The 52440-nt window shown below is 51.3% G+C and carries 41 protein-coding genes and 1 pseudogene; 16 read left to right on the top strand and 26 right to left on the bottom strand.

Translation table 11 applies throughout. From position 1 onward, the window contains the following. Positions 1-306 (top strand): transposase (locus BM114_RS11595; protein ID WP_218151489.1); only part of this gene is annotated, 306 nt, incomplete at its 5' end. Positions 307-360: 54 nt separating this feature from the next. Here BM114_RS11595 and BM114_RS11590 read toward each other — a convergent pair. From BM114_RS11590 to BM114_RS11550, 9 genes are all read right to left on the bottom strand, one after another. Further along, positions 361-1980 carry a hypothetical protein gene (locus tag BM114_RS11590; RefSeq protein ID WP_092113591.1) on the bottom strand — a complete coding sequence of 540 codons (1620 nt, stop codon included), beginning with the start codon at positions 1978-1980 and terminating at the stop codon, positions 361-363. 467 nt (positions 1981-2447) lie between these two features. Continuing rightward, the gene (locus BM114_RS11585; protein WP_092113599.1) at positions 2448-4841 is read right to left on the bottom strand and encodes a TonB-dependent receptor; all 2394 of its coding nucleotides are present in this window, start codon (positions 4839-4841) and stop codon (positions 2448-2450) included. Between the two features lie 444 nt (positions 4842-5285). After that, positions 5286-7220, bottom strand: coding sequence for a glycoside hydrolase family 13 protein (locus BM114_RS11580; RefSeq protein ID WP_092113588.1), 1935 nt, complete (start codon positions 7218-7220; stop codon positions 5286-5288). Between the two features lies 1 nt (position 7221). Next, positions 7222-9168, bottom strand: a complete 1947-nt coding sequence (gene pulA / locus BM114_RS11575; RefSeq protein WP_369808425.1) for a type I pullulanase — start codon at positions 9166-9168, stop codon at positions 7222-7224. A 24-nt stretch (positions 9169-9192) separates the two neighbouring features. Beyond that, the gene (locus BM114_RS11570; RefSeq protein ID WP_092113586.1) at positions 9193-11322 is read right to left on the bottom strand and encodes a glycoside hydrolase family 97 protein; all 2130 of its coding nucleotides are present in this window, start codon (positions 11320-11322) and stop codon (positions 9193-9195) included. Between the two features lie 55 nt (positions 11323-11377). Beyond that, a complete protein-coding gene (locus BM114_RS11565; RefSeq protein WP_092113585.1) occupies positions 11378-14080 on the bottom strand; it encodes a 4-alpha-glucanotransferase in 2703 nt (900 codons plus the stop codon). Positions 14081-14209: 129 nt separating this feature from the next. Beyond that, a complete protein-coding gene (locus tag BM114_RS11560) occupies positions 14210-14773 on the bottom strand; it encodes a phosphatase PAP2 family protein (RefSeq protein ID WP_092113583.1) in 564 nt (187 codons plus the stop codon). Between the two features lie 308 nt (positions 14774-15081). Then, on the bottom strand, positions 15082-16524 hold the full coding sequence (locus tag BM114_RS11555; RefSeq protein ID WP_092113581.1) for an MFS transporter: 1443 nt from the start codon (positions 16522-16524) through the stop codon (positions 15082-15084). 69 nt (positions 16525-16593) lie between these two features. Beyond that, positions 16594-17622 (bottom strand): LacI family DNA-binding transcriptional regulator, encoded by a 1029-nt coding sequence (locus tag BM114_RS11550; RefSeq protein ID WP_092113579.1) that lies wholly within the window; start codon positions 17620-17622, stop codon positions 16594-16596. A gap of 309 nt (positions 17623-17931) precedes the next feature. Between BM114_RS11550 and BM114_RS11545 the strand changes: the two genes are divergently transcribed. From BM114_RS11545 to pdxT, 9 genes are all read left to right on the top strand, one after another. Beyond that, positions 17932-20940 (top strand): SusC/RagA family TonB-linked outer membrane protein, encoded by a 3009-nt coding sequence (locus tag BM114_RS11545; RefSeq protein ID WP_092113594.1) that lies wholly within the window; start codon positions 17932-17934, stop codon positions 20938-20940. 19 nt (positions 20941-20959) lie between these two features. Beyond that, the gene (susD, locus tag BM114_RS11540) at positions 20960-22630 is read left to right on the top strand and encodes a starch-binding outer membrane lipoprotein SusD (protein WP_092113577.1); all 1671 of its coding nucleotides are present in this window, start codon (positions 20960-20962) and stop codon (positions 22628-22630) included. A 46-nt stretch (positions 22631-22676) separates the two neighbouring features. Then, complete coding sequence (locus tag BM114_RS11535; RefSeq protein ID WP_092113575.1) at positions 22677-23903, top strand: SusF/SusE family carbohydrate-binding protein; 1227 nt, start codon at positions 22677-22679, stop codon at positions 23901-23903. Positions 23904-23919: 16 nt separating this feature from the next. After that, positions 23920-25398, top strand: coding sequence for an Outer membrane protein SusF domain-containing protein (locus BM114_RS11530; RefSeq protein ID WP_092113573.1), 1479 nt, complete (start codon positions 23920-23922; stop codon positions 25396-25398). Between the two features lie 357 nt (positions 25399-25755). Next, the gene (locus tag BM114_RS11525) at positions 25756-27516 is read left to right on the top strand and encodes an alpha-amylase family glycosyl hydrolase (protein ID WP_092113571.1); all 1761 of its coding nucleotides are present in this window, start codon (positions 25756-25758) and stop codon (positions 27514-27516) included. A gap of 127 nt (positions 27517-27643) precedes the next feature. Next, on the top strand, positions 27644-28903 hold the full coding sequence (locus BM114_RS11520; RefSeq protein ID WP_092113570.1) for a glycosyl hydrolase 53 family protein: 1260 nt from the start codon (positions 27644-27646) through the stop codon (positions 28901-28903). A 69-nt stretch (positions 28904-28972) separates the two neighbouring features. After that, positions 28973-29857 carry a hydroxymethylpyrimidine/phosphomethylpyrimidine kinase gene (locus BM114_RS11515; protein WP_092113568.1) on the top strand — a complete coding sequence of 295 codons (885 nt, stop codon included), beginning with the start codon at positions 28973-28975 and terminating at the stop codon, positions 29855-29857. 3 nt (positions 29858-29860) lie between these two features. Beyond that, a complete protein-coding gene (gene pdxS, locus BM114_RS11510) occupies positions 29861-30736 on the top strand; it encodes a pyridoxal 5'-phosphate synthase lyase subunit PdxS (protein WP_092113567.1) in 876 nt (291 codons plus the stop codon). Next, positions 30737-31354: a pyridoxal 5'-phosphate synthase glutaminase subunit PdxT gene (gene pdxT, locus BM114_RS11505; RefSeq protein ID WP_092113565.1), complete on the top strand. Its 618-nt coding sequence runs from the start codon at positions 30737-30739 to the stop codon at positions 31352-31354. It begins immediately after the preceding gene. 325 nt (positions 31355-31679) lie between these two features. Here pdxT and BM114_RS11495 read toward each other — a convergent pair whose 3' ends face one another. The 5 genes from BM114_RS11495 to BM114_RS11475 all read right to left on the bottom strand — a co-directional run bounded on the left by BM114_RS11495 (position 31680) and on the right by BM114_RS11475 (position 36568). Beyond that, positions 31680-32750 (bottom strand): relaxase/mobilization nuclease domain-containing protein, encoded by a 1071-nt coding sequence (locus BM114_RS11495; protein ID WP_092113563.1) that lies wholly within the window; start codon positions 32748-32750, stop codon positions 31680-31682. After that, positions 32734-33165, bottom strand: coding sequence for a plasmid mobilization protein (locus BM114_RS11490; RefSeq protein ID WP_092113561.1), 432 nt, complete (start codon positions 33163-33165; stop codon positions 32734-32736). Before BM114_RS11490 ends, BM114_RS11495 begins: the two co-directional genes overlap by 17 nt. Positions 33166-33516: 351 nt before the next feature. Further along, the gene (locus BM114_RS11485) at positions 33517-33978 is read right to left on the bottom strand and encodes a DUF3408 domain-containing protein (RefSeq protein ID WP_092113559.1); all 462 of its coding nucleotides are present in this window, start codon (positions 33976-33978) and stop codon (positions 33517-33519) included. Positions 33979-33982: 4 nt separating this feature from the next. Beyond that, positions 33983-34951, bottom strand: coding sequence for a toprim domain-containing protein (locus BM114_RS11480; RefSeq protein WP_092113557.1), 969 nt, complete (start codon positions 34949-34951; stop codon positions 33983-33985). 180 nt (positions 34952-35131) lie between these two features. After that, a complete protein-coding gene (locus BM114_RS11475) occupies positions 35132-36568 on the bottom strand; it encodes a virulence-associated E family protein (RefSeq protein WP_092113554.1) in 1437 nt (478 codons plus the stop codon). A gap of 478 nt (positions 36569-37046) precedes the next feature. Here BM114_RS11475 and BM114_RS11470 point away from each other — a divergent pair, with 478 nt between their 5' ends. After that, entirely contained in the window at positions 37047-37337 is a 291-nt protein-coding gene (locus BM114_RS11470) for a helix-turn-helix domain-containing protein (protein WP_060544301.1), read from the top strand. Next, a complete protein-coding gene (locus BM114_RS11465; protein WP_092113552.1) occupies positions 37334-37639 on the top strand; it encodes a helix-turn-helix domain-containing protein in 306 nt (101 codons plus the stop codon). The genes BM114_RS11470 and BM114_RS11465 overlap by 4 nt, the downstream gene beginning before the upstream one ends. A 104-nt stretch (positions 37640-37743) precedes the next feature. Here the strand turns inward: BM114_RS11465 and BM114_RS11460 are convergent, their stop codons facing one another. Then, positions 37744-38649: a helix-turn-helix domain-containing protein gene (locus BM114_RS11460; protein WP_092113550.1), complete on the bottom strand. Its 906-nt coding sequence runs from the start codon at positions 38647-38649 to the stop codon at positions 37744-37746. A 119-nt stretch (positions 38650-38768) separates the two neighbouring features. Here BM114_RS11460 and BM114_RS11455 point away from each other — a divergent pair, with 119 nt between their 5' ends. Genes BM114_RS11455 through BM114_RS11445 form a run of 3 tightly spaced genes read left to right on the top strand, consistent with a single transcriptional unit; the run spans position 38769 to position 40918 of the window. Next, on the top strand, positions 38769-39221 hold the full coding sequence (locus BM114_RS11455; RefSeq protein ID WP_004384417.1) for a cupin domain-containing protein: 453 nt from the start codon (positions 38769-38771) through the stop codon (positions 39219-39221). Positions 39222-39233: 12 nt separating this feature from the next. Then, on the top strand, positions 39234-39998 hold the full coding sequence (locus BM114_RS11450) for an MBL fold metallo-hydrolase (RefSeq protein WP_092113548.1): 765 nt from the start codon (positions 39234-39236) through the stop codon (positions 39996-39998). Between the two features lie 17 nt (positions 39999-40015). Beyond that, entirely contained in the window at positions 40016-40918 is a 903-nt protein-coding gene (locus BM114_RS11445) for a radical SAM mobile pair protein B (RefSeq protein ID WP_092113547.1), read from the top strand. 218 nt (positions 40919-41136) lie between these two features. On the opposite strand, the gene BM114_RS11440 is transcribed toward BM114_RS11445, so the two are convergent. From BM114_RS11440 to BM114_RS11390, 11 genes are all read right to left on the bottom strand, one after another. After that, on the bottom strand, positions 41137-41541 hold the full coding sequence (locus tag BM114_RS11440; RefSeq protein WP_092113545.1) for a hypothetical protein: 405 nt from the start codon (positions 41539-41541) through the stop codon (positions 41137-41139). Then, positions 41538-42782: a site-specific integrase gene (locus BM114_RS11435; RefSeq protein ID WP_092113544.1), complete on the bottom strand. Its 1245-nt coding sequence runs from the start codon at positions 42780-42782 to the stop codon at positions 41538-41540. Before BM114_RS11435 ends, BM114_RS11440 begins: the two co-directional genes overlap by 4 nt. A 12-nt stretch (positions 42783-42794) precedes the next feature. After that, positions 42795-44024: a site-specific integrase gene (locus tag BM114_RS11430; RefSeq protein WP_092113542.1), complete on the bottom strand. Its 1230-nt coding sequence runs from the start codon at positions 44022-44024 to the stop codon at positions 42795-42797. A gap of 615 nt (positions 44025-44639) precedes the next feature. Continuing rightward, positions 44640-45251 (bottom strand): porin family protein, encoded by a 612-nt coding sequence (locus BM114_RS11425; RefSeq protein WP_092113593.1) that lies wholly within the window; start codon positions 45249-45251, stop codon positions 44640-44642. A gap of 31 nt (positions 45252-45282) precedes the next feature. Further along, positions 45283-46317 (bottom strand): type IX secretion system ring subunit PorN/GldN, encoded by a 1035-nt coding sequence (gene gldN / locus BM114_RS11420; protein ID WP_092113541.1) that lies wholly within the window; start codon positions 46315-46317, stop codon positions 45283-45285. Between the two features lie 23 nt (positions 46318-46340). Then, positions 46341-47900, bottom strand: a complete 1560-nt coding sequence (gene gldM / locus BM114_RS11415; RefSeq protein ID WP_092113539.1) for a type IX secretion system motor protein PorM/GldM — start codon at positions 47898-47900, stop codon at positions 46341-46343. A gap of 18 nt (positions 47901-47918) precedes the next feature. Beyond that, positions 47919-48683 (bottom strand): type IX secretion system motor protein PorL/GldL, encoded by a 765-nt coding sequence (gene gldL, locus BM114_RS11410; RefSeq protein ID WP_092113537.1) that lies wholly within the window; start codon positions 48681-48683, stop codon positions 47919-47921. Next, a complete protein-coding gene (locus tag BM114_RS11405; protein ID WP_092113535.1) occupies positions 48683-50140 on the bottom strand; it encodes a T9SS ring complex lipoprotein PorK/GldK in 1458 nt (485 codons plus the stop codon). The genes gldL and BM114_RS11405 overlap by 1 nt, the downstream gene beginning before the upstream one ends. Positions 50141-50145: 5 nt before the next feature. Then, the gene (locus BM114_RS11400) at positions 50146-51084 is read right to left on the bottom strand and encodes a PorP/SprF family type IX secretion system membrane protein (protein WP_255406499.1); all 939 of its coding nucleotides are present in this window, start codon (positions 51082-51084) and stop codon (positions 50146-50148) included. A gap of 77 nt (positions 51085-51161) precedes the next feature. Beyond that, on the bottom strand, positions 51162-51383 hold the full coding sequence (locus BM114_RS11395) for a DUF2795 domain-containing protein (protein WP_092113532.1): 222 nt from the start codon (positions 51381-51383) through the stop codon (positions 51162-51164). A 121-nt stretch (positions 51384-51504) separates the two neighbouring features. Beyond that, a complete protein-coding gene (locus BM114_RS11390) occupies positions 51505-52092 on the bottom strand; it encodes a hypothetical protein (protein WP_143089324.1) in 588 nt (195 codons plus the stop codon). A 139-nt stretch (positions 52093-52231) separates the two neighbouring features. Here BM114_RS11390 and BM114_RS11385 point away from each other — a divergent pair. Then, positions 52232-52440, top strand: a pseudogene (locus tag BM114_RS11385) (DDE transposase); the annotation flags it as partial.

Genomic DNA, 52440 nt, shown 5'->3' with positions numbered 1-52440 from the left:
AAGGCACTCTTCGAGCATCTCTTCGACCAGGGCATCCATCTCGTGCATGGCCTCAAGGCCAACATGAAGAATAAGCTCATGCCCATGTGGGACAAGATCATGCTCAGAAAAAGGTACATCATCGAGTGTATCAACGAATTGCTCAAGAACAAGGCCAACCTCGTGCATTCACGACACCGGTCCATACACAACTTTATGATGAACCTATGCTCGGCTCTCGCGGCCTACTGTTTCTTTGACAACAAGCCGGAGGCGCTGCCAGTGCATGTGGAGAAATCAAGACAATTAGAGCTATTTGCATGGTAATCTTATCCCGAACTCGCGTAATATATGCTTTCTTCATCATTTGCTTGCCTTTCCTTATTTAAAAATATACTTTTTACCATTCTGAATATATATGCCCTTCTGCGGGTTCTGCACGCAACGGCCGTCCAAAGAGTAGTAATAGCCGTCGTTCGCTTTTGTCGTAGCAGCCGGAATATCGCTGATGCCCGTGGTCTCGGAATCATCGTCTACGAAAATATAGGGAGCGCCCTTGGCTCCGGCCGAGGTCTCGTCTACGAGCAGGTGCACAATATTAGTGCCCGGCATCTCAAAGTTCCGGTCGTCCTTCTTTGTGTACGGATAGTGCAGATAGGCACGGTTAGCCTTGCTATACTGAGTATTCAGCACGCTGAAGAAGCCCCAGTAGTTCGTCGCACCGAAGTCTTTCTCATTATAATCCTTGGCACTTTTTAGCTTGGCAAGGAAGAAATTGACGAACTCCGCCTCTGATACAGAACCAGGTTTGTAGCTGTAAGTGCTGACAGAAGTCTGCTTGAGCGTGGGGACCAGATAGTTTTTCCCATAGCGTGCCTCAACTTCTCCGGCCGTGGCGGCCTTTCCCTCATAGACCGCATCATTATCGGGACGCAGGATATCGACGGTCTCGTCGTCGGTGTAAAGAACCACTCCGACACCGGCCGGTATGTAGCCGTAGTTCAATTTCTTGAGGATGAAGGATTTGCGCTCCGTGTCATATCCTGTTGCGATATAGGTTTTTACATTGTAACGCTCCTTCATTGGCCTGTCGGTGCTATAGGTTCGGATTGCTCCGACCAACGGTTCGCTGGTGCTCTCACTAAGTGCCTCCTCCATATAGCCGTGATTGTTCTTGCCATAGAAGAATGTCGTGGATATCTCACAGGAGCCAGAAAACGGGGCTTCGAAGTTTCCTCCATTCTGGAAGAGATTCTTGTCATCGCCGCTTATGCCCCGAGTACCCAAGCTATTAGACACCTTGCTGATGTCGTCTTGCGCCTTCTTCATGAGCCACGGCTGGTCGGCATCGTATCTGTCAGCATATGCCTCATTTATATTAGTATAGAGGAACAATCCGTTGTGAGCCTGATAGACACCGCCGGGATCCGTCGTCGGCTTCTGCGTTTCTATCGCCAGTTTTCCAGAATAAGTGTTCGAATAGCGGCCGTTGCTCTCCCTCGGAGCATATAAGAAGGTGGTGTGCTGCGCCGTCGTGTAGGCAGACGGCTCGTCGATATTGGTCGCCGCATAAGCCACACGCGCCTCCGGATGATGCTCGAAGGTATAGCTGTATGTGGAATTCTCCGCATCCTGCTGGTTGTTCTGAACCACCTTGATTGTGAAATACCCATCCATCACAATCGGATTCTCCGTCGCCGTATAGTTATACGGGTTCAGCTGAGTCTTCGAAGTGGTGCATACTTCCCAGCTTTTTGCCGGATTCCAGCCCGCCCATGGTTCTCTTTTCGACGCTGATTTCACGAAAGTACCGCCACTAAGCGTATTCGTATTCAACGAGTAAGCTGCCCCCGGCTCATAGGTATAGCCCTCATCATCGCCCACAATAAACTTAAAACCCTCGTTGCAATTGGTGCCTGCCCCTACGCAAGGGTAGGTTGCCGGGATATCCATCTCCCATGTAAAGTCGGAAGTCTGTCTAAATTTCAGCTGATTGGACATCACGGAAGATGTCAATAGATAAAACTTTTTTGCACTAACAGGGCTTGTGCATGCCAACAATGCGCATACCAAGCCAAAAACTCTAATTAACTTGCTCATTATATATATAAACTTGTATCCTTTTAAAACAATCCTTTTCATACAAACAGAGTCGACTCACCAGAGCCGCCTCGAAAACCTTTTGTTATCCTCTGCATTACCTTAAACTGCCTAGCCAGTCTGTTTCGCGCCCAAGGCTTTTATCATATTTGCGAATGCAAAGGTAAATATTTTTTAGCAACTAAACAAATAAAAGACCAGAAAACATCAATTGTGTGCGCACAAATTCTCTTAAATCCCGAAAAATCCTGCCTATTCGCATGAGACTATTTATTGAAAAAAAACGACATATTATCAATCTTCAGAGATTCCTAAAGTAATAAAAATCCGCCTTCAAGACAGAAAATCCTGAAGGCGGAAATCGTGTCTTATATATCAATACTTACGCCTGCATACCAGGTGGCGCCGTAAACCGGAGCATACATGAAGGCTGCGTTGTCGAGATGTTTTTCGTCCTGAAGGTAGCTGAAGATATTCTTGCCTCCGCAATAAACGGTAAAGTCGCCGAATCTCTTGGCCACACGGGCATTGAAGAGCATGAAGGTATTGGTCTTCTTTATTTTCTCCGCCACCTCATCGTCCTTCATATAGTCGATATACATCTTACCCTGCAACGAGCCTGTGAGGCTGAAAGTCCAAGTACCGGGCGTATATTCGAGACTCAGGTCGCCCGTCATAGCCGGGAAGCGAGATATGTTCTTGCTGGCCTTGGCATACTCCGTGCCGGCCCAGTCTGCACGCTCATGCTTGAATTTGCCCTGATTGAAGGTCCAGCTCAATCCCGTCTTGAAGTCCTTGAACGGATTCCACTTCACGCCGAGCTCCACGCCCTGCACATAAGCATCGTCAATATTCTCCCATTGATAGGTATAACCCAGTCGTTTCACTTCCTCGTCGGCCGGCCGGAACTCAATCTTGTCCCTCAAGTCCGTACGGAAGAGGTTGACACTCAGTTGCACCTTCGAGCCGTAGTAGTCGGCCGAAAGGTTATAACTCATAGAATGCTCACCCTTCAGATCTGACGATTTCCATACACGAGGGGAACCGCTGCACAAGTGTAAGTCCTCCGAGAATCCATAAGGAGCGCGGAATCCGGTACCGAAATTGGCGCGCAATACAAACGAGGGCGTAACCTCATACTTCAACGCAAGGCGCGGATTGAAAGAGGTCTCATGGAAGCTGGTCTTCGGGAAGGTGCCGTCATACACTTTCTCGCTCGACTCATACTCCTCGCCGGAGTGGTGGCTGTCGAGGCGCAGGCCGGGTACTACCGAAAGGTTCGTCAATATGTTCCACTCGTCCTGCAGGAAGAAGCCGAACTCGCTGGCATGCTTCTTTCCGATAGAGGTATAGGCTGTTCCGTTAAGCGGGTCTTTCTTGTCGTTGATGCAGTAGAGACCGGTCTCGCGAAGACGGGTGAAATAGCCCTGCACGCCTGCCAGCAAGGTGTGGTTGCCGAGACGGGAAGTGAAAGTAACAGACGGGGTCAGGGTGTTTTCCTTTGCTATATAAGGCCGCATATCCTCCACATCCGGCTTCTCATCGTTATGAGATGCCATATAGTCGCCTAAGAAAGTGTCGTTGGTAGCGTTACGCTTGTGGTACACATAGGCCGCCACGATATCCAGCTCCGACTTTTTCCCGACGGGCAGCTTGTAGCTTATGTCGGCCGTCAGACGGTTTGTCCTGATGTTCTCCGTGCCCTGCGAGAAAGGATTACGGAAAAGATCATCGGTGAGCGTACCACCCGCACGCTGTTCTTCCATCACCTTCCCACGCAACACGAGTTTGTCGTTTTTGGCAAAGGGATTGAAGAAATACACGCCGAAACCCACATTCGTGAGGGTTGCCTCCACCTTGTCCGACACGCCGTCTTTCTTCTTCACCTCGTCGCGGGTATCGCCTTCGCCCGTATCGTCGATGGCGTTGCTCTCCGTACGCTGCGCAAAGAAATTCAGTCCGATATCGTTCTTGCGTATCGAGGCCGACGCATTCAGGTTCTTGTATCCCCAGTTGCCAAATTGCAGGTCGGCCTTTACTTCCGGCTCAAACGACGGTTCCTTGGTGATGATATTGATGGCTCCGGCCACGGCACTGCTGCCATAAAGGGCCGAGCCCGCACCCTTCACGATTTCCAGACGGTCGACATCATTGGTACCCAACTGCTGCAGACCGTAGACTCCGGCCAGCCCCGAATAGATAGGTTCACCGTCTACCAGCACCTGCGTATGCTCTGCGCCGAGTCCCTGCATGCGCACCATGGAGAAGTTGCAGAACTGGCACTGCTGCTCCACCCGGATGCCCGGCACTCCCTCGAGTGCCTCATAGAGGTTCTTGGCATTCTTGTTTACGATGGCTCTTGAGGTCAGCACCTCCGTGCGGATAGGCACATCCTTCAGATAGTGCTGGGTTCTCGTTCCCGTTACCACCACCTGATTCAACTCCCGTTCGTCCTCATCCAACAGGAAATAGACCTCCGAGCCCTTGCCACTCTGCATCATTACCTCGCGCTCCTCGCTCTCATAGCCTATGCAACTGGCCACGATGGTCTGCTTGCCCAGCGGCAGATTTGGCATCTGGAAGTGGCCCGTCTTGTCGCACATGGCCGTCAATTTGGTTCCTTTTACCTGAATCTTCGCATAAGGAATATGCTTTCCCGTTACCTTACTCTTCACATCACCAAACAGCATGGCATCCGTATCCTGAGCCATGGCTGTCATGGTAACGAGCAGAGTGAAGATTACACATCGTAATTTTCTCATCATTTCGTTTAATGTTTAAAGATTTTAATATTCTTGAATTTAATTACCGATGCAAAATTACAACATTTTCCAAGGCTTCACAATACCTATTTGTAGGTATTTCCGGCAAGTTTTCCAACCTTGGGAAACCATTTGTCCGATAATGGAAAAGAATAAGGAGCAGGATGGGGAGACGCCTCCCCCTTTCACATAGGCGGCAAGCCTCCCGACAAAATCGGCGAAATCGTGGAACAAAATCGGCGAGATTGTCGGACGAAATCGCCGATTTTGTTAAACTGCCAACGGCAAATAGCCAAAGGGAGGAATACTCCTTCGGGCACGACTCCCTGCATGGGAAACTCTCAAGCGTATGTTACGGATTACGACCCGCTCTCTTGCCAAAGAAGCGGGGATGCCAGAACAAGAAAGTCCCGGCATCCCCACTTCATATAACTAGCCGACAAACTACTGAAGTTCAACTATCAGCGTCTGTCGAGGCGACAAGCTGAGGTTAGCTCCGAGGTCGACCTCACGCCCCGTGATGACATCCACCGCCTTGCGCGCCGGCCTTATGACCTCGGCGTAACGCTTCACCTCGAGGACGGCGTCATGGGTCGTTCCGTTGAGAATGGTCAGCGAGGTCCTGTCCTCATACTGGCGGGCAATGACATAAACTCCCTTCCACGGGATGAATTGCGTCTGCCGCCCCTTGGTGACCAAGGGGTTGCCCTGCCGCCAATGGAGCAGTCGGCTCAGCCATGAGAACATGGCGTTTTCGGCCTCCGAGCGACCCTGCGGGGTGAAGCAGTCGTGCTTATCACCCGCAAATCCTCCCGGAAAATCCTTGCGCACATTGCCGTCGGTAACCTCCTTGGTGCCTTTCATCAGCACCTCCGTGCCATAGTAGAGCTGCGGAATGCGGTTGATGGTGAGCAGGAGGGCGTAGGCCTGCTTCAATGCCAGCGTGTCCTGTCCGTTGCCGAGGAATCGGTCGGTGTCGTGATTCTCGATGAACGCCAGCACATGCGACGGGTCTTCGTACAGGTAGTCATAGACCAGACTGTTGTAGATGCGGTTCAGTCCGTTCCACCAGGCATCCGTTTCTTCACGCTTGGCCTTGTCGAGTTTGTCGAAGAAGCTGAAGTCCATCACCGTCTTCAGATAACTATTGTCCGTTGACAGGCGGCTGTCTTTCTGGAAACTGGCCGTATAGGCCGGTTCCGTTACCCAAGTCTCCCCCACGACATTGAAGTTGGGGTATTCGCTGTCGAGGGTTTTCAGCCAGAGCGACATTGCCTCGCGGTCGGCATAGGGATAGGTGTCCATGCGGATGCCGTCGATGCCCACGGTCTCTATCCACCACTCCGAGTTCTGGATGAGATACTTGATGACATGAGGATTCCGCTGGTTGAGGTCGGGCATGGAGGGCACGAACCATCCGTCTACGGTCTCCCGAAGGTCGACCTTGGAGGCATACGGGTCGAGCACGGGCGTCAGCTTATAGGAGGTCTGGAGGTATTTCGAGGTCTGGGCCGACGCTCCGCTTGCCATTCCCGTGTTGCGGTCCAGGCCGCTGTCGGTGGCATCCTGCACCTCCGAGAGCCACTCGGGCGTATTGAACCAGTCTTTGGAAGGCATATCCTTCACCCACGGATGCTCAAAGCCGCAATGGTTGAAAATCATGTCCATCACCACCCTCAGACCCTTCGCGTGCGCCTCCCCGACGAGGCGGGCATAGTCCTCGTTGGTACCGAAACGCGGATCTACGCGGTAGTAATCGGTAGTGGCATAGCCATGATAGGTGGAGTAACCGTTGGCATCGGGCGAATTATTTTCCAGCACCGGAGTGAGCCACAAGGCCGTAACGCCCAGCTCATTGAAGTAGTCCAGATGCCGGCGGATGCCCTCCAGATCGCCTCCGTGCCGGAGGGAGGGCTGTGTGCGGTCGCAGACATAGGCATTCATGCCCTTGAGCTGGTCGTTCTGAGAACTTCCGTTGGCAAAGCGGTCGGGCATCAACATATAGAGCACATCGGTATTGTCGAAGCCCCTGCGCTCCTCGCCGGCCATCTCGCGCCGGCGCAGTTCATACTTCATCCTGGCCCTCTTGCCGCCGTTCTTGAAGTTGAGCGCCATTGTTCCGGGCTGTGCTCCCTGCAGGTTGAGGTAGACCAGGAGATAGTTAGGAGAGTCGAGACGCACGATCGAGTCGACCCGCACGCCCGGATAGTCTACTTCCACATCGGCCGTGCGGACGCCTTTGCCATAGACCATCAACTGCAGCGAGGCGTCTTTCATGCCCGCATACCAGAAAGCAGGCTCCACGCGGCTTATCTTTACCTGTGCACTTACCGACACCACGCTTAGAAACAAGCTGAATATCAGGAATATCTTTTTCATATCAATTGTGTATTATCAATGCTGACTGCGGGTCTACAACCACCTTTCCACCCTCTATTTTCTCGTTGCCGGTCTCGTCGATCACGCCGTCGCAGCAGACCACAGTATAGCTTCCCTCGGGAATAGCGACCTCGCGAGACTCCTTGGAGGAGTTGAGAATGACGACGATGCGGTTCCAGCTGTCGCCCACTTCCCTGCCGTCGATATAGAAGCCGACCAGACAAGGCTCTGTCGGGAGAAAGTGGAGATGGCGGCGCACCGTCTCGGCGTCGCCCATGCGGAAGGCTTTGTGGTTCTTGCGCAGCCGTATGAGGTTCTTGTAATAGGCAAAGACCTGCGGGTAACGGGCAAGGTTCTGCCAGTCCAGACGATTGATTTCGTCCGGAGAATTATAGCTGTTATGCACACCTTTCTTGTCGCGGAGCATCTCTTCGCCCGCCAAGAGGAAGGGCACGCCCTGCGAAGTGAAGACGGCGGTCTGAGCCAACAGGTCGAGGCGAATCAGTTCCTCGGTCGTAATCTGCGGCATTTCGGTGCGCAAACGGTCGACCAGGCACATGTCGTCGTGGCAGCTCACATAGCTGATCATCTGCGTAGGCTCGGCCGCCCACGGCTTCTTGGAATAGTTCACCTTATTATAATCCACCTGGGGGTGGGCTATCATGCCCGCAATACCTGCTTTCAGGCTCTCCTCCTCACCGGCAATACCCGCCAGGAAAGCACCCTTGTGGTCATCGGAGAACGGACCGCGCAAGGCGTCGCGAATATCGTCGCTGAAGGCGGCGATGCGCGGCATACGGCTGATGTTGGCCTTCGTGGCGAGCTTCTCGGCAGGATAGGCACAGCTGCCGGCACTCCATCCCTCTCCATAGATGAATATCGAGGGGTCTATGCTGTCGAGTTCGGCACGGATTTGGTTCATCGTCTCGATGTCGTGCACGCCCATGAGGTCGAAGCGGAAGCCGTCGATATGGTATTCCGTAGCCCAGTATTTCACCGATTCTATCATGAATTCGCGCATCATCGGCTGCTCAGAGGCCGTCTCGTTGCCGCAGCCCGAGCCGTTGGAGTAAGTGCCGTCGGCTTTCTTGCGGTAGAAATAGTCGGGCCAGGTGCGCTGGAAATTGCTGTGGGTAATGTCGTATGTGTGATTGTAGACCACATCGAGAATGACCCGGATGCCGGCCTTATGAAGAGCCTGCACCATCTGCTTGAACTCTCGGATGCGTGTGGAGGGGTCATAGGGATTAGTGCTGTAAGAACCCTCGGGCACATCATAGTTCACGGGGTCATACCCCCAGTTATACTGAGGCTGGTCGAGACGGCTCTCGTCTATCGACCCGAAGTCGTAAGACGGCAGGATATGCACGGCGTTGATGCCCAGATCCTGCAGATGGGCAATGGCCTTCGGCTCGGTGAGCGCAAGGAATTTGCCCTTGTGGACGATGCCCGACGAGGCGTCGATGGAGAAGTCTCGGTGATGCATCTCATAGATTACGAGGTCGGACGGCGACTTCAGCTCCGGCCGACGATCGCTTTCCCATCCTTCGGGATTGGTCTCCGCCATGTCGATAATGGCTCCGCGGTTACCGTTCACGCCCACCGCCTTGGCAAAGATTCCAGGCGTTTCCACCCAATGCTTCCTATCGCCCACCACATCAAAGGTATAGAACAAACCTTTCAGGTCGCCCTTCACATTGGCCATCCAGCCGTTGTCTTCCATTTGGTTCATCTTTACCGTCCTGATGGGTTTACCTCCCAAGCCGTACCGGTAGAGTCTCAGCAAGGGACGATGCTTGCCCTTGTTGGGTGCGCATAGAAAGAAGTCCGTGCCCTTGAAAGTGTAATCCACCTGCCAGGTATAGTCTACTGCCATGGTGTCCATAGACTGGGCATGGCCCAACAAAGAAACCATTGTCATGAGGATCGAGATAGACAGTATTCTCATTTTATAAAGCATTAAGCCAGGTGTTTACCTTGCCATTAAGCTAACGGCAAACCCTCCGCCGGGTGCTTCCTGCAATTTCAGGACATCACCCTTCTTCACCGTACGCTTGGTAATCGTGTAAGCCTTAGGGTTTTTCTCGTAGTGAGCGTCCTTGCCATCGGCATAAATGGTGCACGCATACTTGCGCCCCTTGTCGAGGAAGTCGAGTTTGACTGTAGACTTATGCCCGTTCTCGTCGCACTTTCCTCCTATAAACCAGTTGTCGGTGCCCTTAGCCTTGCGGGCCACGGTGATGTAATCCGCCGGCTCCGCCTCTAAATACTTGGAGTCGTCCCAGTCTACGGCCACATCCTTGATGAACTGGAAGGCATCGTTATACTTCGCATAGTTCTCCGGCAGGTCGGCTGCCATCTGGAGGGGACTGTACATTACCAAATAAAGAGCCAGCTGGCCGACCAGCGTGGAGTGGACGGAACTCGTATTGTCAGACCATGTCTTGAGCTGCGTTTCCAATATACCGGGCGTATAGTCCATAGGTCCGCCCTGAAGACGGGTAAACGGAAGAATCACGGTATGCCCCGGCTGGTTTCCCCCGAAGGCCTCGTATTCGCCACCGCGGGCACTCTCGTTGCCCACCATGTTTGGCCATGTGCGGCAGAGTCCGGTGGGGCGAACAGCCTCGTGAGCGTTTACCATGATGTGATGCTTGGCTGCCTGCTCCACCACATACTGATAATGATTGTTCATCGACTGGCTGAAGTGGTGGTCGCCACGGGGAATGATGTCTCCTACATAGCCTGTCTTAACGGCATCATAGCCGTATTTGTTCATCAGGTTAAGCGCGTCCTCAAGGTGCCGCTCATAGTTGATGGTACTCGAGGAAGTCTCGTTGTGCATCAACAGCTTTACCCCTTTGGAGTGGGCATAGTCGTTCAGATATTTGATGTCGAAGTCCGGATATGGGGTAACGAAGTCAAAGACATCCTGCTTCCAGCAGCCTGCCCAGTCTTCCCAGCCTACATTCCAGCCCTCTACGAGCACTTCGGATAGGCCGTTGGCAGCGGCAAAATCGATGTATTTCTTCACATTCTCGATCGTCGCGCCATGCCGCCCATTAGGCTTTGCCTTGGCCCAGTCGACCTTGTCCAGCCTTACGGAGGAGAACTGGTCGGTGTAGCTCCAGGAGCTTTTGCCCACTATCATCTCCCACCACACGCCGCAATACTTCACGGGATGAATCCAGCTGGTATCCTCAATCTTGCACGGCTCATTGAGGTTCAGTATCAGATTGGAGGACAACATGTCGCGGGCATCGTCGCTGACCATCACCGTGCGCCATGGCGTCGTGCACGGAGTCTGGAGACAACCCTTGAGGCCGGTGGCATCGGGAGTAAGCCAACTCTCGAAGACCATGTTCTTGTCGTCGAGGTTGAGGTGCATCGTGGCATAGTTGATGCAGGCAGCCTCGTGGATGTTGATGTACAAGCCGTCGTCAGAACGCATCTGGAGAGCAGTTTGGACACCTGTCGGAGAGAAGACCGACACCGACGAGTTGTTCCAGTTCACGGCGTCGTTGAAGCGGGCGCGGATACCGGAAAGCTTCGTTTCCTGTGTCTCCTGTTCCTGAGTGTCGTAGTCGCCGGGCAGCCACCATGCCGTGTGGTCGCCTGCCATGGCAAACTGCGTATGCTCCTCCTTGATAATGAAATAGTTCAGGGCTGCCTGCTGCGGGAACTCATAGCGCAGTCCCATGCCGTCGTCGTAGACGCGGAAACGGATGATGATGTTCCGCCCCGTAGCCGTCTGATTCAGCGTTACGGCCAGCTCGTTGTAGTGGTTACGGATGGTGGCGGTCTCGCCCCATACCGGTTTCCATATCTCATCGAAGGTGGATGCCTCGCTTTTCGCCACCTGGAAGCCGTCCATCAGGTCGGTTTCCTCAAGCCGCTTGCTGGCATTCCTGTTCTTGGCCAGTTCAAGGCCAAGATAGCTTTTCTTCACTACGGGCCTGTTCTTGTAATCAACAAGATAGCAAGGCCGACCGTTGTCGACCTTGAATGTTACCACGACATTCCCGTTAGGAGACTTCACCTCCTGTGCTATTGCCATGGCGGGCAATAGCATTGCGAAAAGGAATAATGCAATCTTTCTCATAAATCAGTATTCAATATGGACAGCCCTCCCTCTTCTCGGAGGAAAGGCAAGGTTATTAACTTCTTCCGGACTGTAGCACCAGTTCTGTGATATTCTGCTTGAAATCCTTGTTTTCCATCAGGTCCTCGAGGTTGAGGTGCATGCGATAGCGCCAGTAATGACGGGGATTGGCCGGGATGTTGATGCGCTCTGCATTGGCGTCTGCCAGCCGGAGGTCCTCGTCGATGGCAAGCCAATCCTGGATGCTCAGCACGCAGAGCATCGACGGCGATGAGAGATGGCGGCTCACGATGTCGCGGGCGAGCCATCCGGGAAGCGGGTGAGGCGCGGCTCCTCCACGGTGGAGCATGCTGTTATAGTAAGCCTGGGCGCGCTCATAGTCCTCATCCCACCATTGGCGCAGGGTCGGCATGTCGTGCGTGGAGATGGTGCTCACGCTGCGATAGGGGTTGCGCGAGAGATGTCCGAAGCGCACGGAGGGGTCCTTGGGCATGCTCTGAATCTCAAGGCTCAGGATGCGAAGCTCGTTCATCACCCACGACACGCAGTCGGGAACCATGCCGAGGTCTTCGGCGCAGACAAGCATACGCGTGGCCTGCACGAGCTTCGGCAGTTTCTTCATGGCCTCGCTGTACCAGAAATGATTGTTGCGGCGATAGTAATAGTCGTTATAGAGATGGTTGAACGCGGCCTTGTCGCTGTCCCAGAGAGCCTCGTAGGTGAAGTCGAACTGGGCGGATATTCTCGGGTGGAAGAGCTCCGGGTTCTTACGGTCGCGGAGGAAGAGCACATTGCTGATGAGCGCATAGAGCCCGTCGCGAATCCAGATATCCTTATCGGTGTCCTTTCCCTCGAAGGCTTTCTCCACCTTTCGCTGTGTGTCGAACGCCGGCTTCATCTCCCAGATGTCGTCGTGGACATGGTTCAGATAGGTGTCCTTCACTTCCTGTGTATGCTCCCTGAAGACGCGATCGAGCACCCAGTCGGCGATGAAAGGTTTCAGGAAAAGGTCGTCCTGGAAGTGAAGTCCATAGGCCTCTATCTCCTCACGGCTCATGGCAAGCGACGGCACGAACTGCCCGAGCAGGCCGTGGACGGCCTCCACGGGAATCTCCCATATGCGGAAGAAGCCCAGCACATGGTCGATGCGGTAGGCATCGAAGAACTTCGACATGCTCTGGAAACGGCGCACCCACCACGCACAGTCGTCCTTGAGCATCTCGTCCCAGTTGTAAGTGGGGAAGCCCCAGTTCTGACCGTTCACGCTGAAGTCGTCGGGAGGCGCGCCCGCCTGCCCGTTGAGGTTAAAGTATTTGGGCTCGTTCCATACATCACAGCCGTTGCGGTTTACCCCGATGGGGATGTCGCCCTTAAGGATGATGCCCTTAGACCTGGCATATTCGTGCACGCCCTGCATCTGAGTGTTGAGGATGAACTGGACGAAGTAGAAGAACGAGACCTCCGCATAGGCTTTCGAGCGCGGATTGGAGAGCTGCCTGCGGTCGTCCTCGTTCCACACGCGATGGTCTTTCCAAGTGTTGAAATCGGCCGTGCCATAGCGGTCGCGCAGGGTGCAATACTGTGCATAAGGCACCAGCCAGCTCTCCGCCTCGGCAAAAAACTTCCTGAACTCGGCGCTCTTCATCATCTCCCGCCCTTCTTCCTGCTCGAAGAGAATGCGGAGATAGGCGAGCTTGGCTGTGTTCACCCGCTCATAGTCTATCTGCGGCAAGGCGTTCAGTTCCTCGCGTTCCCTGTCGAACTTTGCCCTCAGCTGCTCGTCCTTGAGTCCGGGAAGTTGGTGGAGATCCACATACTGCGGGTGGAGCGCAAAGATGCTGATGCAGCTGTAAGGATAGCTGTCGGTCCAGGTATGGGTGGTCGTGGAGTCGTTGATGGGCAGGATTTGCAGCACCCGCTGATGGGTGGAAGCCACGAAGTCTATCATCATGCGCAGGTCGCCGAAGTCGCCCACGCCGAAGCTTTTCCTTGAGCGGAGTGAGAACACCGGTACCAGCGTCCCGGCCAACTTCTCGTTGTAGAGCGGGAAGAAGGCCTGCGTGAGGTCGTAGCTCACCAGCTCGCCCTCGTTCATCCACGGCAGGTCGATGGTACGGTTCAGGCCGTCCTCCCACATCGGGGCTGTATCGCCCTCCTCGCTGAAGGCCACGAACTTGAACTCCAGCCTGCCCTGGGGATAGTCGTCGGCATCGAGGTCCACCGCCCATTCATTGTAGTTGTGCTCCGTCATGGGAAGAGCCCGGGTGATACTCCAGTTTCCGAGCCTGTCGCCTAAGCCCACGATGCCCAGCTTCTCGCCCTTGCGGAGCTGAGGGGCACGCACCTGGATGCGCACGGTTTTCTTGAAGTCAGACGACCTCAGGCCGCTGATGCGACACTGGTTGATGCAGTCGGTGAAGGCCGAGCTGTAGAGATAGGAGTCCTCGGGAATGTCGGCCCAGCGGCAGAAAAGGTTATAGAAGTCGGCCCTGTGCGAGGTGAGCTCCAGGGTATGGAGCATGGTTTTCCACTCATGGCGGCCCTGCACGCCGGCCCGGTGCACGCTGAAGTAATAACGGAGCACCTTCGGAGCCTGGCTCTTGGCAAGGTTCATCTGGCACACCCAGTGCTCGCCGTCCACCGTGCTCATCCTGTATTGCGACTCCTTAGCGCCTCCCGGCTTATCGTTATCAACTACATTAAGGACCAGTTCCTCACCGAATACGGTCTTGTAGCCGATATTAAATTTCAAGTTCATATGTTTTGGTTAATAAATTTGGTTCAAAGTTAGTAATTATTATTACACGAGGCATAGCGAGGGTATGCAAAGACGGAAAAGTTTTATGCAAACGATTGCGCAACCACGGATTACAGCAATTCCCGGCAATTAGAACCGATAGACGAAGCACACTCCGCTGCCCGTCAGAGCCACATCGCACCTGCGCCGCTCGCCAGTCAGCTTGTCGCCGAGCCAGTAGCCCAGCAGAGTGCCCCCGATGCCGATGGCAGCACCGGCAGCCACATCGTCCCAGTCGTGGCGGTTACGGCGCACCCGGTCGGCGGCCGTAAGGGCGGCAACCCCATATCCCGCCACGCTGATCCACGGCGACACTCGACCGAACTCCTTATGCAGCATGGTGGCTCCGGCAAAAGCCATCGCCGTGTGTCCTGAAGGAAAAGAACGACGGTCGGTGCCGTCGGGCCGCCACTTGTGCACCGACTGCTTCAGCCCATGGACCACACCGCTGAAAAGGGCTATGGAGGTTGCGGAATTCACCAGCAGACGCTTCCACGACGAGACACTCTCCACGCCGCTCGCCTTGAGCACATAGACCGATGCCACAGGCATGAAACGCAGATAGTCGTCGATGCCGTCGCCGTGAAACTCCTTCTGTGCCTGCATCGGCAAGGCTGCCAACAGGAACGCCAAACTACAGATAAAGCTTTTCATGATGCAAAAATACAAAAAAGAATCTTATCGACCAAGAAAACAGCACCCGCAGAAAGCAGTAAAAAAACATCCCAAGGCAATGAGCCTGGGCGAGGACTGCGCTTTACCAGGTTGTTACCAGTAAGTGGTAATAATGTTACCAGCCGCTGGTAATCACATTACCAGTAAGTGGTAACGCCATTACCAACGACTGGTAATCCTGTTACAAACGGCTTGTAATTCATCTGAAGACATGCGGAGCATTGCAAGCCACCCGTATCAACAACCCATGGCAACGGCAACAGGCCGCCGCCCGGAGCACAAATATCCTATGCCTTTTCCGCCTTGATGAAGGTTACGGCTAAGGCTCCGCACAAGAACAGCACGCCGGCCACGATCATCATCGTGCTCTGATGACTGCCCACGAGGTACAGTACGATGCCGCCGAGAAGGGCTGCGATAATCTGGGGAAGGCAGATCGTGCCGTTGAAGAGCCCCAGATAGGCTCCCATGTGGCCGTAGCCCTGCAAGGCGTTGGTAACGAAGGTGAAGGGCATGGCCAGCATGGCAGCCCAGGCGCAGCCGATGAGCAGGAAGGCAATGAACTGGGTGTAGGGATTGTGGAGGAACGGAACCATGGCAAAGCCGATGCCGCCGATGGCAAGGCTCACGGAGTAAGCCACCTTGGTATTCTTGAAACTGGGGAGCAGGGCTGCCCATACCACGCTGCCCATAGCCTGCACCGCATAGAGTATACCCACCCAGTTGCCGGCCTCCTGGAAGGCTGCCGAACTGGCATCGGTGGTGTTCCATACTATCTCGGCGATCGCTCCGGGGGTGTAGTTCCACATATACAGCATGCCCGCCCAGCAGAAGAACTGCACCAGACCCACCTTCCAGAAGGTGGAGGGAGCGTGGAAAAGCAGGTAAACCCATGAATTCAAGAACTTAAAATACTTCACAATCCAGTTGTTACCCATCATATTCTCCAGCCAATAGGTGAACTTAAAGCGCAATAGCAACAACTTCAGCAGCGAAGAGTTCTGCCACTTCTGCTCATACCATGCCTTAATATCATCCTCGAAATCATCATTCGTCAGTTCATTATACTCGGCATATTCCCGCGGTTTCCACTCCCGCACCTTCGCGACAGTATAGATGACGCAGAGGATGAGAATGGCCGCCCCCATATAGAATGACCACTTCACCGAGTCGGGCACCTCGCCGACGGCCGCCACATTCTGTATGCCCAGCCAGGTGAAGAGAAACGGGAAGATGAACCCCACCACGCTGCCCGCATTGCACAGAAAGCTCTGAATGCTGTAGGCCTTGGCCTTCTGCTTCTCGTTCACCATGTCGCCCACGAGCATCTTGAAAGGCTGCATCGCCATGTTGAGCGAGGTGTCGAGGAACATCAGCGCAATGAGGCCGAAGATCATCGCTGCCCCTACGGCAAGGCCGAAAGACCCCGCATTGGGCAACAGACACATGACGAGGACTGCCAGGGCAGCCCCTATAAATAAATAAGGTATGCGCCGGCCGAAGCGCGTCCAGGTGCGGTCGCTCAGCGTGCCCACTATCGGCTGCACGATGATGCCCATCAGCGGGGGAAGCACCCAGAAGTAGCTCAGGCTATGGGGGTCAGCCCCCAGAGTGGCAAAGATTCTCGAGACATTGGCACTTTGCAGCGCATAGGCTATCTGCACGCCGAAAAAACCGAAGCTGAGGTTCCATAGACCCCAGAACTTCATATCAGGTTTCTGCTTGTTCATATATCTTACTTGTTTGTTCTTAGTTATTATCTCATATATCCGTATCCCTTCACCGGGATAAAAGCCAGCTCACTCCTTGGTCGTGCCGCGCACTATGAGCTTGGTTCGCACCACCCGGCGCTCCACCTTGCTCTTCGGAATCAGGCCTTCCACCTGCTGAATGAGAATGTTGGCCGCCTCCTCGCCCACCTGGAAGCCGCGCTGTTCGACCGTGGTCAGCATCGGGTCGCAGGCTATGGCACGGTAGCCGTTGGTGAATCCGCAGATTCCGATATCGTCAGGCACCCTGAACCCCATGCGCTTGGCCGTATACAGGATGCCGATTGCCGTATCATCGTTCACCGCGAAGAAACCATCGGGCCTGTTTCCCGCCTCAAGTATCTGTGGCGTGATGGCCTCGGCGTCAGCACGGTTGTCGCAATAGCGGATAAGGCTATCGTCGATCTTGATGCCATGCTTCAACAAGGCGTCCTTATATCCGTTGAGCCGGTTCTTGGAAATCTCCAATGTAAGCGGGGCCCCATAGAACGCTATGCGCCGGCAACCCGTAGCTATGAGGTGGCTCACGGCCGTGAAGGCACCCATGTAATCATCCACCACGACGCGTGAAGCCTCCACTCCCGTGGAGATTCTGTCATAGAAAACGATGGGGATTCCATTGTCTATGAGCCGCTGGAAATGGTCATAGCGAATCGTGTCCTTGGCCTGGGAGACGATGACGCCGCACACCCTGCTCTTATAGAAGTTGCGGCAGATCTCCACCTCGCGCTCATATTTCTCGTTGCTCTGGGCCACCATGATGTTATAGCCGCGGGCATTGGCCTCCTCTTCAATGCCGCTAAGAATCGTCGCAAAATAATAATGGGCGAACTGCGGGACGATGACACCGATGATATGCGTATTCTTAATCTTTGAATGCCGCAGCTGCTCGCCGATGACATTGGGATAGAAACTGTGCTCCACGGCATAAGCCTGAATGGCCTTGCGGATGGGTTCACTGATGCGCCTGTTGTCATTGAGCGCACGCGACACCGTTGCCACGGAGACGCCAAATTCCCTGGCAATATCCTTCATCGTAATAGGTGTAGATTCACTCATCAGGTTTTGTTTTAAGCTCGATGCAAAGATAATGAAACCACAGAAACAGTCGGCGGTTACCTTTTCTATTAATTGCATTTTAATTGCGCAATCGTTTGCACGCTATAAATAACGCTTTTCAGTAAAAAAAATTATAATGTATCGCTAAACAAGTTAAATTTGCAGCGTGAAAGTTTCTTAATAAGAGACAGAAAAAGCCATTAAGCCACTAACCTAAAACTGACTAACCCTTACTGGCTCATAGGCTCCAACTAACTGAAAATAATAAAATTAACAACTGTATAGCTAACTAATTAAATCAAAAAAATGATGAAGCAGGTAAAAATCACTATGCCTCTAAGGATGCTTGCAATAGTTTGCGGGCTCATCCTTTCAGTCAATGCCTTTGCACAGAGTATCACTGTCAACGGGCATGTCAAAGATGCTACCGGCGAGCCTGTCATCGGTGCCACCATCAGCGTAGGCGGTAAGGCGGCAGCGGTGTCAGACATCGACGGTAACTTCTCCATCAAGGCTGATCAGGGCGCAACGCTCACCGTATCTTATATAGGGTACATGACCGCTACCGCTACTGCAAGTCCGAATGTGGTCATCACCATGCAGGATGATGCCAAGACGCTGGAACAGGTCGTGGTCATCGGTTATGGTCATGCCAAGAAGGAAGATCTTACAGGTTCGGTTACGGCTATGAAGCCGGACGACCTGTCTAAAGGTATTACGAACAACGCCTCCGACATGCTCGTCGGCAAGGTTGCCGGCGTGGATGTGCAGACAGCAGGAGGAACTCCGGGTGCCGGCGCACAGATTCGCATCCGTGGCGGAGCCTCGCTGAATGCCAGCAACGACCCGCTCTATGTGATAGACGGACTGGTCATCGACAGCGAAACCCTTAAGGGTATGAGTAACATCCTCGCGATGATCAATCCTAACGACATTGAGACTTTCACCGTTTTGAAGGACGCTTCGGCCACAGCCATCTACGGTTCCCGTGCTTCCAACGGCGTAATCATCATCACGACGAAGAAAGGGCGCGCCGGATCGGCTCCCAAATTCAACTATAACGGAGATGTTACGATGTCTATGATCCAGAAAAAATATGATGTTCTGAATGCGGCCGACTACAAGAAACTCGTAGGAACCATCAACGGACTCGACGCTTCCCTGCTCGGCAATGGCGACACCGACTGGCAGGACGAGATCTTCCGCACGGCTATTTCCTCCAACCATAGCATCAGCATGAGCGGCGGTCTGAAGAATATGCCCTATCGCGTGAGCGCAGGCTACAACATCTCCAACGGTATCGTGAAGACCAGCTGGATGCGCCGTACGAATGTATCGGTAAACCTGGCTCCGACTTTGCTTGACGGCCATCTGAACTTCAACATCACGGCGAAGTACATGTATGAGAAAGACCGCTATGCCGATGCCGGCGGCGCAATAGGCGCAGCCTTGTCCATCGACCCGACGCGTCCTGTCAGGATGTCGGACGCGAACTATAGATTTACGGGCGGCTGGTATCAAAACCTTCTCAATGCGAACTTCAGTGATAAGAGCTGGAAGTATACAACCAACTCCAACGCTCCGCAAAACCCGCTGGCGTTGCTCAATGACAAGCACACCGTGGCCAACTCCAACGACTTCAGCGGCAACATAGAAATGGACTATAAAATCCACGGTTTCGAGGATTTGAGAATCCACGCTTCTCTCGGTGCACAGTATACGGCAACCAGCCAGGATGAAAACATCTCGCGCTACTCTTACAGCAACAACTACTATGGATGGCAAAGTATTGAACGCCATTGGAAATACGGCATCGTAGGAAGTGCCTATGCCCAGTATCAGCATCAGTTCGGAGACCACGGGGTGGACATCATGGCAGGTGCCGAGGACAGCCATTATCACAGGAGTGGCTATAAGGAAGGACAAGGCACAGACTTGGCTACCGGCGAGGCGCATGACCCAACTCTTCGCTCAGAAGAGCAGTACCCCGGCCGCAATGGGCTCGTGTCTTACTTCGGCCGCCTGAACTATAACCTCCTCGACCGCTATCTGATTACGGCAACCTTCCGTGCCGACGGATCCTCTCGCTTTGCCAAAGGACACAAGTGGGGCTATTTCCCATCGGCAGCCTTTGCCTGGAAGATCAGCAACGAGAAGTTTCTCAAGGATGTGAACTGGCTCGACGAGTTGAAGCTCCGCCTGGGCTGGGGTAAGACCGGCCAGCAGAACGGCATCGACGACTTCTATTATCTGCCGCTCTATGTGCGTGGTAACTCTTACGCCCAGTATCCTTTCGGCGACACCTACTATTATACGGTTCGCCCGAACAACTACAACGACAAGCTGACTTGGGAGAAAACCACGACCTATAACGCGGGTATTGACTTCAGTGCCTATAACGGCCGCTTCGTAATCAACCTCGACGGATACTATCGTAAGACCTCCGACCTGCTTGCTACCGTAAGTGTTCCCGCAGGCACAGCTTTCGGCGATACGCAGTTGCAGAACATAGGATCGCTGAAAAACTATGGCCTTGAGCTCTCGTTTGATGTCAAGCCCATCGTAACGAAAGACTTCACATGGGATGTAACCTATAATATAGGTTGGAATAAAAACGAGATTACCGAGCTGAAAGCCGGTGCCCAGGACTGGGTATGGACGGGTGATAAGATTTCCCGAGGCAATAACACCAAGGTGCAGAGGCACAAGGTAGGACAGCCCACGAGCAGCTTCTTCGTCTACCAGCAAGTCTATGACAAGGCCGGCAAACCTATCGAAGGCCTCTATGTAGACCGCAATGCCGACGGCCAGATTAACGACGGCGACCGCTATTACTACAAGAGTCCGGCCGCTCCTGTCATCATGGGTCTTACCACCAAGTTCATCTACAAGAACTGGGACTTGAGCGCAGCTTTCCATGCGGCCATCGGCAACTATGTCTACTATGACTTCCTGTCGAGCAAGGCTTCCATATCCAGTTCGGGTCTCTACCACAACTCGGCGTTCTCTAACACCTCGGCAGAAGCAATTGCCTTAGGGTTTACGGGAACAACGGTAAACAACCCTTACCTGAGCGACTACTTCATTCGCAATGCCTCTTACCTGAAGTGTACCAATATCACGCTCGGCTATACTTTCCCGGCCCTGCTGACCTATAACGATACCCCGTATTTCTCGGGGCGCATATACTTTACCGCACAAAACCCGTTCATGATTACCAAGTATGACGGTATCGACCCCGAAGTTTCGAGCGGCATAGACAGCAATCCATATCCCCGTCCAATGAGCTTCCAGCTCGGACTGAACCTTAACTTCTAAAGTTTGGAGGAAAAGAACAATGAAAAAAACAATGATAAAAACAGCAGCTTTCGGTCTTCTCTTGATAGGAATGGCCTCATGCGCCGATGACCTGAACCTCTCTTCTATCGACCCGCGGTCTTCTCAGTCATACGATGCAACCGAACTGCTTGCAAAGCAATATGCCACCCTCGGGTTGACCGGACAGGCCGGCCCTGCGGGCAAAGCCGATATAAGTGGCGACGAAGGTGAGAGCGGTTTCTATCGCACCGTCTTCAATCTCCAGGAACTCTGCACCGATGAGTGCATCTGGGCATGGCAGGATAATGAAGACATCCCCGCCCTTACCAACATCGCCTGGAACTCAAGCTCCACCCGTGTGAACTGGGCTTACCAGCGTCTTGCCTACGATGTAACCCTCTACAACCAGTTCATCTATGACCAGACTGGCAAACTGGATGAGGATATTATCGCCGAAGTGCGCTTCCTCCGTGCCCTCCACTACTGGTATTTCCTCGACCTTTTCCATAAAGCTCCCTTCAAGGACACCTTCAGCGGAGAGCTTCCAGTAGAGAAAGGCGGCAAGGAACTCTACGACTGGATTGACACGGAGCTTACCGAGATAGAGGGAATCCTAAAACCTGCGGGCACCTATAACAGCAAGACGGGCTTCGGCCGGGCCGACCAAGGCGCAGCTTATGCCCTTCATGCCCGCCTGGCCCTGAACTCCGCCGTCTATACCGACGGAGCCACCAAGGACTACCAGAAGGCCAAGGACTATTGCGACAAGATTCTTAACAGCGGAGCCTATGCCCTTTCTACCACGGCCACGAATGGCTTCTCGGGCTATGCCCAGGTGTTCATGGGCGACAACGACGAGAATACACAGGCCATGAAGGAGATTATCTTCCCCATCCGTCAGGACGGGGAGAAGACCCGGGAATATGCCGGCTCTACCTATCTCGTGAGCTCCATGCGCATCTCAGGCATGCCTTATGCCAATACCGACAACTACTGGAGCTGCAACTTCGCCCGCAAGGACCTCGTGGAGAAGTTCTTCCCGAACGATAATATCCCAATGGCAGCAGCCGGAGATGCACTCAAGGAACCCACCGAGGCAGAGGTTATCGCAAAGGATAACGCGCTTGGCGTAACAACGACGAATGTCATCGCTGCCGCAGGCGACGACCGCGCCATGTTCTATATGGGTGTAGGCGGTGGCATCCGCACGCTCAGCCCGGGCAAGCAGATTACCGGTTTCCTGAACGGAGCGTCCATTGTTAAGTGGTCCAACCAGCGCATCAACAACGGTGCTGCCCACAACCGCACCTTCTCGGATACAGATATCCCGCTCTTCCGCCTTGCTGAAATTTACCTCACGCGCGCCGAAGCCCAGTATCGGCTGGGGCAGACAGGCCCGGCTCTTGCCGATCTCAAGATGCTCACCGACCGTGCCCATACCGTGGCTCACACCTCTATCACCGACCAGGTGCTCATCGACGAGTGGTGCAAGGAGTTCTATATGGAGGGTCGCCGACGCTCCGACCTCGTGCGCTTCGACCTCTTCACGGGCAGCAAATACCGCTGGGACTTCAAGGGCGGCGTAGCCGGCGGCACGGGTATCGACTCCCACTTCAATCTCTATCCCATCCCTGCCAACGACCTTGCGGGTAACCCCAACATGACTCAGAACCCGGGATATGGCAAGTGATATATGCAGATAGCCAAGATTAGAAATTCTAAAATTTTAACGAAATATGAAAAAGAGAATATTTAATATAGGTTGGCTGTTCGCCATGATTGCCATGGTCAGCTTCGGTCTCACCTCCTGTGAGGAAGACCGCGACAGCAACCCGACTCTGGACCTGAGCCATCTTTCAGAAGGATTCGTCCTGAACACGCCGGCCAACGCAGCCAACAATACATATGATTTGGCGAATGCCGAGACGGTAACCCTTACCTGCTCGCAGCCGAACTACGGAGGCGTGCCGTATGCTACACGATACTATGTTCAGGTTTCCGACAATGCCGCTTTCCTGAACGACACCACCGTGGCCCACAAGGAGTTGCCAACTTCCTACACTACGGCCAAGATGGCCGTGGATGCCAGCGAGTTGAACAATGCCGTGGTGGAGCTCTTCCAGGAGGCAAACCCCGATACCGACTATCCTAACGAGGTCAAGCCCATCTATATCCGACTGCGTGCCGTGCTCGACGGGACAAGCGGCCTGGGACAGACTTACAGTAACACCATCACCTTGCAGAAGACCCTGGCCAACTATGTGGCTCCTGCTGCCGAGCTGCCGACCCAGCTCTATGTGGTAGGCTCATCCATCGGCACGCCCTGGACCTCATGGCAGGTGGTTCCGCAAGTATATGGCCTCAGCGGCAATTACTACACGATTGTCTATGTTCCGGCTGACGGACAGCTTAAATGGGGCACCTTCGAGAACGACTGGCGCGGCTACAACCGCCTGCAGAGCGTTCAAGACAATGCAAACGCGGAAATCAGCGAGAGCGCCGACGGCAACAGCAATATCACCTTCAAGAACGGAGGATGGTATACGCTCCACTTCAAGGGAGAGATCGTGGGCAAGTCCATACAGTATGATCTCACGGTATATCCCGGCAAGGTCTATGTCATCGGCAACGCTATGAACAACTGGGGCGACGCAGATGCATCGCTGGCCTGCACGACTCCTGCTGACCAGACCGGGCAGTGGATATCGCCTGCGTTCACGCAGTCGGGCGAGCTCCGCGCCTACATCAAGGTGGGAACCTACGAGTGGTGGCGCACGGAGTTCACGCTCTATAAGGGCACCACGGTCTACTATCGCGACTTTGACATTCCGGATAGTTGGTCGCAGGGAGCACGCGAGAAGGCCGTTCCCGCCAAGCCGGATCCTGACAACTACAGCATCCAGTGTTCTGCCGGACAGCGTCTCTATGTAAGTTTTGACACCGGTACGGGTGAAGTGAAATAATTAAAACGAAAAGAAAATGAAGAAGACATTATTATACAGCTTAGCAGCCATGGCAGCCTTCGGGCTTGCCGGCTGCAACGGCGACTACGACGACTGGGCATCGCCTCAGGCCTATGGCCCGGAAGAGGCTGCCGCTGCCTATGGCGTAACTTTCAGCAACGGTCCCGAGGCAACGGCCGTGATGCCGGATGAAGACGGGGTCATCCAGCTCGTTGAAATCAAGACCAGCAACTCCGGCGTGGCCGGGTATACCTTGAAGGGCCTCACCGTGAACGGCGAGGAGATAGAAGGCACCGTCAGTGGCAACTACATCACCGTGGATGCCGCAACGCTCGCAAAGTTCATCGAGAAGCAGAACAATAGCCGTGCGGCCGTGGCACGCCCATTGGAGGTGAAGTCGCTGGTTAGCATCAACTTGGAGAACGGCGACGCCTTTACTGCCGAGGGGGCCACCACTACCGGAAGCTTCACTCCCGCCCCCACTCCTGCCATCGACAGCAAGGGCTACTTCCTGCTCGGCGACTTCGAGAATGTGGGCTGGAACCTGCCTACTCCTCTCTGGATGGAAGACAACGGAGACGGAACCTTCACGGCGAAGGTTACCACCGTCAATGACGGAAGCAACTGGTTTAAGTTCTATGCGGGCTCCCTGTATGACAACGCTGACTGGGACAAGGTGAACAGCGGACAGATGGGATGTGCCGAAAACGGCGATGCCACCACGCCTAACTTCCTGGTCTACACGAACGACCCGCTGTATACGGGCGGCGTTCAGACTCCCACCATCGAGGGTAAGGGCACCTTCAACATCACGCTCGACATGAAGAACCTCACCTACACCATCACCCGCGCAGAGAGCAAATACTACATCGTGGGCAACCTGCAGGGCTGGAGCCAGACGGATATGTCGTGCATGTTCTATGCCCAGGGAGGCAATTCCTACTCCTATACCACGAAATGGAACGGAGCCTGGGACCTGAAGATCTGGGAAGGCGGCGACTTTGGTAACTGGGACAAAGCCTTCGGTACGGCCGTAGACGGTGCCACCGATGCTTCCGGAAGTCTCGTCAACAAGGATGCCCAGTCGTTTGCGGCTCCGTCGCAGAACGAGTTCTGGACGCTGACCGTCGACATGAACAGTCTGAGCTACAGCTGGACGAAGCTCGGCAACCAGGCTCCCGCCACCTATTCGGCGGTAAGCATCATCGGCGACTTCAACGGATGGAAGACCGACAACAACAGCGAGATCGACATGACCCAGCGGCCCAGTGCCCCGCACAACTGGTATGTGCGTGCCACAATTCCCTCTGCCGGCGGTCTGAAGTTCCGCGCGAACCACGACTGGGCCACCAGTTGGGGCTCGACCAAGGACTATGCCGTGGGTGATGTGTACTACGGACCGACAGGAACGGAAAACATTACCGTGCCGGCAGGCACCTACGAGTTTTACCTGAACGACATTACGGGGCAGTGGAACATCGTGGCAGTAAACTGATCATAACTTGCTTCAGACTAAATAAAGTTTGATTTGAATTTGGGAGGGTTCTCGCAAGAGAATCCTCCCGTTTTCTTTCATAAGACTAAAGGCCGTTATCTGAATGACAAAATCGGCGAGATTGTGGGACAAAATCGCCGATTTTGCCCCATGATTTCGCCGATTTTATTAAACTGCCGACGGCTAATCAACATGTCCTGGAAAACCTCCTGGAGTGTTTTTGGCCGCAGAGGGAAAAGCCGGGGCGTGCAAACGATTGCATCGCCAGAACGGGAAAAGAATGTAAACTGCTGATTGTCCGATAGGAAATATTCGTAACTTTGCCCATAAGACCAAACTATTTAACTTAAACAGAATATGAAGCGATTCTACACTTTATTGCTTGCACTTGCTGCCTACACGGCACTTTTCGCACAGGGATGGCCGGCAAACTATAGCGGCGTCATGCTGCAAGGATTCTATTGGGATTCCTACGACGACACCCGATGGAGCAATCTCAAGAGTCAGGCCGACACTCTGGCCAAGTATTATCAGCTCGTCTGGGTGCCGCAGAGCGGCTATTGCAATACGCTTAGCAACCAGATGGGCTATGCGGATATCTGGTGGTTCGACCAGAAGAGTGCTTTCGGCACGGCCGACGAGCTGAAGGCGATGATACAGACTTTCAGCTCCAAAGGGCTCAAGACCATTGCCGATGTGGTCATCAACCACAAAAGCGGCAACACGGGCTGGTGCGACTTCCCCGAGGAGACATGGGCAGGGCACGGAACGATGACCTGGAGCTATGCCGACATCTGCAATACCGACGAGGGGAACCGTGATTCGAGGTCGGAGGCGAAAGGTAAACTCACCGGCGCCAGCGACACCGGCACCGACTTCGACGGCAGCCGGGACCTCGACCACACCAGCCTGAATGTGCAGAAGAACATCAAACTCTACCTGCAGTTCCTGCAAGAGGAAATGAGATATGCGGGGTTCCGCTACGACATGACGGGCGGATATGCTCCCCGATTCACGAAGATATACAACGAAAGTGCCAAGCCCGCCTACAGCGTGGGCGAATACTGGATGAGCGACGGGCTGCCTGGATTGAAGTCGTGGATAGACGGAACGGGCAAGACGAGTGCCGCCTTCGACTTCCAGCTGAAGTGGCTCATCAACAATGTGTTCAACACCGGCGGGGCACAATGGCGCAACCTGGCCAACTATACCTCAAGCAGCCTCATCGGCGATGCCGCCTACAGGCGCTATGCCGTTACCTTCGTGGACAACCACGACACGGGACGAAACAGCGACAACATGCTCAAAGCCAACATCGAGGCTGCCAATGCCTACATCCTCACGATGCCCGGAACACCATGCATATTCCTCACCCACTGGAAAGGATACCGCAAGGCCATCAAGAAACAGATACTGGCACGCTCACTCGCAGGCATCACCAACCAGAGCGAAGTGCTCACTTCGGTGGGCGAAAATGCGGGCTACAGCGTGAGCGTAAAGGGCACCAAGGGTAATCTGCTGCTGTGTCTTGGCACGACTACGGCCAGCACCTCGGGCTACAAACTGGCCGTGGAGGGAGAGAACTACAAGCTCTATATCAGCAGCGACATCGACATCAGCGGCATAGAAGCGGTGGGCGAGGAGCAGAATACCTTTACCCTGCCTTCGTTCGTAACCACGCAGGAGGGCACCTACGCCTACTTCGAGAAGCCCGCAAACTGGGGAAACACCCTCAATGTGTGGGCTTGGCACAACGACGGAAGCAACATGTATTCAGGCGACTGGCCGGGCACGGCGAGCCAGGCGGATGTGTCGGAAGCCGGCACTCACAATGGCAAGAAGGTGTATCTGTGGAAATACAGCGGTACGCTGGCTGCCCCCGACAAGATAATCTTCAACGACGGCACGGGCAACCAGACGACCGACACGGACTTCCAGAACGGCGGCTACTACACCCTCGATGGCCTGCAGACCGTGGTAACGGGAATAGAAGCCCCCGTCAAGGTCGCTGACAGGCCGGCCGACGACGCCTGGTACACCCTCTCGGGCGTGCGTATCGACAAGCCCGCGGCAAAGGGCATCTATATCCACAATGGCAAGAAGGTTATCATTAAGTAATTTAACATATAAATTAGGTATCTTAAATCCAAGGGTCTCTCTGTGAAGAAAGACCCTTTTTTCTGACCATTCGTCTCCCTTCCGGAAATAAATTCGTATATTTGCAGAAAACAGAAACGACATCAACATGGACATCCAAAGATTATTTTTCATAGGTTTCCTCACCTTATCAACCATCGTGGGGCATGCTCAGAAATATGTCGGCGGCGACATCTCTATGCTGCCAAAGTATGAGCAGGCCGGCTCCCTGTATCTCAATCACGACGGAAATGCCATCCCGGATGTGCTCACCTTCCTCAGGGAGGAGGGCTGGAACGCCCTGCGCGTGCGGCTCTTCGTCAATCCCGACAACGCCACGACGGCCGAAAAGGGCGAAGGAGTGTGCCAGAATCTGGACTATGTGAAGGCACTCGGAAAACGCATCAAAGAGGCGGGATTCAGCTTCCTGCTCGACTTCCACTACTCCGACACCTGGGCCGACCCGGCCAAACAATGGACTCCCGGCGACTGGCTAACCTTAAACGAGACGGCACTCTACGATAAGATTTACGACTATACCAAAGAGGTTCTGCGAGCATTGAAAGCCTACGGAGCCGCTCCCGACCTCATTCAGATAGGCAACGAGATCAGCTACGGAATGCTGTGGGGGACAAGAGGCGCGGCGACCTACCGGTGCTATACCAACAGCACGGCCAACTGGCAACGATTCACCACTCTGCTCGGCAATGCGAGCAGGGCGTGCCGAGAGGTCTGCCCTGCCGCCAAAGTGATTGTGCACACCGAGCGGGTTGCTGACACGGCCGTCTTGAAAGGATTCTACGAAAAGATGGACGAATATCAAATGGATTACGACATCATCGGCATCAGCTACTATCCTTACTATCACGGCAAGCTGGAACAACTCGAAAACGCCCTCACGGTATTGGAGAACAACTTCCATAAAGACATCATGATCGTGGAGACTGGATACCCGGCACACTGGCCCGTAAACGGCACGACCGTCGACTATAGCACCACCTATCCTTACTCGGACGCAGGACAAAGAGCATTCACGGATGCCCTTGTCGCCAAGCTCAACAGACACGAGAAAGTCAAGGGACTCTTCTGGTGGTGGCCGGAAGCCAATGAATACGGCAATACGAGCAGCCAGGTTACGACCAACTGGTATAACGCCACCCTCTTCAACAACGAGACCGGCAAGGCTTACTCTGCCCTCTCGGCCATGAAAGACTTCCTGGTCTCCACCGGAATCAATGCCGTAACGACTCACAGGAAGCACGACGACGCCCGCTGGTATAACCTGATGGGACAGGAGGTGGGGTCTTCCGGCATGCCGGGCATCTATATCCATCGGGGCCGGAAGGTGGTGCGAAATTACACAAAATGAAGTTTCTTTTGTCAAAAGGCGAATAGCCTTGAGGTTTTCCGGATATTTTTTATTCCTTTGTAGCCGTTTATGGAAGACGGAAACACCATATTGACCATCACGGGCTCCGATTCCACGGGAGGATCGGGCGTGCAGGCCGACATCAAGACCATATCCGAACTGGGCGGATATGCCGTCTCCGTCGTTACTTCCATTACCTTGCAGAACACCTTGGGGATACAGGAGTTCTACGACCTGCCCGCCCGTATCGTGCAGGGACAGATAGAAGCTATCGTCAACGATATGCAGCCGGAAATCGTAAAGATAGGCATGGTGCGGCGGGTGGATGTCCTGCGGGTAATCGTAGACACTCTTTCCCGCCATCGACCGCGGCACATCATCTACGACCCGATACTCTATTCCAGCAAGGGCGAGCGCCTGATGGACGACGAGGTGTTGGCAGAGATTCGCCGACTGCTCGTTCCCCTTTGCACGCTCGTCATCGAGAAGCGCCGTAACAGGCATGGAGCGGGCAACGCCTATGCCAGTGCCATAGCGGTATTCCTGAGCCAGGGAGAGAGCCTGGCGACGGCGCAGGAGCGGGCGGAAGCCTACATGGAGTCGCTCCAGAGCCGGCTCTCCGGCCTGCAGGGAAGGGGCCAGGAACTGTATTCCGAGTTCCTGTCGCTGCTCAAAAAGCACATCCACACCAACAACGATGTGGCTTACTACGCCGACCGGCTCAATGTGAGCCCGAGATATCTGGCGCAAGTATGCAAGCGCGAGGGCAAGAGTTCGCCCAAGCAAATCATCGACTCCTTTCTCATCCAGGAACTCAAGCAGGCACTCCTGGCGCCCGCCCGGACCTTGAAACAGGTGGCCTACGACTACGGCTTCTCGTCGCAAGCCCACTTCACCAAGTTCTTCCGCAAGATGGAGGGCATCACCCCGAGCCAATACCGAAAACAGAAATAAGACATGGAACCCACAAGACAAGAACTGAACCGCAACCTCGCCCAGATGCTGAAGGGCGGTGTCATCATGGATGTAACCACCCCCGAACAGGCCCGCATTGCCGAAGAGGCCGGAGCGTGCGCCGTCATGGCACTCGAGCGGATACCTGCCGACATCCGCGCGGCGGGCGGCGTATCGCGCATGAGCGACCCGAAGATGATCAAGGGTATACAGCAGGCCGTGAGCATTCCCGTCATGGCCAAGTGCCGCATCGGCCATTTTGCCGAGGCACAGATACTCCAGGCCATTGAGATAGACTATATCGACGAGAGCGAAGTCCTCTCGCCGGCAGACAACATCCACCACATTGACAAGACGAAGTTCGAGGTTCCCTTTGTCTGCGGCGCCAAGAACCTCGGCGAGGCACTGCGCCGGATAGCCGAGGGAGCCACCATGATCCGCACGAAAGGCGAGCCCGGAACGGGCGATGTGGTGCAGGCCGTGAGCCATATGCGCCTCATGCAAGCTGAGATCAGGCGGCTGACAGCCATGGCGGAAGACGAGCTCTTCGAGGCCGCGAAGCAACTGCAAGTGCCCTACGAGCTTGCCAGATATGTACACGACAACAGCAAACTGCCAGTGGTGAACTTCGCCGCAGGAGGCATTGCCACCCCCGCCGATGCCGCCCTCATGATGCAGTTGGGCGCGGAGGGAGTGTTCGTGGGCTCGGGAATCTTCAAGAGCGGGAACCCCGCCAAACGGGCAGAAGCCATCGTGAAAGCCGTTACCAACTACAACGACCCTAAGATGCTGGCCGAGCTGAGCGAGGATTTAGGCGAGGCGATGGTAGGCATCAACGAGCAGGAAATCCAACTGCTCATGGCAGAAAGGGGCAAGTAGATGAGCATGGCGAAGCCTGTTATCGGTGTCCTCGCTTTGCAGGGAGCCTTCATCGAGCATGAGGAAATGCTCCGGAAGACAGGTGCCGAGACCTTCGAAATCCGCCAGCTGGCAGACTTCATGCGACCTAAGGACGGACTTGTCATTCCCGGCGGTGAGAGCACCACGCAACTGAAACTGCTGCGAGAGCTCGGCCTCCTGGAGCCTATCCGCGAAGAGATACGGCGCGGATTGCCCGTATTCGGCACCTGCGCGGGACTGATTCTCCTGGCCAAGAGCGTGGAGAGCGAGGGCTCCGGGCGCATTGCCACCATGAACATGGAGGCTTGCCGCAACGCCTACGGTCGCCAGCTGGGCAGCTTCACGACGGTAGCTGCCGTCGAGGGAATAGGCCCCGACATTCCCATGACCTTCATCCGTGCCCCGTATATAAGCAAGATAGGGAGCAAGGAATGCAAGCCCTTGGCCATCGTGGACGGCCATATCGTGGCAGCAAGGCAGGGCGCACAGCTCGCAACGGCGTTTCATCCCGAACTGGGGAGCGACACACGGGTGCACCGGTATTTCCTGAAAATGATTGCAGAATCCACTCCGTCATCCGCCGAAGAGAAAGGGTGATGGAGACCCGATAATTCTCCGGCTATACCAAAAGCCGCATCCTTATGTAAAGGATGCGGCTTCCGTTTTTTCTTCCTGCCACTTCAAGGCTGACAAAATCGGCGAAATCACATCCCAAGATAATTATTAAAATGTATCTAATTGAAAATAAAGAAGTTACGTTATTTGTGCAACTAAGCTGGTAACGATTTAGAAACGAGCGAGCTACTTGGCTTCGCTGTTTTCTGCCTAACAAAGAACGCTTGTTATTCTGTTTGCAAAGATAATACTTTGTTACCGAATAACAAGCGTTCTTGATGAGATATCCTTCTTTCTGCATTTTTTCTTAGGCGTGAGTTATAATCCTCTTCCACGTTTTTTTTCTGTTGGCTTGGTTCCTGAGCTTGCGCTGCCACGCTGTTTCAGCATAGTCATTGCCCTGTGTGGATGGGGTAATCAAATCGCCTAACCCTTCCACAACTTCATCGGCTGCACTAACAATGGTGTCTGCCACTGCACCAATGGAGTTCTGCGCTCGTGGAGTATCATTGTCTCGTAAGACAGTGAAACGGCTTTTGGGTACAAGCTGATAACCTGTATCAGGCTGTTCTTTCTTTTCAGTTGCCTCCTGCATTGCTTGGTGTGGTTTCTTTGGTTCTTTCCTGTTGGTTGGTTCAAAGTTTTTCTGCAGGGAACGGTAGCCGAACTCTCTGCCGATTTCGGAAGCTTTGAATGTCTGGCCACAGTAGGAGAACTTCAAACCATAGACTTTTCCCTGTTTGTTCTTAATGCGCTCTATGATAATGTTGTTCTTGTTCAATTCGTAAAGGAACATGGAATGCCCAGTAATACCCATACCTTTGTACTTGTCAAGCAGGGCATAGCAGATTTGTTGTACTTGCTGTTTTGTCTGCTCTCTTATTGGACTGGCTTTTGGCTCCTGATGCTGCTTTTTCGCCTTGACCTCCTTTGCGATAGTTAAGTGTTTCTCCCTGCTGATTTCTTCCGCCACCCTTGCTGCCCTATTGCTCACAAAAGTAGTATCATAGACCTCTCCGTACAAACTGATGCGGTTGGCAATGATGTGAATGTGTCTGTTGTCGGTATCCTTGTGCGTTACCGCCACCCATTGGTGGTTGTCAAGTCCCATTTGCTTGGCAAATAAATGGGTTATCCACATGAGTTCGGACACTGACAGCTTTTTCTCGTCCTGCGGTGCGATGCCTATTTCGATACGGAGAAACTTGTTCCTGCAACGACTGTTGTAATCGCTGACCACTTTCATTTCCTCATAGATAGCCTTTGGCTCCCTGCTGCAAAGATTGTGGAAGGCAAGTCGATAGCCAAGCTTGCCCTCTCTGAAGATATAGTCTAAAGCCGTGCTGCCGTGCGCTATCGCCTTACATTTTCCTATCATCTCTCGACATATTTAAGACCTTATATATTTCGTCGTCCACACGAAAATGCGGGTCGTAAAATCGCTTAAATGCTTCTTTGGCACATAGCGAAAGGTTCTGTGTGATATGTACCCATCTCTCATCCTTGACTTTAATAAGGTTGGAAATCTGCCCATAGAACCTGCCCGTATGCTGGAGAATGGCAATGGCTTCTCTCTCATTGTCCGTCATCTTAGGAATGGCAACCACTTCTCCATTAAGGAGTATTTCACGGCAGTAGTCTGAGAACTTCCGTCTTGTGCTTTCCGCCTTTGACTTGATGCGCAGCTTTTCCTCTAAGGTGCATCTTACCTTGATGAACTCCGTCTTGTTCATCCTCGCTTCTTCTTTACCTCGTTGCTGCCATTTGGCAGTTCTGCTATCATATCTGTTCATATAAAAGTCCTCTTTTCTTTGTTTTCAATCTTGCTTAATTTCCGAACGCTGACCGATGAGAACGGAGTGATTACGGTCTAATCTCCCCGATAACCGAACGAGGGGAGCAAGCGCAGTTTGTGGGTACAAACTGACGTCTTGCAATGTCAGCTAACGAAACGTTTACGCATAAAGCGTTTTGTCGTCCAAAAATGAATGCTATGCATTCAGAAGATTAACTGTGTTCGTGGCATTCCCACCGTTCAATGTGTTCAGTAAAAATCTATTGTTGGTACTACCCTAAAACGGTCGAGGATTTTGAGTGAAAGGGACATCCTTTTACTCGATAGTCCTTGACCGTTTTTCTGTTGTTTACAGCTTCCTCCATTTTTCTATATCCTCACCGTATTCCTCCAAATGGATACGCACAAGGTTTTCGATGAAGCTCGAGACATTGGCTCCTTTATCTCCCAATCTACGGACAATGAAGTCCGCACGTTCCTGTGTTTCCCTGCTCAGATAGACCGCTTTTCTCTCACTTAGCTTTGTTGGAACAAGGAACGCCTGCTTGTATGCTTCGAGAGTCTCTTTTCTCATCTTGGCACTGATGCGTCGTTGAATAGTTGCATGCCCTGCATGCAGTACAGGCTCGGATGGCGTGGCATGCTCTATGGCATGTTCTGTTTCTTGTTGTTTTTGCTCTTGAATATTTTTCATTCCCCTTGCCCGAAATTCAGCGGCGGTTTGTTCGTTTGAACTTTTAGCCGGGCTTACGCCAAAAGTTTCTCCTATGAAACGACCTATTTCTTCTATGTTTCTTCTTTCCTTTTTCATCACTCTATCTTATTTTAAGTTTGACTTGTTTTCTTTTGTTACTTGTATTTGGAGTTTTCTCCAACTTTTTCTGTTGCTCACGGACACGGCTGACGTGATACTCGTTGAGGTCTTTGAAGTCTCTATAATACACTGCCATATCTTCTACCTTAAAACCTTCGTTTACAAATTCCTGCACTGTCTTTCGCCCTGCATCGTCATTATCAAGAAAAGCACGAACAGAGGTTATATTTCTTTTATTCAGGTAGTGAATACTTCTTACAACATTACTCACGGAATTCATCACAAGGCATTGGTTGGTTACTTCCCCTTTCATTGAAAGAAAAGAGAGAAAGTCCATAAATCCCTCGAACAAACAGACAGGTTGTGCCTTGTCCTCAAATATAGGGGTGATGTCTTTAGGAGCAATCGTTCCCTTGAAAGTCTTATCATCACGAAGCTCATAGCCACCCGAAGAATTGGCAAAGCCGATAGCTTCATATCTTCTTCCCCTTATCTCGTAACTGATACATTTAAGAAAGGGTGTTGCCTTTTCCAAATCAATGCAGCGTTCCTTTTTGAGGTACTCCTGCAAATGCGGCGGCAAGGTGTCTGATAGGCATATCAGTCTCCTTGTTCCGCTTGCCGTTACATGCTCTCTTTGATTTGAACTGATGGGTGTTTCTCTCTTTGGAGAATTGGAGCTGTACGCTGTATGCTCTAAAGCGTTCTGTCCCAAACGGCAGATGGCTTCCGAGAGCGTACAGCCTTCCAAGCGCATACAGAGGTCGATGATGCTTCCGCCCCTGCCTTCGGCATAGTCTATCCAAAGGTTCTTTTCCCTGTCCACTTTGAAACTCGGACGCGTTTCCTCCCTGAGCGGTGAACGGTACATGGCATAGGTTGGTGTTTTATGGACAGGCCTGATACCCCTCCTTTCGAGATACTCCACGATGGGATATCGCTTGATAAGTGATAAATCTTCTTCTTTCATTGTTTTGATACTTTAATGGGTTGAATGATAATTATTTATGCTTGTCTGTTTTATGGTTTTACCGTTTCCAAAGTTTTCCCCTTCAAACTTTTTCATCATTCTTCTTACTACATACTATTTCGTGATAAGTGATTGATAATCAGCAGCACTTTTTAGTATAGGACGATACTACACATACTACTACATTTGGCTACTACAAGTCTGAAGGAGCGGGCAGGGCAAGATTTTCCTAATCTTGTAGGCATAGATGGGGCTACCTCCGTTTCTTCGCTTGCTCACCTTTATGTATCCTGCTTTCTTCAAGGCTTCGCCCATACGCTTGGCAACAAGTGGTTGGTGAGTATAAATACCCAAATAGGTGAGTATCTCCGTAGTAGTCATTAACGAATAGTTTTCATCCTCCGTTGGCTTTTCAAAGCAACGCAGCAAAAGTTCCATCTCAGCGGTTTGTACCTGAAAGTCCTCACTCTCTCTGTATAGTTCGGCAATCTCTTCATCATCAAACCAATAGCGGAAACCTGACTTTAATAGGGTTTTGGCTTCAGCATAGACATTGTCCATTGAAATACGCTTGGCTTTCTCTATGTCTATGGATAGAACTTCAAAGGGCAGAAACCTTCTGCTGCCTGTCGGGTCTGTAAGAAAGTCGTTACCGTTCACCGATGCCACGAAGCTTGCCAAGTGGGGATGCTCCTCCACATATTTGTCATACGGCATACGGTACTTGACCATCGGACAGGTGATAAGGTTCTTCAGTTCGTTTTCGTCCCGCTTATTGAGGGCTTTGAGCTGGTCATCTATATTTACGATAAGGTTCTGACCGATATAAGTGAGTGTGTCTTTCTCCTGCGGATATATTTTTCCTGTGTAACTGTAACCGTGCAGTTTGGACGGACAGAGCAAATCGAGAAACGTTGTCTTGAACTTACCCTGCTCACCTGTCAGTACAAGGCAGGTATGGTTACGGCACTCACGGTCGTCCATCGCATTGGCGACCACCGCCACAAGCCATTTGGTAAGATACGGCAACCATTTGTTAGAATTACGGACAACAACGCAGCTTGCCAAATCGGAAATTGCTTTCGGTGAAAAAGAAGGCACATTACTATCCCTACAACCAGCATCATCACAGCTACTGCTATCACCTATATCTATCAATGGCAACCCTTTTAAATACTCCTGCACGGGATTGATACGGGGAGAAAAGCTGCTTTCAATGATGGAATAAAGGTTCTCGGCAGAAGTCGCTATGCCTTCATCGCAATCAAGTTCCCTGCGAAGTGTGTTGATTTCATAGCGACCAACCTTTACAAAACTACTATTACCCTTACTGCGATATTCGGTTCTGCCCAATACCGTGTTGTATCTGAACTCGTAGTGTGTGGAGAGGTAGTTTTCTATCTCTGCGTTCTTGGAGGAACTCCTCTTTCGATGAGGATTTCTACTGCTGTCTATGTTGCCTGCATCTGCGTTCTTTTTCATTATTCCCTTGAATTGGTTTCCAAGAGTGAAGTTAGGGTGAGAATGCGTGACTCCCAAGCATTCAGAGCCTTCTTGCATAATGTTGCGCTCGTCCGCTTTAAAATTCTTAGGAGAACAGGCTGTCAAGAAGGGCATTTATAGCCTCATTAAGCAAAAAATGGATGACAGGAAAGAAAGGTTAGCTGAAATACGGATGTTACTGTCTGCTTTCAGATGCCGTCTTTTGCTCCAACTATCTACAAACTATTGATTGGAGGATATTTTATATCGGATTACTGTGCCAACCTATTCCACTATGACGCCACAAGCTGCCACTTGAATGGAAAGTGATGGAATAAGAAATATCCAATATTAATTTTGCATAAGACAAGCTGCGCTCGGAAAAGGATAAGTGAACTTTCCTCTGCACTCGCTTGGATTGTCTTTGCAATGAAAGAAAAAAGACGGGGCAAGAAAACGCAAATGTGAACCGATGAAACGGATTGCTCTTTTCCCGATAGTTCCCGATACTTCCCTGCTGTTCCCCACGGCTTTGAGAGGCACACGCACGTCATTACCTTTGCCGATGGAAACAGGAAAGACCTGAAACAACAAACAATAACAATATAAAATTATGAACTATTACATCATTACAGAAACCAATTGGGCAAAGCTTCGAGATGAAATTTTGAGCCTTGCCGAGAGTTGCCACAAGGCATTCGGAGAAAAGAGTAAGCACACGGACTGGCTGCACAACGGAGATGTGTGTCGGCTGCTGAACATCAGCAAACGCACCTTGCAGCATTATCGTGATACGGGCGTGCTGCCGTTTACGCAAATCGGACACAAGTGCTATTACAAGTGTGAGGATGTGGAAGTATTGCTTCTTACGAAATCGGACAAACCTAAAAACAGACAGATATGATGGAAACAGCAAGAGACTTGAACATGGAGGCGGACGAGATGCAGTTGGTCGTCTCAGCGTTGAGAGGTGTAGGTAAACGAATAGTAGAAGTGGCGGATACACACAAGCCACTCTTTGCTGGCGAACTTTTCCTCACAGGAAAGGAAGTGTGCGAGCGGCTGTATATCAGTCCCCGTACCTTGCAGGACTACCGAGACAGGAAGATTATTCCCTACACGCAGTTTGCAGGAAAGATACTCTACAAGGCTTCGGACTTGGAGAAGATGCTGGAGGAGAATTATCAGGGTAGTCAGACAGGATAAAGGCAATAAGCGTATATTGGTGAATGGATAACGGCACTTGAGCAGAGATATATCTGTTTCAAGTGCCGTTCGTTTATTGGTAAGTTCTTCGTTTAATCATTTTTCTATTCTGCGGTAAACTGTTGTCCTTTATATTCTTCTTTAAACTCCGTAACCGTCTGTCCTGTTTGTTTTTTGAAGAAACGCATTAAATGTCCCGGCTCCGAGAAATTGAATTCGTATGCCAATTCACTGGTAGTTTTGTCAGTGAATAGTATTTCATTCTTGATTTCTGCAAGCAGACGTTGTTTCAGCAGATGTACGGCCGTTTGCCCATATTGTGCCTGTACAGAAGCATTCAATGTGATGCGGCTGATGTTCAGCATGGCTGCATAGTCGGCCACTTGCTGGTATTGGCGAATATGTTTCTCTAAGAGTTGTTTGAACTCAAAGGCATGGTGGTTCTTGGGGGCATCAAAAGGCAGATGGTATTGAGCAGAATACCTACGATTAAGGGTCATGAGCAGATAATGAAGCAAGGATACGATGATGTGATAGCTGTCGGCAAGAGGATGGTTGAGTTCTTCTTTTATCCGCACAAGCAAACGCTCGTATTCTTGTTGTTCCATAGCTGTAGCCGACAGATAGGGTGGGAAATCTGTTTGGTAGCAATAAAGCAAACGATAAGTAAAGAAAGGATCGGCAAGATAGGTTGAAAGAAAATCATCACGGAAAATAAGGAAACGATAATCCGTTTGGCTTTCATCAATGTGCCACTCCTGATGGATGTGCGGCGAAAGTATCAGTACCGTATTGTCTTTCAACGCGATATGTTGAAAGCCATAACGCAGCCACCCGGATGCTTTCCTGAAGAAAAACAACTCGAAGAAGTTGGTTTTGAAAGACGGATACTCCATCAATACGCCCCGCAAACGCTCGTGCGTATCGGTATTGATGTTGAAGTCTACACCACATTCCGTTTTGCAGAAAGGAACTTGTGTAAGTTCTTGGGAATGACTCTCTAATTTCATGCAACAAATGTACGAATAATTAATGGCTTATCAAAATGGTAGAGCATATATTATTAATGGTAGAATGTGTCTTTGTTTTATGCACTACCTTTGCACTCGTAATCAAAACAAATAGCATTATGAAAGAAATTAAAATTGTAGAAAAAGGTGAGAACTTCACCACGGTGAACGTAGGTAAGTTGAATGAAATTAAGGAATATGAGTTGGCTATGGGCAATTTCTCTATCCCGGGAAAGATGTTTGCCGGACATGCACTACAAGCAACAGGCGCAGAATTGTCTTTCCAAAGTCTTGCAGCTGGGCAGGATTATGGCACACGCCATACCCATAAAACCCACGAAGAGCTTTATTTCATTCTTAAAGGTGAAGGCATTTTCGATGTAGACGGCAAACGATTTCCCGTTTCAGAAGGAAGCATCGTGAGAATTGCGCCCAATGGCAAACGTGCTTTCAAGAACACAGGCAGCAGCGAAATGCTCGTGCTTTGCGTACAATATAAGGCAAATTCGTTCTCTGATGATGATGAACCTCTGAAGGATGGTATTATGCTGGAAGCCAATGTTAAACTTTAATTTTAATAAACAATGAATATCCAACAAGTAAGAAACGCAACGATAATCATTGAATATGGGGGAAAGAAAATTCTGATCGACCCCATGTTGGGAAAGAAAGGCTGCATGCCTCCTTTCCCCTTTAGTAGAAATCAACATCTGCGCAACCCACTTCATGAACTACCTTTTCCTGTAGAAGAGATGCTAAAAGGTGTAGATGCGGTGTTGCTTACCCATCTACACGATGACCATATCGATGAGGCGGCCTATGAAATGATGCCTAAAGATATGCGATTTTTTGTGCAAGACGAAAACAATCGGCAGGTGGTGATGTCGCATGGATTTAATCATGTGGAAGTTGTCGGCGACAATACAAGGATTGGGGAAGTGAGCATACAAAAGGCCGAAAGCCAGCATGGTAATTTCATCATGAAGTATCCTGCCGGACATACAGCGGGTTATGTATTCACTCATCCACAAGAAAAGACGCTCTATCACGCCGGAGATACCATCTGGTATGCTGGTGTGAAGCGCAATTTGAAGCGTTTTCGCCCCGAGGTTATCACCCTTAATGCAGGTGGCAATGGCTTTCGCTTGGGTGGACGCGTTATTATGAACGATGAAGATGTGGTAAAAGTTGCTGCAGCTGCACCTGATGCAAAGTTATTTGTGACGCATCTTGAAGGCGTGAACCATAATAGCGTGACGCGTGAAATGGTGAGAAAGCGTGCGGAAGTGGCAGGAATTTTAGACCGCGTCTTTATTCCTGAAGACGGTGAAACGGTAGAGGATTTATAAAGAATAAAGGAAGAAATATGGTAAAAACACTCATTGGAACGAAAGAGGTGCGTGGCATCATGACCAAGTCCAACCTCCCTGTTGGTGGCTATTCGGTGAATCCATACGTGGGTTGCACCCATGCTTGCAAGTATTGTTACGCCTCATTCATGAAGCGCTTCACAGGACATAAAGAAGAATGGGGTACTTTCTTAGACGTGAAGCATTGGCCTGCAATCAAGAATCCGAAGAAATATGCCGGACAACGCGTGGTTATTGGATCAGTGACCGATGGGTATAATCCCGAAGAAGCAACGTTCCGCAGGACACGTAAACTGCTTGAAGAGCTCAAAGACAGCGATGCGGAAATACTCATTTGTACAAAGAGCGACCTCGTGTTGCGCGACCTTGACCTGCTCCGGCAAATGAAGAAAGTCACCGTATCGTGGTCAGTCAACACGCTTGATGAGATATTTCGTGCCGACATGGACAAGGCCGTGAGCATAGAGCGGCGCATCGCAGCCATGCGAAAGGTCTACGAGGCGGGCATCCGAACCATTTGTTTTGTGTCGCCCATCTTCCCTGGCATCACCAATTTCAAAGCTATTTTTCATGAAGTGAAAGATATTTGCGACCTCTTTTGGCTTGAGAACCTCAATCTGCGGGGTGGTTTTAAGGCTAACATTATGGGTTATATCAAATCATACTATCCCCATTTGTTCCCACTTTATGAAGAAATCTATTTGCATAAAGACCGAACATATTGGAAGCAATTAGAGCAAGAGGCCGCGGAAATGGCGCAGGAGGCTCAATGTAAGTATGTGGATAATGAATTGCCTTACGAACGAAGTCCCAAAGGACATCCCTCGATAGTGAATTATCTTTATCACGAAGAAATCAGAGGGTCAGGAAATACGGGTAAAAGGAATGTTATGCAATAAAACAGATGCGTATCTCTACTGTTGATAGACTACTTGGAGAATAACTACTTATAAGGCTTTCGGTATACTTGAAGGCCTCAAAAACATAGTTGTGTGTAGTTAGACGGTAGTAATAACCATTCCTACTTTCTGACTACAATACCAACCCTTTCCTTTCACCGTATTACCTTTCCTTGTAGTTATGTAGTAAGATAATATCGGTGAAAGAGAAAAGCATATCAATTGATACTGCCACTTCCATATAGGAATATCTGCTCCATCACAGATGCAGGACGTTGTAACTCTTGGCAGATGTATTTCCTGAAGAAGTATGCTTCCATGCTGTCCAATTGATAAGACAAAGCGATGATGATTGAAAGCGGATAAAGCGGAGCATAACCTTGTAGCCGTCCGTTCACGAATACTTCCAACTCTCCTGTATCCCTTTCATCGGGACGTAGGGAAGATACTTTTAGTAGTTGCTGCAGACGATAATTGAGTTTCCTCCATGTTACACAGAAGAATTCTACCAATTCGCTCTCTGTCATGGCGATTTCGCCTTTGCCTTTGCGAATGATTTGCATATTGTCGCCCCACTCGAAATAACTGCGGTCTCCTTTTGTTTGATGGTAATTGACTTTCATACGGTTTCCCCCATTGTTTCCTCCTTTTGATGTTTCCTTATCAGTCTGTCCATATCCTCCGAAATCTTATTGTCCGTCACCTGCGCATATATCTGTGTGCTTGATATAGAGGCGTGCCCCATCATCTTGGCAATGCTTTCGATAGGTATTCCTGCACTTAAACTCATCGTGCCGAACGTGTGCCTCGCCATGTGGTAGGACAACCGTTCCCTGATACCGCAAGCTTTGCCTACGATGCTCAGCTTTACGCTCATCACACTACGGCTGCAATTAGTTCGGAAGATAAAGCTGTTATCTTTTTCTTTCACCGTCTTCCGTTCTTCGTTTCTTTCCTGCTCCGCCTTGCATTGATTGATGATGGCTTCCGCTATGGGATGCAGTGGCACAACAAACTCCACCTTTGTCTTCTGCCGTTCTTTTCGGATATATTTCTGTCCGTCTGCTGCCGTTTGGACATGTCCAAATTGCAAATGTTCCATATCAGCAATAGCCAAACCTGTAAAGCAGGCAAAGATAAACATACGTCTTGCTTGTTCTGCTTCCTTATCAAGTACTCTCAGAGCCATGAGTTTGGCAACATCGCTCTTTTGCAGAAAGCGTATCTTCTGTTTCGCTTTCTCATACTTGGCATTCTCAAAAGGATTACAACGAATGATCCTCTGGCTGACCGCACGGTACATCAGCCTACTCAGCCAACAAAGGTAACGATTCATAGTTGCTGTTGCCAAGCCTCGTTTTTTCAGATAGAAACCGTATTCCTCAAATAAGTCTTCCGTTATTGCAGAGATGGTTATATCCATCATTCCCTTATCCTTTACAAACTCTGTAAGTAACTTGTCTGAATAGAGAAGATTCTGATAAGTGCTTTTTGCTCTTGATTTACCCACGCACTCTTTAACGGATTGCAGTTCTGTCTTGCTCATGGCAAGAAGTGTTGTCGGTGTGGTGGCTATTCCCTGCAAACGGTTTTTAAGCAGTTCCACACTTACCACTCCGTCCTTTATCAGAATATCCTGATAGGTCTTCTCTACAAGTTCCTTAAACTCGCCGATTCTTTGATTGGTCTTCTTGTCGGTTGTCAGTCCTTGTTTGCTGTTCCACTCGGAGGATTTGCACTGCTCGCCTGTGGTAATGGCGGTGCTTTTTCCGTCTATGGTGATACGGCAGAGAATGGCGGTCTTGCCGTCTGCCTTTATTTTCTGTCTGTTGATGTAAAACAATATCTTGAATGTACTTCTCATAAAAAATCTTGGTTAAATGGTTAAACGTAAATCTTCTGTGAAAGAAAGGAAACAGTTAAACTCCTCAAAGAGTTTCTGTGGTGTTACCTTTGCATAACGTTCGGTCATACTCACGTTGCTATGTCCCAACATCTTGCTTACCGTTTCAATAGGCACACCCTGTTCAAGTGTGATTAGCGTGGCAAATGTGTGCCTCGCAGTGTGTGTAGTAAAAGGAAAGGAGATGCCTGCACGAAGTCGTAGGGCTTTCAAGCAGGTCTGATAGTTCTTGTATTTGATGCAGGGAAGTAGTATTTCCCTTTCATCGCTGTGCATTTTCTCTATTAACCGAACAGCTTCCGGCAACAACTTGATACGACAAAGCACACCCGTCTTCTGTCGGTTGAACTTCAACCACAAACTGCCTGCATCATCATGGACAAGATGCTTTTTGCTTAGTTCCATCAAATCACAATAGGCTGCACCGGTATAACAGGCGAAGAGAAACACATCACGAGCAGTTCCCATTTCTTTTTCCAATTCATCAAAGCAGAGTGCCTTCAACTTGTCCAATGCTTCTTTGTCAAGAGCTTTAGGTGCTTTCTTGTCTCCTCGTTTTATATGTACTTTATCAAACAGAAGCGTATCAGCCAACCCCTCACGATAAGCCAACCTGCAGACGGTCTTCAAATCTGCTGCAACTCTGAAAAATGTGCTTTGCTGATGACCGAGTTCGCCAAGACAAAATGCTTGTAATTCGTAGATAAAGTTTTCTGTCAACTGCGAGAAAACCAAGTCCGAAACATGATACTTCCTCTGAATGAACTCCTGCAATCGTTTCCGAGTGGAATGATAGGCAGACATAGACTCTTCCTTGATGTCTATACCGATATGGCTTTCTTTCTCCTTAATGAGCATATCCAATCTTTCGATGAGCATACATCGTGCCTGCACACAGCCTTGAAACTGTTCCTTTACATCGGTTGCATCAAATGGCTGTCCTTTGGCAATCAACGACTGATAGGCAGATTGAATGGAAAGCAGAAGATTTTCCAACCAGCCGTTAACCTCCACCGCCTCATGGCTCTTGCCGTCCATCCTGCTTTCACGTGAATTCCACAAGTCGGGGTTGCAGGAAAGTTTACAACTAAACTGGGCAATGGAACGCCCAATGGTAATACGTCCCATAATCGGAGCTTTCCCCGATTTGTCAAGCCCGCTCTTTTTAAGGTAGAGCAGCACTTTCATCTTCTCTGTTTTCATACGCTTTAATATTTGTGGGCAAAGACAGTGCAAACGAGTTCCATGAGAGCTTGCTCTCAAATGGACGAGTGCAGCCTGTCTTATGCAAAGTTACCCGAATTAAAGCGTTCCTCACTTACGCAGAAAACTGCCGACCAAAGCAACAGCCACACGAGCTAAAATAATTCAGTTACCGAATACTGCACCATCGTTACCTACATCAAAACAAGGTAACACTCTGGTAACTGAACTTCTGCCTAAATCTGCATATTTCTGCCCTTTACAAATAGAGCAGTATTATGCCAATTCGTGTATTTCCTCCTCATTATCAGTTAGTTTACATCAATTTCGATATTTCTCCTTTTTCATTGATTAGTTACTGTGCAAAATCGGCGAAATCACTGTGCAAAATCGGCGATTTTGTCCGACAGTTGGCGGCTTCCTGCTTCTCGGCTTTCCGCCTGCCCCCATGCTGGAGGCGGCGAGTGTGTCGGGAGGGGGGATGCTGACATGTTTTTGAAAGCTTTTCCGAGATATAATGGAAAATGCCACCGCTGACGCGATGGCATATCCAATTTAAAAGCCGAGTATCCCAAAAGTTACTCGTGCAGCATCCGGGACACCCGTTTTCCCATCTTAGAAGTAATAAGCCAGGCCTATCTGGAACGCACCGCTCCTGCTCTTTACCCCCTTGTAAAGGCTTGAGGCGGAGAACTCACCGGTATGTCCGCAGCCGAAGTTGTAGTCGATTGAGGCCTCCAGATGGTTCAGGGCCATAATGCCGACACCGAGGTTGATGCTGAGATTGGTATTCTTCCACTCCCAGTCTATGTCCTTCATGTCGTCAGCAAGATTGAATCCAAACTGCGGACCGGCAAAGAAGAATACGCTCGCGGCATCTCCAATGCCAAAGGAGTAGCGAAGGTTGACGGGGATGGCAAGTTGCTTCTGCTTGACGGTTTCCTCCTCTCTTATAATTTGCTCGTTACCTTTGTCGACCGTTATCGTGGCACTACGCTGGTCGTAGAGTATTGCCCCGTCGACCGAGAGACCTACAAGCGGCAAACTTATCTTGGCCGTCGGGCCAAGGTAGAACCCCGCCTGGTTAGACTTTTCGAAGACAGACTTGTCGAAAGACATGTTCGTAACATTGAGTCCCCCTTTCACACCAAACTTTATCTGAGCCTGCACAGTAGTGGCAGACAACATCATGAGGGCTGTAAAAGCCATTGTGATTAATTTCTTCATCTTTCCTTTTCCTTTCTTGTATTTAAAGTGATTAATGTCTTTCACGACGGACCGTAACACGAGCTGACGACGATCCGGAGGAGCTTCCTCCGCCCGACCTGCGCTTGGAGCGGATGCTTGAGCCGCCACCTCTCGTGCTCCGACGATTCTTCCGACTTGCCTTCTTCTGGTTCTTGTCGGCTTTTGCAATGCTGTCGAGCGAGTCCTTGCGAGCCTTGTCGCCCCATATATGTTCCTCAAAGGCCTTGATTTCTTCCTCTATCCGTTTCTGCTCCTTGGTCAAAGCCTCCTCGTTGGAACAATACTGGGCCAGGGTCTTTCCGAGCATATTAGTCGTCTTATAGATCTTGCCGCGATAAGAATTCTTGGTAAAATAGTCATCAATACTCATCATTGCGGCATTGTTGAGGTTGCTTGTCATGATGGTCTGCTTGGACAGGAACGGTGCCAAGTCGTCATATCGAACCCAGAAAAGGGGGTAAGAGGTGGCCCCGTCGCCGAAGTCATCTTCCCGTTTCATAATCGGACAGAGTGCCAGAACCTTCGTGTGAAAGGTTGCCGAGGCCTGGTCATAATATGACGACTCCTTGATATAATAGGCAGTTACCTCACGCGAGGGGATGTCGCTGTCGTCGATATGGGTGCCCCGGTCGGTGGTCTCATAGAATATGTGGTAGTTGTCGAGAAACGCCTTGCGCTTGACTTCTGCCCCCTCGTTGAACACCTCGTTGCCGTCCAGACGATATTCATAGGCCTTGATCTGCCCCGTCATAAACAGTTTGAAGATGTAGGTGAAGAGGTTCATCTGCGTTCCCAGTGGCTCTACGGGATAGTAAAGGGCGGCATTGGCATCTTCGTTGAGGTCGAGTTCACGGTACACATCACGGCGCCAGACCACATTCTCGTCCATCTTCATCTCCGTGGGAAACGATATCTGGGCACGAGTGGTGATGTTGTTGGCATTGCTCTTCTGGGCAGCCTGCTGCTCGGCTCTGCGACGCTCTGGCTGCGCGGATGTACTCTGGACAACGAGGGCTATAAGCAATAAAAACAGTATTCTCTTCATTGTAGCTTGTCGTATTATCTGTTTTACTTCACAATTACTTCTAAAGGATAAGGCAGGGTACGGGTAATGCCGTCGGGACCTACTGCCCTCACGCCTCGGATATAGAACCGTCTGTTGCGGGAAAGATGGCGGAACTGCTCCTTCTGGCGCTCTGAGAACGAGGCTCCGTTCGACGCGATAGGCACTGCATTGCCCATATTGTCGAAGAAGACGGTCTCGAATCCGAGTACCTTGAACGGAATATCGAGCAGCCCGTCGTCGATGGCGGCTGAAACGGAGTTCAACCCCATCAGGGATGCCTTGGACAATCCACCGCCCTTGAAACGGTTGGTGCCGATGCTGAGGTAGGCCGTAGGATCCGGCAACTTGCGTACATGGAATACAAACGGCGGCATCGTGCGGGTCTGCCCTTTGTCGCGGGCTGTAACACGGATGGTTACATCCTGTCCTACGGCAGCAGGAACAGCCACAAAGTGCCCGTTGCCCTTCGAGGAAAGACTGCCGCCCGTCATCGTCGCGCTGACTCCGTTTGCCGGAATTCCCGGCACGCTGATGCTGATCGGGTTGCTATATCCGGCATAAAGCACATTCATCAAGTCGGCAGCGACGGTTGCCGTGTTAGGCGCGGGTATCACCGAATACTTCTGGAGGAAGTCGCGGCGAATCATATCACCGTTGGTATTGCGCATGAACATGTATCCGCTGAACTGATGTTCACCTACTCCGCCAGCCGTAAACTGGTATTGCCCGGAAACAGAACTTATCCGCTGGCCGTTCACATAGATTTCGGGGGTCTGCGTGGTATCCACCGCGGCCATCACGATATTTGCCTTGAAAGCCTCGCCGGGATAGAGCACGGTCTTCTCGGGAATCACGAATGCGTCGAGCTTGTTTACGCGGATGTCCCTCAAGCCGATGTTGGAAACCAGTGTATGGAGCACTTCGCCCTCCGCATAGCGTACATCGCTCTGCAATTTGGAGAGCAGGGTTACCGCTGCCGCAACGGGCATATTCTCGAACATATACTCCTGCCAGTTCTTGCCCAGCACATTCTTGGCATTCTTGGGAATCGCCGTCGAGAGGTTGTTGGCTATGATTTTCTTCTGTGCAGGGTCGCTTATCATCTTCAAAATGCGTTCTCGGTAGCTATTGATGGCATGGAAGAGCTTCCGCCCCTTGCCGCTCCCGGGAGCCAGCATCACCTCGCCCGCAGCATCCAGATTATCTTTGTTGTCTATGTTCAGGGGGTCGCCGTCCTTGCCGTCGGCCGCTCTCACAATCTCCGTCTTCAATGCCTGGGCAAAGTTGTAGAGCGAGTCGCTCATATCTTTTACGGCCGTAGCCTTCTCAAACCAGACGCGCACCTTCTCGGGGTTGGCCTTCATCTGCTCCTCGAAATCACCATATAGAGCCTCGTTCTGCTCACTCGAACTCTTCGTGGTGCGGTTCAAGCTGTCCTCCACGATGGAGAATCCGTTGAGCACCTCCGTCGAAATGTTCAGCGCAAGCATGGCCATCAAGACGATATACATCAGGTTTATCATCTTCTGGCGAGGGGTTACGGGTCTTTTCTTTATAGCCATATCGTTACTTTATGCGTCTCAACCTTCCGTGGCAGAGGCACCGGGAGCGGCAACCTTCATGTTAACGGTCATCGCCTCTATCATGCGGGTGTAAATCTTATTGAGCTGTTCGATATGCTGAGCCATCTTCTTGCTCTGTTCGTTAATCTGGTCGATGGTGCCGATTTGCTGACTCGCGCCCTTAAGCTGCATTTCATAAACCTTGGCAATCCCCGTAAGCGTGCGGTTGAGATTCTCCATTTCCTCGCTGTCGCGAGTCAGGCGACTGCTCTGGTCGTTCACTTTTTGCAGCGTCTCCACCAGCTTCTTCAGCTCCTCGACATAGCTGCCCTGAGCCTCGTTGAAGGCTTCTGCCTCTTCCACGGACATCTGGGGAACATAATTAGGCTGAGGTTGAGATGCCACAGCAGCCACCGGAGCTGTTGCTGCCGCCACTTTCTGCTCTTTTTCCGGCATCTCCGAGAATTTCTGCCCGTCTTCTCCATAGACCACCTTACCCGTTTCGAGGTATTCCTCCGTGATGTGAGTAGGAAGGTCGCGACCGTCGGCCGTCTTGTCGAAAGGACGGTCGAAGGCAGATATGAAGAACACTACGACCTCGGTTCCCATGCCTAAGAACAGCATGAGGTTGGCTCCCGGCAGATGCGTTAGCTTGAACAGTGCGCCCAGAATCACGACTGAAGCACCCCAGCTGTAGGCATAGTTCAGGAAGGTCTGGCCAGGAACGGTATCCATCCACTTCTGCAGACGGTATACAATATTATATTTACTGTAGTTGGACATTATCTCTTGTTCTTTTTTTGTTTCGTACTCGTACTGTTGGCCAGGCTCCTCACGCAACGGAATCCGATGTAGGAGCGGGGCTGATTCTGGTATTCCCAAGTCCTCCAAGCCGAGCGTATGTATGATTCCGGATCTTTCCACGAGCCTCCGCGCACGCTTTTCTTCTTGAGTTTATATGGGTCTTCCTTGGCCGCATTATACTCAAGGGTCGGGTTCAGGTCGTTCATGGCGTCAACGCCCGACTCCGTATAGACCGTGCTGGTCCATTCCGCCACATTGCCGGCCATGTCATAGAGGCCATTGCTGTTAGGAGAATAGATGCCCACCTTACTCGTAATCAGGTTTCCATCCTTGGTATAGTTGCCCCTGTCGGGCTTGAAGTTGGCGTAGAAGCAGCCATCCCCGTTCTTCACATCTTGGTTTTCCCAAGGGAATTCCGTGCCGTCCTTGCCACGCGCGGCATACTCCCATTCAGCCTCAGTGGGCAGACGATAGCGCTGCACATAGCGAGCCTCGCTGCCCAAGCCTTTCAGAAGATACTCCGTACGCCACGCGCAGAAAGCATTGGCCTGCTCCCAGGTAACGCCCACCACGGGATAATCATTGTAGGCAGGATTGCTGAAGTAGTTGCGCAGATACATTTCGTTGTCCGAATTCTTGAAATCATTCACCCAACAAGTAGTGTCCGGATACACATTTACGATATAAGTGTTGAGGAAATCCCAAGGCCCGGTCAGTTCGCGATTGATGGTCTCCCGCACGATTCGCCCCTCATCGTCGATATAGGCAGTATCCTTCGAAATCATCACAACCTCATCCGGGGCTACTGTCAGGTCCGTATTGAGGTTGCGTTCTGTGGGATTCAAGCGGTTGCGGCGGAGAGCAGCAGCCGTGTAGTCGTAAATCTCATACTTATAATTGAGCTGCCGGTAGTCCAGCAGTTTCTCTCCAGTAACAGGATTCGTAACATACAGGCTCTCGAAGGCACGCTGCTCGTCCTCGTTGGGCTTGCGGGGCAGTTGCTTTCTCCAGTTCACCTGCGGGGGAACGGGGTCGCCGTTCTTATCCTCGGTAATCATATAAGTCTCGTCGCCGGCATAGGCCGGGTCGGCCAGACGAGTGCGGAGGATAGAGTCTCTCACATATGCCACGAACTGCTTATACTCCGAGTTCGTAACCTCCGTGTCGTCCATCCAGAAGCCGTCTACAGAGATGTCCTTCACGGGTGTGGTCATTCCCCAGAGACTGTCCTGCTTCTCAAGACCCATCTTCACATAGCCTCTGTTCACCTTTATCATCCCGTAGGGAGACGGCTCGGAGAATCCCTTGCCTCCACCGACACCTACCACTTCGCCGCCACGCCCTGAAGCGGACATCGACTTGCTGCCAAAGCAGCCGGTGAGAGTGAGCGACAACGAAATGGCACACAGGGTTATGATACACTTTCTCTTCTTCATGTCTTTTACAATATTCTTACGCTTTTATGCTTATTCCTTCCTTTTTTCACAAGGTTGATATCGGTCTGATAGCCGATGAACAGCTCGTGGCTACCGTTGCCGGGATTGATGGCCGAGGTATAGAGCTCATAGCTATAGCCTATTACTATGCCGTGGAAGCTCCCGCCCACGAGGAATGTAACTGAGTTTGTAGGGCTGTAGGCCACTCCCCCATACATTAGCCGGCCGTTGTTGTTATATACCAGCCGCCCCGTAATGTCTGCCCGGTAGGCCGTAAGGTCTGTTCTGACCAGAAGCGACGGTCGTATTGTCAGAAACGGGTTTCTTAATTTAATATTGTATCCGCCCGTCAAATAATATGTAGCATCTATTTTCAGCTCATTGGTCTCGCCCAGATCAATCGTCGGTGCATTGAGATGCTGTCCCGACAGCCCCACATACCACGGACCGTGGCTGTAATACAGGCCCAGGCCGATATCCAGCCCGCTTCCCGTAACCTCTGCCGTGGGCAGTGCGGGATCGTTAGCCTCGCCGGCATCGAGCTTCGTCCCGTCGAAGTTCTCGCTCAACAAGCCGAGCTGCAGACCCGCGCCGAGCATGCCGCCCAGCAGGTTTCGCCTGTAGGCATATTGCAGGGCCAGTCGTTGGTGGGTGAAAAGGCCGATTTTGTCGTTCATCAGCTGTACGCCCGCCCCATGATAGGCCTTCATGAAATAGAAAGGCATGTCGGCACCGAGATACATCGTCCGCGGATTATGTTCATATCCCGCCAAATCCAGCGCATAGGCTGCATTGACATTGAGTTTCGCCTCCTTGCCTACGGCAGCTGGATTGAATGACGGCTCCATGTCGAAATAATGACCGAAGGAGGCATCATATTGCGCACTCGCGGGGAGCAACGGCAATACCAGCATCGGAATTATGACCAGAATTTTCCTAAGCACGACTAAATAACGAGACCGCCTTCGTTTTATTGTATAAAAAAGACCGCTCCTGAAAAGAACGGTCTTTATTTCTGACATTAATATTCGTCGTCATTCCAGAGGAAATCGTCTTTCGACGGATAGTCGGGCCAGATGTCCTCGATGCTCTCGTAGACATCACCCTCATCCTCTATCTCCTGCAAATTCTCTATTACTTCCAAAGGGGCACCCGAACGAGTAGCGTAGTCTATCAACTCCTCTTTTGTTGCAGGCCAAGGTGCATCCTCGAGCTTTGAAGCCAGTTCCAATGTCCAATACATATACTTTGTTTTTAACGAGTTTCACTTGTGCGTGCAAAAGTAATCATTTTCTTGGGATTTGCAAGAGATAAGGGATTTTTTTTCAATTCATCTGTAAATAAAATCTAAAAAATCAATGATTTCAAAGACTCACACGATAGCTTCGCTTGTATTTCTTCCGGTCGAAGAACACGATGCCACAGTCATAGAGGTCGAAGCTGACGCCACTGCGGCTGTCGGCTATGATTTTTCGCCAGGCCTTGAGCGTCTCCCGGGAATAGTGGATATCCTCCACCACAAGCACCGAGTTGGCAGCGGCATGGTCGGCAAACGCCTCGTAGACGCGCCACCAGTTCTCCTCCAAGTCCATCACCACGACTTTGCTTTGTGCCACCAGCTCCAGTTCATAGCCGTGGATGCAGTCCACAACCGTGGCCTTCGGGCACCCCATGAGCACGGCATCTTCATAAATCTCCCCTTGAAAGGGGCAGATGCCCCACTGGCAAGGACCCTGATAGCGGGACAATCGCTCATAGAGTGCGGCCTGGCGAAACCATTTTTTCTCACCTTGAGGATAAAGTCGGCGTAGCCTGAGCCCGTTTTCCTCGGACACGGTTCCCCTCACGACCTCACGGATAAACCGATAGGCAAAGGGCGACTGCACGCCGAACCCCCTGCTGCGGGGAGCCCGGAGCAGACGGAAAAATCCTCGTTTCAGACAAGACCACATATCCTTTTCTCTTTAGAATATTACAAAGATATACAAAAAACGGCACAGTTGCAAATATCCGTGGCATAATTTTGTAGTATAGGCCGATATTTTCTTGTTTGATGCTTAAAAGTTCATGAGATGCATTAACTTTGCACCCATGAGTAAGCAAACAGCATTTGATTACAAGATTCTGGCCAGTTACCTTCTTCCCAAAGGTATACTTGAGTTCTTTGACGTGACAGACGTTCGTGAAGACCACACAGGCATTATTGAAGAGACTAGTGATGAGCGTGTCCTTCTCCATATCTATCTTGACGAGAATGACGCTCGTGAAGAAGAGTGGCATGACCTTAAGCCTAATGGTTT

It is taken from the genome of Prevotella sp. KH2C16, from assembly GCF_900113305.1.
In the GTDB taxonomy this organism is placed as follows: Bacteria; Bacteroidota; Bacteroidia; order Bacteroidales; family Bacteroidaceae; genus Prevotella.
This window is presented reverse-complemented; position numbering and strand designations above follow the sequence as displayed.

Bases quoted from the DNA above. Each gene is read 5' to 3' on its own strand.
- BM114_RS11590 (WP_092113591.1), bottom strand. From the start codon at position 1,980: ATGTCCAATCAGCTGAAATTTAGACAGACTTCCGACTTTACATGGGAG.
- BM114_RS11585 (WP_092113599.1), bottom strand. From the start codon at position 4,841: ATGAGAAAATTACGATGTGTAATCTTCACTCTGCTCGTTACCATGACA.
- BM114_RS11580 (WP_092113588.1), bottom strand. From the start codon at position 7,220: ATGAAAAAGATATTCCTGATATTCAGCTTGTTTCTAAGCGTGGTGTCG.
- pulA (WP_369808425.1), bottom strand. From the start codon at position 9,168: ATGAGAATACTGTCTATCTCGATCCTCATGACAATGGTTTCTTTGTTG.
- BM114_RS11570 (WP_092113586.1), bottom strand. From the start codon at position 11,322: ATGAGAAAGATTGCATTATTCCTTTTCGCAATGCTATTGCCCGCCATG.
- BM114_RS11565 (WP_092113585.1), bottom strand. From the start codon at position 14,080: ATGAACTTGAAATTTAATATCGGCTACAAGACCGTATTCGGTGAGGAA.
- BM114_RS11560 (WP_092113583.1), bottom strand. From the start codon at position 14,773: ATGAAAAGCTTTATCTGTAGTTTGGCGTTCCTGTTGGCAGCCTTGCCG.
- BM114_RS11555 (WP_092113581.1), bottom strand. From the start codon at position 16,524: ATGAACAAGCAGAAACCTGATATGAAGTTCTGGGGTCTATGGAACCTC.
- BM114_RS11550 (WP_092113579.1), bottom strand. From the start codon at position 17,622: ATGAGTGAATCTACACCTATTACGATGAAGGATATTGCCAGGGAATTT.
- BM114_RS11545 (WP_092113594.1), top strand. From the start codon at position 17,932: ATGAAGCAGGTAAAAATCACTATGCCTCTAAGGATGCTTGCAATAGTT.
- susD (WP_092113577.1), top strand. From the start codon at position 20,960: ATGAAAAAAACAATGATAAAAACAGCAGCTTTCGGTCTTCTCTTGATA.
- BM114_RS11535 (WP_092113575.1), top strand. From the start codon at position 22,677: ATGAAAAAGAGAATATTTAATATAGGTTGGCTGTTCGCCATGATTGCC.
- BM114_RS11530 (WP_092113573.1), top strand. From the start codon at position 23,920: ATGAAGAAGACATTATTATACAGCTTAGCAGCCATGGCAGCCTTCGGG.
- BM114_RS11525 (WP_092113571.1), top strand. From the start codon at position 25,756: ATGAAGCGATTCTACACTTTATTGCTTGCACTTGCTGCCTACACGGCA.
- BM114_RS11520 (WP_092113570.1), top strand. From the start codon at position 27,644: ATGGACATCCAAAGATTATTTTTCATAGGTTTCCTCACCTTATCAACC.
- BM114_RS11515 (WP_092113568.1), top strand. From the start codon at position 28,973: ATGGAAGACGGAAACACCATATTGACCATCACGGGCTCCGATTCCACG.
- pdxS (WP_092113567.1), top strand. From the start codon at position 29,861: ATGGAACCCACAAGACAAGAACTGAACCGCAACCTCGCCCAGATGCTG.
- pdxT (WP_092113565.1), top strand. From the start codon at position 30,737: ATGAGCATGGCGAAGCCTGTTATCGGTGTCCTCGCTTTGCAGGGAGCC.
- BM114_RS11495 (WP_092113563.1), bottom strand. From the start codon at position 32,750: ATGATAGGAAAATGTAAGGCGATAGCGCACGGCAGCACGGCTTTAGAC.
- BM114_RS11490 (WP_092113561.1), bottom strand. From the start codon at position 33,165: ATGAACAGATATGATAGCAGAACTGCCAAATGGCAGCAACGAGGTAAA.
- BM114_RS11485 (WP_092113559.1), bottom strand. From the start codon at position 33,978: ATGAAAAAGGAAAGAAGAAACATAGAAGAAATAGGTCGTTTCATAGGA.
- BM114_RS11480 (WP_092113557.1), bottom strand. From the start codon at position 34,951: ATGAAAGAAGAAGATTTATCACTTATCAAGCGATATCCCATCGTGGAG.
- BM114_RS11475 (WP_092113554.1), bottom strand. From the start codon at position 36,568: ATGCCCTTCTTGACAGCCTGTTCTCCTAAGAATTTTAAAGCGGACGAG.
- BM114_RS11470 (WP_060544301.1), top strand. From the start codon at position 37,047: ATGAACTATTACATCATTACAGAAACCAATTGGGCAAAGCTTCGAGAT.
- BM114_RS11465 (WP_092113552.1), top strand. From the start codon at position 37,334: ATGATGGAAACAGCAAGAGACTTGAACATGGAGGCGGACGAGATGCAG.
- BM114_RS11460 (WP_092113550.1), bottom strand. From the start codon at position 38,649: ATGAAATTAGAGAGTCATTCCCAAGAACTTACACAAGTTCCTTTCTGC.
- BM114_RS11455 (WP_004384417.1), top strand. From the start codon at position 38,769: ATGAAAGAAATTAAAATTGTAGAAAAAGGTGAGAACTTCACCACGGTG.
- BM114_RS11450 (WP_092113548.1), top strand. From the start codon at position 39,234: ATGAATATCCAACAAGTAAGAAACGCAACGATAATCATTGAATATGGG.
- BM114_RS11445 (WP_092113547.1), top strand. From the start codon at position 40,016: ATGGTAAAAACACTCATTGGAACGAAAGAGGTGCGTGGCATCATGACC.
- BM114_RS11440 (WP_092113545.1), bottom strand. From the start codon at position 41,541: ATGAAAGTCAATTACCATCAAACAAAAGGAGACCGCAGTTATTTCGAG.
- BM114_RS11435 (WP_092113544.1), bottom strand. From the start codon at position 42,782: ATGAGAAGTACATTCAAGATATTGTTTTACATCAACAGACAGAAAATA.
- BM114_RS11430 (WP_092113542.1), bottom strand. From the start codon at position 44,024: ATGAAAACAGAGAAGATGAAAGTGCTGCTCTACCTTAAAAAGAGCGGG.
- BM114_RS11425 (WP_092113593.1), bottom strand. From the start codon at position 45,251: ATGAAGAAATTAATCACAATGGCTTTTACAGCCCTCATGATGTTGTCT.
- gldN (WP_092113541.1), bottom strand. From the start codon at position 46,317: ATGAAGAGAATACTGTTTTTATTGCTTATAGCCCTCGTTGTCCAGAGT.
- gldM (WP_092113539.1), bottom strand. From the start codon at position 47,900: ATGGCTATAAAGAAAAGACCCGTAACCCCTCGCCAGAAGATGATAAAC.
- gldL (WP_092113537.1), bottom strand. From the start codon at position 48,683: ATGTCCAACTACAGTAAATATAATATTGTATACCGTCTGCAGAAGTGG.
- BM114_RS11405 (WP_092113535.1), bottom strand. From the start codon at position 50,140: ATGAAGAAGAGAAAGTGTATCATAACCCTGTGTGCCATTTCGTTGTCG.
- BM114_RS11395 (WP_092113532.1), bottom strand. From the start codon at position 51,383: ATGTATTGGACATTGGAACTGGCTTCAAAGCTCGAGGATGCACCTTGG.
- BM114_RS11390 (WP_143089324.1), bottom strand. From the start codon at position 52,092: ATGTGGTCTTGTCTGAAACGAGGATTTTTCCGTCTGCTCCGGGCTCCC.